This is a genomic window from Brevibacterium sp. CS2 (assembly GCF_005280295.1).
Classification (GTDB): domain Bacteria; phylum Actinomycetota; class Actinomycetes; order Actinomycetales; family Brevibacteriaceae; genus Brevibacterium; species Brevibacterium pityocampae.
Genome location: NZ_CP040020.1, coordinates 745,745 through 803,415, shown reverse-complemented (window position 1 = coordinate 803,415; position 57,671 = coordinate 745,745). Strand labels below are relative to the sequence as shown.

Here is a 57,671-nt window from a genome sequence, read left to right as displayed (position 1 = left end):
GGGGTGTGGGGATCGAGGGGGAGTGAGCGTCACGGTCGGCGGGCCCTATCCCCGCCCACGGTGACCCGGACGGTCCCGGGCCTCGTCGGGGCGGCCGGGCTGCTCCGAGGAGCTGTCGGTGCCGGTGTTGCCCTGGATGCCTCCCTGGTTGTCGCCCTCGTCGTCCGGGGGCGCCGGGATCGTCGGCCAGGGCGCCTCGGGCGCGGACGGCTCGGTGGGCTCGGGCGTCGGGCTGGGCGAGGGCGCCTCCTTGGCCACGGTGATGGTGATCGCCGAACCCTGGCTCACCTCGCCGCCGCCCTCGGTGCTCTGCTCGAACACCTCGCCGGCCGGGTGGTCGGCGGTCTCCGACTCCTCGACGGTGCAGTCGAGCTGGTAGTCCTCGCCCTCGAGGGTCTCGCACGCCTCGTCCTCGGTCATGCCGAGAACGTCGGGGACGTCGACCATGCCGGTGGAGATCACGAGGTCGACGGTGGAGTCCTTGGCGACCGTGGAGCCGGCGCCGGGCCGGGTCTCGATGACGGTGCCAGCGGCGACGTCGGGGGAGTTCTCGTCGATGTTGCTGCCGGCGGTCAGGCCGGTGTCGCCGATCCGCTGGCGTGCCAGTGATTCGGTGTCGCCGGCGACATCGGGCACCTCGACGGAGTCCGGGCCGGTCGACACGTAGAGCACGATGAGGTCGCCCTCGCTGACCTGGGAGCCGGCGGGCGGGTCGGTGCTCACGACGTTGCCCTCGGCGATCTCGTCGTCAGCGGTCTCCTCCCGGTCGACCCGCAGGCCCTCCTGGAGGAGGTACTGCTCGGCGTCGTCCGCGGGCCGGTCGCTGAGGTCGACGAGCTCGAAGGTGACGACCTCGGGCTCCTTGGACATGGTGTAGACGAACAGGCCGAGGCCGGCGAGGACGAGCACGAGCAGCGCGCTGCCCACCCACAGCCAGGTGCGGCTGCGCTGCTCCGGCTCCTCGTCCCGGTCCTCCTCCAGCACGGTGGTCACCGCATTGGTGGTCGGGGGCTGGTCGATCGCCTGTGTGGGCTCGCCGAGCTGGGAGTACGCCATCGTCGCCTCGGTCGGCGGGTTCGCGTACCCCGGTGCGGCGCCGGCGCCGAGCGCGGCACCGGCCGCTCCGCCGGCGAGCGCCCCGGGCACGGCGCCGAACGCCTGCGTGGCGGCGTCGTCGCCGTCGATGCTCAGCGGCCGCCCGTCGCGGGCGGCGAGCACGTCCTCGCGGAAGGTGTGCGCGTCCTGGTAGCGGTCGTTCCGGTCCTTCTGGAGGGCGTGGAGGAGCAGCCGGTCGACGGCCGGGGGCAGCTCGGGCTCGTGGTGCGAGGGCGCCTTGGGGTCCTCGCCGACGTGCTGGTAGGCGACCGCGAGCTGGGAGTCGCCGACGAACGGCGGCCGGCCGACGAGCAGCTCGTAGAGGAGACAGGCGGTCGAGTAGAGGTCGGAGCGGGCGTCGACGATCTCGCCGCGCGCCTGCTCGGGCGACAGGTACTGCGCGGTGCCGACGACCGACTGGGTCTGGGTCAGGCTGCCGGTGTCCTCGAGGGCACGGGCGATCCCGAAGTCCATGACCTTGATGTCGCCCTCGGGGGTGAGCATGACGTTGCCGGGCTTGATGTCGCGGTGGACGATCCCGTTGCGGTGGCTGTAGTCGAGCGGGGCGAGCACACCGGCGGTGACGTCGAGCGCCTCGCGCACCGTGAGCCGGCCGTGCTCGGTGAGCACCTGGCGCAGGGTCAGGCCCTCGACGTACTCCATGACGATGAAGGGGACGTGGACGACATCCCCGCCGGACTCGACGAACTCCTGCTCGCCGGAGTCGTAGACGGCGACGATCCCGGGGTGGTTGAGGCTCGCTGCGGACTGCGCCTCGCGCTTGAGGCGGGCGTGGAACGAGGGGTCGCGGGCGAGGTCGGAGCGCAGCAGTTTGATCGCCACGCGCCGGCCCAGGCGGGTGTCGATGCCCGCGTGGACCTCGGCCATCCCGCCGCGGCCCAGCAGCTCCCGGACCTCGTAGCGCCCGGACAGCATCCGCACCTCGCTCATCGGGTGCCTCCAGCGGGGCCGGGCAGGCCGGCCGGGGAGGTGCCGGCTCCGGCGGTCACGGTGTCGACGAGCGCACCGGCCGGGAACGAGGCGCCCTGCCCCTGATTGCCCTGGCCCTGGTTGCCCTGGCCGCCGCCGAGGCCGGGGTCGTCCTCGCCCTGGCCGCCGCCCTCGTTGCCGCCGCCTTCGTTGCCGCCGCCGTTGTTCCCGCCGCCGTTGCCGTTGTTCCCGTCCTCGGATCCGCCGCCGTCACCGGGGTCGGTGTCCTCCTCCGGTGCGGGCGCCTCCTGGGTGGGGCGCTCCGCCTCCTGGGTGGGGCGCTCCGGGGCCTGGGTGGGCTGCTCGGGGGGCGTCCTGGGTGGGCTGCTCCTCCGGCTCCGGCGCCTCGGCCGGGCCGCCGGAGATCTCGAGGGTGACGGTGTCGCCGGCGGAGAACTCGTAGCCGTCGTTGCCGCGGCGCACTCCGTCGACGGTGCCCTCGGAGCGCGAGGACTCGACGGTGACCGTCTCGACATTCAGCCCGAGGTCCTCGAGATTGCGGGTCGCGGTGCTCTCGCTCTGCCCGATGTAGTCGTCGGGGTCGATGGTGATCGTGTCCTCGGTGGGCTCCGCGGAGGCGGTCGAGGACTCGCCGGGTCCCGGCTCCTCGTCGCCGCCGCCGAGGAACAGCCACAGGATCCAGCCGAGACCGAGCAGCGCGAGGACGACGAGGATCGTGATGACGATCGCGGGGGTCTTCGACTTCTTGGGCTCCTCGTCCTCCGGGGCGAGCTCGTCGGTGCGCTGCTGGGCGCTCGCCGCGATCAACGGATCGTGGTAGCTGTGCGCTCCCGTCTGCGCGGGGTCGCCGGACCAGTCGCCCTGCGGGCTCCCCGCGGCGTGGGCGGCCCCGGCGCCGAGGCCGGCGCCGGCGGCGGCAGCCCCGGCGGCGGGCATGACGCGGGTGGCGGAGTCGCCCTGGTTGAAGACGCGGGTCACCGCCTCGCTCGCGGCAGTCCCGCTCACCATCTGCGGGACGGCGGCCTCGGCGGCGGCGACATCCCCGGCGAGCAGTGCGCGGGCGGCGGTCGCTACCGCCTGGCCGCTGTCGGGACGGTCGTCGGGGTTCTTGGCGAGCATCGCGTCGACGAGCCGGCGCACCGGCTCCGACACGGTGTCCGGCAGCGGCGGGTGGTGGCGGTTGACCTGTGCGATCGCGATCTCGACCTGCGACTCCCCGGTGAACGGGCGGACGCCGGCGAGCGCCTCGTACATGATGATGCCGAGAGAGTAGATGTCGGACTTCGGGATCGAGCCCTTGCCCGTGGCCTGCTCCGGGGCGAGGTACTGGGCGGTGCCCATGACCTGCCCGGTCTTGGTCAGCGGCGCTTGGTCGGCGACCCGCGCGATCCCGAAATCGGTGATCTTGACCCGGAAGTCCGGGGTGATGAGGATGTTGCCGGGCTTGACGTCGCGGTGCACCACGCCGGAGCGGTGGGCGGCGTGGAGCGCCTGCGCGGCCTGCGCGCCGACGTCGAGCACGTCGCGCTCGGGCATCCCGCCGTTGCGGTCGAGGATCGCGGACAGCGCCTCGCCGGGCACGTACTCCATGACGAGGTACGGCGAGCCGTTCTCCTCGCCGTAGTCGAACACGCCGGCGATCCCGGGGTCGGAGACCGCTCCCATGCTGCGCGCCTCGGCTCGGAACCGGTCGAGGAACGTCTGGTCGGAGAGGTACTCCTCCTTCATGATCTTCGCGGCGATCTCGCGCGCCAGCACGGTGTCGCGCCCGCGCCACACCTCGCCCATCCCGCCGATCGCGATCCGGCTGGTGAGCTCGTACCGGCCGCCGAGCATGGTTCCTGCGCCTGGTCTCATTCGTTGATCACCGCTTCCATCACAGCTTTCGCAATCGGTCCGGCCACGCGTCCGCCGGAGGCCTGGCTCCCGGCGTTGCCGCCGCTCTCCACCACGACGGCGACGGCGACCTGCGGGTCGTCGGCCGGGGCGAAGGAGGTGAACCACGCGTGGGGCGCGGCACCCTGCGCGTGCTGCGCGGTGCCGGTCTTGGCGGCCACGTCGACCCCGGGGATCTGCGCCGCGGTGCCGGTGCCGTCGTCGACCACGCTGACCATCATGTCGGTGAGCGCGCTCGCGGTGTCCCCGCTGATCGGCCGGGAGAACTCGCGCGGGCTCGGCTCGCTGATGAGGTCGAGCGTGCGCGCATTGCGCACCTGGTCGATGAGCTGGGGGTGCATGAGGGATCCTCCGTTGGCGATCGCCGAGGACACCATCGCCATCTGGAGCGGCGTGGCGCGGACCTCGAACTGGCCGAGCGATGACTGGGCGAGCTGCGGGGGATTCGTGTCCGAGGGGAAGCTCGAGGCGCTGACCTGCAGGGGGATGTCGAAACTCTCCCCGAACCCGAACTTCTGCGCCTGCTCGCTCATCGCGTCCGACCCCAGGGTCATCCCGAGGTCGGCGAACGAGGTGTTGCACGAGTTCTTCAGGGAGTCGGCCAGGGAGACGGTGCCACCGGAGCCGCACGCGCCGCCGCCGGAGTTCGAGATCGTCGCCGTGGTCTGGGGCAGGTCGAGCGTGGCCGGCCCGGACAGCTGGGAGTCCGGGGTGTACTCGCCGGATTCGAGCGCGGCGGCGGCGGTGACGAGCTTGAAGGTCGAGCCCGGCGGGTAGAGGTTGCCGCCGATCGCGCGGTTGTAGGCGGGGTTGTCGTCGTCGGCGATGAGGCGCTCGTAGGCGTTGAGGGCCTCATCGCGGTCGTGCGAGGCGATCGGGTTGGGGTTCCAGCCCGGCGAGGACACCATCGCGAGCACGTCGCCGGTCTTCGGGTCGAGCGCGACGACGGAGCCCTTCTGCCCGCCGAGCGCGTTCCAGGCCGCCATCTGCGCCTCGGGGTCGAGCGTGATCTCGATCGCCGCTCCGGCGGGCTGGCTGCCGGTGAAGATCGAGGAGATCTTGTCGTAGAACAGGGCGTCGTCGGTGCCGGCGAGCAGGCCGTTCTCCGTCTTCTCCAGGCCCGAGGCGCCGGACACGATGGAGAAGAAGCCGGTGACGGGGGCGTAGACCTCCGCCGGCATGCCGTCTGCGCCGTAGGTGCGCTGGTACTCGTAGGTGTCGTCGACGGGCACGGAGTAGGCGACCGGGGTGCCGTCGACGAGGATCGGCCCGCGCTCGCGCGACAGCTCCTCGACGAGGGTGCGGGTGTTGAGCTCGTGATCGCGCAGCGCCTGCGCCTGGAAGTACTGGACGAAGCTCGTCGAGCCGAACAGCAGCGCGAACATCACGAAGCCGACGACGGCGACGTGCTTGAGCGGGTTGTTCATCGCGGGTCACCCCCGTGCTCGGGCTCTCCGTGCTCGGGCGTGGGCTCGGCCCCGTGCTCGGGGGCGGTGCGGTGGGCCGTGGTGGCGACGTCCGCCTCGGGGCCGGGTGCCGCCGCGGGGTGGACGGTGGTGGCGACCTCGGCCTCGGGGTCCCGGGGGTGCCCGTCGGCCGCCTCGGCGCCGGCCGGGTCCGCGGCGTCGCGGTTCCGGAGCCCGCCGAGCAGTCCGCGGGACGGGCTGCGCTGCCCGGCGCGCTCCTCGGGGTCGGTGAGGACGGTGAGGACTCCGGTCTGGAACTCCTCGGCGGGGCGGCGGGCGTAGTCGGAGATCCGCAGCAGCAGCCCGATGATGATCCAGCTGCCGATGAGCGAGGAGCCGCCGGCGGCGAGGAACGGCGTGGTGAGGCCGGTGAGCGGGATGAGCCGGGTGACGCCGCCGATGACGATGAAGCACTGGAGGCAGATGGTGAACGTCAGGCCCACGGTGAGGAGCTTGCCGAAGCCGTCGCGCACGCTCGAGGCGATCTTCATGCCGCGCTGGAACAGGATGAGGTAGAGCATGAGGATCGCGAACAGGCCCACCATCCCCAGCTCCTCGCCGAGCGAGGCGTAGATGAAGTCGGACTCCGCGTACGGCACGACGCTCGGCCGGCCCTCCCCGAGGCCGGTGCCGGTGAGCCCTCCGGAGGCCATGCCGAACAGGCCCTGGACCAGCTGGTAGGAGCCGCCGGGGGTCTTCTCGAACTCCTCGCGGGTGAGCGCGCCGAGCCAGCCGTCGATGCGCTGCTGGACGTGGGTGAAGATCTGCGCGGCGACGAAGGCGCCGAGCGCGAACATGCCGAGACCCAGGAAGATCCACGTCTTCTTGCCGGTGGCGACGTAGAGCATCGCGACGAACAGTCCGAAGAACAGGAGCGAGGTGCCGAGATCGCGCTGGAGGACGAGGATGCCGACGCTCGCCACCCAGGCGATGATGATCGGTCCGAGGTCGCGCAGGCGCGGGAATCGGATGCCGAGGATCTTGGGCCCGGCGAGGACGAGCTGGTCGCGGAAGCTCACGAGGTAGCCGGCGAAGAACACGGCGAGGAGGATTTTGGCGATCTCGCCGGGCTGGAACGAGAACGGGCCGACGTTGATCCAGATCCGGGCGCCGTTGATCGTCGTGCCGAGGCCGGGGACGAGCGGCAGGAGCAGGAACGCGAGCGCTGCGAAGCCGCAGGTGTAGGTGAAGCGGCGGAGCAGCCGGTGGTCGCGGAGGAACACGATGACGAGGCCGGCGAGGATCGAGCCGAGCGTCATCCAGACGAGCTGGGAGGTCGCGGTCGAGGACTCCGTGGCGAGGTCGATCCGGTAGATCATCGCCAGCCCGATCCCGTTGAGGAGGATCGCGAGCGGGACGAGCACCGGGTCGGCGTACTTGGCGCGCCACCAGGTGAGGACGTGGAGGCCGAGGCCGAGTGCGGCGAGCCAGCCGGTGTACCAGTAGACGTTCGCCGGCACCGTGTCCTCGGCGCCGAGGCCCACGAGGGCGTAGGCGCCGGCGGAGATCACGACGGCGAGCGCGGTGAGCATGAGCTCCGCGAACCGGTAGGGGCGCGGGGCCTGGGAGCGCGCGGCGGCGTCCGGGGCGCGCTGCTCGGCCACGGCGGGGGCGTAGGTCATCACGGGCCTCCCGCGGCGTTCGGCTCCTCGGCCGGGGCGGGTGCGGGCGAGGCGGGGTCCGGTGATGCGGGATCCGGGGAGACCGGGGCGTCAGTGACGCCGCCCTGCATCTCGGTTGCGGCATTCGCCGCGGCCTCGTCGCGGAGGGTCTCGACGACCTGGTCGGCGGCGGCGCGGTCCCCGGCGGGGATCGTCGCCTCGAGGCGTGACTGCGAGAACGCGGAGAGCTCGTCGACCGGGATGTCGGTGGTCTCGTCGAGGGAGCTGAGCTCGAGCGGGCCCAGCGTCTGCGCGACGCCGCGGTAGATCGCGACCGTGCCGGATTCCGCACCGACGTAGTACTGTCCGCGCACCCAGTTCCAGCCCACGACGCCGGCGATCGCGACGGAGGCGAGCACGAGGATGGTGATGAGGAGGGGCAGCAGTCGCCGGCGCGGACGCTCCTCGGCACCCCAGCCGTCGAGGTCGTCGTCCGGGTGGTGGCCGTCGGTGCGGTCACGCTCGCCCGGCTGGGCGCGGTTCTCGGGATGGCCGCGGTGCGCGGCTCCGGGGCCTGCTGTCGCGGCGGCGGTGGCAGCGGTGCCGGTGGCAGCGGTGCCGACGGAAGCGGGTGCGGCGGAGTCGGTCGGGATCTCCTGGGTGTCGCCGGTGCGCGCACCCCGGGAGTCCGGGGCGCCTCGGCCGCGGCTGCCCTGCTCGTCCCGGGAGCCGTCCTCGTCCGGGGCGGCGCGCTCGGCGCCGACGACGTCGAGCTGCTGGGTGTCGGCGGATTCGTCGACCGTGTCGAGCGGGCCGGTGGGGATGAGCTCGGTGGGCGTGTCGGTGCGGCCGAGCAGGGCGTACTGCGGGTTGGTGCGCACGGAGCCCACGGACTCGCCCGCACCGCGCGCCGCCGCTCCCGCTCCCGCGGCGTCCTCGGGCGCGACGACATCGCCGATGACCACGGTGACGTTGTCGGCGCCGCCGCCGGCGAGGGCGAGGTCGACGAGCCGGTCGCAGCAGGCGCCCGGATCCGCGATGCCGGCGAGCGCCTCCTGGATGTCCTCGATCGAGGCGAAGCCGGTGAGCCCGTCGGAGCACAGCATCCAGCGGTCGCCGAGCCGGGTGTCGCGGAAGGACAGGTCGAGCTCCGGTGCCGAGCCGACGTCGCCGAGCACGCGCATGACGACGGAGCGCTGGGGGTGGGACTCGGCCTCCTCGGGCGTGATCCGACCCTCGTCGACGAGCATCTGGACGAAGGTGTGGTCGTGGGTCACGAGGGAGAGCTCGCCGTCGCGCAGCAGGTAGGCGCGGGAGTCGCCGATGTGGGCGAGCGCGAGCCGGTCGCCGGTGCGCAGGAGCGCGGTGACGGTGGTGCCCATGCCGGCGAGCTCGGGCTGCTCGGCGACGCAGGTGGTGATCCGCTCGTTCGCGTCGAGGATCGCCTGGCGGAGCACATCGAGGGCGTCGCTGCCGTGGCCGGGGGCGTCGAGGTCGGACAGGCGGGCGACGGTGATCGCGGAGGCGACATCGCCCCCGGCATGACCGCCCATGCCGTCGGCGACGAGGAGGAAATCGGGTCCGGCGTACCCGGAGTCCTGGTTGTTCTTGCGGACCAGGCCGGTGTTGGAGCGAGCTGCGTGCCGCAGCGTGAAATCCAGGCTGCTCACGGACGAAGCTCCAGGGTGGTGTGGCCGATGGTGACAGGGGTGCCGATGCGCATCTGCACCGGGGAGTGCAGACGCTGGCCGTTGATGAAGGTGCCGTTGGTCGAGCCGAGGTCCTCGACGTACCAGTGGCCGGAATCCGGGACGATCCGCGCGTGGTGGCCCGAGGCGAAGTCGTCCTCGAGGACGACGGTGTTGCCGCCCGCGCGGCCCAGGGTGATCGGCCCGGCGCCGAGCGGGATCACCATCCCGGCGAGGGCGCCGGAGGTCAGGTGGAGCGCGCGCGGGACCGGCGGTGCCTGCTGCTGCGGCGGTGCGGCCCGGGGCGGGGGTGCGTGCTGCGGCGCGGCGCGGCCGGGCGGGGGACCGCCTGCGGGGACCGCCCCGCGCGCTCCCCGGGAGCGGCCGCGGCGGCCGGCGCGGTTGCTGCGGCGGGGCCCGAACAGGTCCTGGCGCAGCACTCCGGCGACGAGGAAGACGAAGATCCACAGCAGTGCGAAGAACGCGAAGCGCAGGACCATGACGGTGAACTCGCTCATCGGCCTCCCGTCTCCGTCTCGCGGAACACCACGTCGGTGTCCCCGGCAGTGAGGGTGATGCCGTCGCTCAGGGGCAGCGAGGTGATCCGGCGGCCGTCGACCAGGGTGCCGTTCGTCGAGCCGAGGTCCGTGGCGGTCGCCTGGTCGCCGGAGACGGCGATCTCGAAGTGGCGGCGGGACACGCCGGGGTCGTCGAGGACGATGTCGGCGCTCGAGGAGGAGCGGCCGAACACCGTGGTGCCCTGGGGCAGGTGGGTGAGGCGGCCGCGGATCTCGACGGCTGGCTGGCGCGGGTCCTCGGAGCGGCGGGCCGGCTGGGGAGGAGTGGGGGCGGGTGCCTCGGCGGCGCGGGAGCTGCCCGCTGTGGGCGTGGACGTAGGCCTCGGGCACGATCGGGTTGGCGCGCGAGGGCGGGTCGTAACCGCCGCGGTTCTGGGGCTGCGCGGCCGGGGAGCCGTCGGGGCGCTTGGTCGAGGCGCGCACCCGGTACATGCCGGTGTCGAGGTCGTCGGCGGCTTCGAAGGTGACGATGACGGGGCCGATGAAGCTGTATCCCTGCTCCATCGCGTGGTCGCCGACGACCTGCCGGAGGTCGGCGCGGAGCTCGGACTCGATCGGTTCGAGGCGCTCGTGGTCGGACTGCGAGAGCTCGATGATGAAGCTGTTGGCGGTGAGCGTGCGGCCGCGGGACACCACGGCGGCGTGGGTGTCGGCCTCCTTGCGCAGCGCGCCGGCGAGCTCGACGGGCTCGACCTGAGCGCGGAACGCCTTGGCGAAGGCACCGTTGACGACGCGCTCGATGCCCTTCTCGAAACGGTCGAGTACGCCCATGGCTTGCCTCCTTCGGTCCGCTGCACCGGTCGCCGAGGCGGCGCCGTCTGCCAACACTGTCAACACTCCATGCTAACGGCAGACTCCCGCGTTGACATGTTCGCACGTGAGCGGGCGGGGATTCCGACAGGGATTGCCGGGCAGCTCGGGGGGAGCGCCGGGCGAATTCCCGGGTGCTTTCTGGGTGGGTGCCGGGGTACGAGTGGGGTGCCCCGCTGCCGGACTGCGCAGTATCCGACGATCGACGCGCAATTGCGCGTCTGGTTTTGGATACCGCGCAGTCGGGCGGCGCGCGGCCCGGGCGGACCGGGTGCGGAGGTCGTGCGCGCTCGGTTCCGGATACCGCGCAGTCGGGCGGCCCGGAGTCCGGTTCCGACGGCCCGGAATCCGGTTTTGGCGCGGAACGGCGGTGATGTTAGAGTTTCCTACTGTCGCTCGCGCGAGTGGCGGAATTGGTAGACGCGCTGGCTTCAGGTGCCAGTGATCGAAAGGTCGTGGGGGTTCAAGTCCCCCCTCGCGCACACTTCTCGAAGGCCTCGGACCCCACGGTCCGGGGCCTTCGTCATGACCTCATGGCTTCCCGCTGTCCCAGCGCGGAACCCGCGCAGCCCGTGCGGCATGCCCGGTCGACGGTGGGCGGGCTGGCATGATGGGGACATGGCAGTCTTCACGCACACGGCCGAGGCGCCCTACTCCCTCGACACCGTCTTCTCCTGGCACATGCGCCCGGGCGCGCTCACCCGGCTCAGCCCGGAATGGGCGCAGGAGGTCGTCGAGGAGTCGCATCCCCCGCTCGCCCCGGGCACCCGCGCCCGGATGAAGACCTCCGTCCCGGGCACCCGCGGGGTGGTCCGCGTGCCCTTCGTGTGCGAGCACGCGGCGGGCCCGGAGCCCTTCTCCTTCGTCGACCGGATGACGACCGGCCCGCTGCACTCCTGGACGCACACCCACCGGTTCACCGCAGCCGCGGATCCCGCCGCCTGCCGCATCGACGACCGGATCGACTACCACCTCGCCGCGCCCAGCGGCCGCCTGTCCGAGGGCTTCGACACACTCGCCATGGACGCGGTGCTGACGAACACCTTCGAGGCCCGCACCCGCCGGCTGCTCGGCGACCTCGATTTCCAGGCCGACCTCACCCGCCGCACCGGGGGCGCCCCGCGGCGGATTCTCATCGCCGGCGCCTCGGGCCTGCTCGGCCGGCAGGTCGCCGCCCTCCTGTCCACCGCCGGGCACGAGGTGCGCCGCCTCGTCCGCACCACCCCGTGGCGCGAGGACGAGGTGCGGTGGAACCCCGGCCTCGGCCTGCTCGACGCCCGGGCGCTCGCCTGGGCCGATGTCGTCATCTGTCTGAGCGGGGCGAGCATCGGCACCCGCTTCACCGAGCGTGCGCGCGAGCGCATCCTGTCCTCCCGCCTCGACAGCACGCGCCTCCTCGTCCTCACCATGGAGCAGCTCGACCCCGCCGACCGCCCGGACACCTTCGTGTGCGCCTCGGCCGTGGGGTACTACGGGGCGGAGCGCGGCGACGAGCGGCTCAGCGAGTCCGCCGGCTCCGGAGACGGCTTCCTCTCCGAGGTGTGCCGTCGGTGGGAGACCGAGGCGGCCCGGGCCGAGGAGCTCGGCGTGCGCCGGGTGTCGATCCGCACCGGGGTCGTCCTCACCTCGCTCGGCGGGCCGCTGCGCCTTCAGCTGCCCCTCTACCTCACTGGTCTCGGCGGCCGGCTGGGAACCGGCGACCAGTGGCTGTCGTGGGTGTCGCTGGACGACGTCGCCCAGATCTACGCCCGCGCCGCGCTCGACGACTCGCTGTCCGGGCCCGTCAACGCCGTGGCACCCGAGCCGGTCCGGCAGCGGGAGTTCGCGCAGACGCTCGGCGACCTGCTGTCGATGCCCTCGGCGCTGCCGGTGCCGCTGCTCGCGCCCATGCTGCTGCTCGGCCCGCAGGCGGCCCGCGAGCTCGCGCTCGCCGACCAGCGGGTCGTGCCCGTGGCGCTCACCGGGGCGGACTACACGTTCCGGCATCCGACGCTGCGCTCGGCGCTCGCCTCGACCCTGGGGTGCCCGCCCGCCGGCTGAGCGCGCTGAGGGTGGATCCGGTGGGGTGCACGGTGTCGATTCCGCGGTGCTCGGCCCCAGGTCAGGGTCACTACCGCAGGCTCATGTGCACCGCCTGTGTTAGGCCTGGGCAGAGCCTGCTTGCTAAGGTTCGTTGACGGTGCCGAAACCGGACCGACCATCCGGACGTAAAGCTACTGCCGCGCCACGTGACTATGAATCCTGAATCCGCACTCGTCCATGCCTTTTCACCGTCCTCAGATGTCACACTCTCCGCAGCACAGACGACGCTGACCGCCTCCGGCTTCGACCAGGCCGTCGAGAACGCGTTCGCTCCGATCGCCGATGTGCTGTCCGCCATCGTCTTCTTCGGAGTGCCGGTCGCCGGCACCGAGCTCCCCCTCATCGTCGTGTGGCTCATGGCGGCCGCGGTGTTCCTCACCGTCTACCTGCGCTTCCAGCCGATCACCGGGCTCGCGCACTCCGTCAAAGTGATCCGGGGAAAGCTCACTCGCAAGACCGATCCGGGTGAGGTCTCCTCGTTCCAGGCGCTCGCCACAGAGCTCTCCGGCACCGTGGGGCTGGGCAACATCGCCGGTGTCGCGGTCGCGATCACCGTCGGCGGACCGGGCGCGGCCCTGTGGATCATCATCTTCGGCTTCTTCGCGATGACCGTGAAGATGGCCGAGGCGACGCTCGGCGTGAAGTATCGGACGATCATGCCCGACGGCACCACCTCGGGCGGGCCGATGTACTACCTGCGCGACGGCTTCAAGGACATCGGCCGTCCCAAGATGGGCAAGTTCCTCGCCTACCTCTACGCGATCGCCACCGTGGTGGGCGTGTTCGGCGCAGGCAACCTGTTCCAGGCCAACCAGTCCGCGGCCATCCTCGTGAACTCCACCGGCGGCGAGGCCAGCTTCTTCGCCGACAAGCTCTGGCTCATCGGCCTCCTCATGGCCGTGCTCGCCGGCATCGTGATCCTCGGCGGCATCACCTCGATCGCCCGCTGGACCTCCGCGATCACCCCGCTCATGGCGATCCTGTACTTCGTGTCGGTGGTCATCATCCTCCTGCTGAACTTCACCGCGATCCCCAACGCCTTCGTCCTCATGTTCCAGGGCGCGTTCACCGGTGAGGGGATCGCCGGCGGCATCATCGGCGTGGCGATCGTCGGCATCCAGCGTGCGCTGTTCTCGAACGCCGCCGGTGTCGGCTCGGCCGGTATGGCGCACTCGGCCGTGAAGACCTCGCGTCCGGCGACCGAGGGCTTCACCGCGATGTGGGAGCCGCTCATTGACTCCGTCATCATCTGTACCCTGACCGCGCTCGCGATCATCACCACCGGCCTCTACGACGCGGACGCCGGCGACGGCTCCACCGAGGCCGGCGTCAACCTCACCGCGCAGGCGTTCGGCACCGTGGCGGACTGGTTCCCGATCCTGCTCACCATCTGCGTGGTGCTGTTCGGCTTCTCGACGATCCTGTCCTACGCCTACTACGGTCAGAAGGCGATCGGCTTCCTCACCAAGGAGTCCTTCTTCGCGCAGAAGGGCTTCCAGGTCGTGTGGGTCATCGCGGTCGTCGTGGGCGCCTCGATCTCGCTCGACAGCGTCATCGCGTTCTCCGATGCGATGTTCTTCCTCATGAGCGTGCCGAACCTGCTCGGCATCTACTTCCTCGCGAAGGTGCTGCGCCTGGAGATCCTGCGGCACAAGCACCAGGCGGCCTCCGGCACCCTCGAGGAGATCCCCGAGGACCTGCAGGTCGGTCTGCGCGACCACCATCCCACCGAGGAGCAGGTCGCCTCGGAGGAGAAGCGCCGCGCCGGCGTGCGGGAGAAGCGCAAGCGGATCCGCGCCGGATTCCGCAAGGCGCAGAAGGACCGCGGCGTCGACATCAAGAACGACCGGGCGTGAGGCGACCGGTGACGAGTCGGTGAGCTGATCACCGCACCGGCACCGGTGGTTGCATACTGCTGGCTCAGCACCGCTCCCGAGGCGGGTCATGGTTTCCGACCATGGCCCGCCTCGGGCGTTGTGGAGGCGGGGAACCTGCTGGAGCCGTGGTGGGTGTCGGTGTCCGTGCCACCCCATAGGCTGAGGGAATGGATGTGCTGACCCAGGCTCTGGCGCACCGGCGGCTGCTCGAAGACGACGCTGCCTGGGCATTCCTGCGCAGTGACAACGTGTGGTTCGCCGCAGCGGTGCTGCGAGCGCATCTCGCCGGTTCGGATCGGCGACTGCCCGCCTCCGCGCTCTTCGAGCGGATCGATGCGGACCTCGAACTCCTGAGATCGCACGGGCACGAGATTCCGGGCACGGCCCCGCACTACTGCGCCGAATGGCGGAAGAACGGCATCCTCATCCGCCGCAGCGCGGAGTCCACGAGGGACGAGACCTTCGAACTCTCGCCCTCAGGGCTGACAGCGCTCCAGTTCATCGAACGACTCGACTCCAACCGCACCACCGTGACGCAGTCGCGGCTGTCGAACATCCAGGAGCGGCTGCGTGTCCTCGTCCGCGACACCGACCCTGATGTCGAGACGCGGCTCACCGCGCTCCACGCCGAACGCGATCGGTTGGACGCCCGCGTCGCCGCCGTCCGCGCAGGTGAGGACACCGGACTCGATCCTGAGCGGGCGCGGGAAGCGGTTGAGGACCTGATCGCGCTCGCCGAAGAGCTGCCGAGCGACTTCGCCCGCGTGCGCTCCGCGCTCGAGGAGATCAACCACGGGCTGAGGGCCCAGCTCATCGAGAACACCGGCGCGCGATCGCGCGTCCTTGACGACGTGTTCCGCGGAGTCGATCACCTCGCGGATTCCGAGGCCGGACGGAGCTTCGATGGGTTCTACGCACTCATTCTCGAACACGAGTCCGGGTCCGAGTTCGAAGCGAACATCGCTGCGCTCCTCGACCGCGCTTTCGTCCGTGCGCTCGATCGGGCCGACACCAGGTTCCTTCGTCGTCTGACGCCGATGCTCCAGGACCGTTCCGCAGAGGTCGGCGATGTGATGACAGGTCTGACCCGGTCCCTGCGACGGTTCGTCCAGTCCGAGGAGTTCCGCGAGGACCGGGCAGTGAACACTGAGATCCACGCCGCCCGCGCGCTCGCTCTCCGTCTCGCGGTTGAGATACCTCCTTACAGGCAGCTCGACGTCGAATTGGGTCGTACCTCGGTCAGGATCGATTCGGTGACGAGCTTTCGGCTCCACAACCCCGCCGACGCCCGGGTGATCGAGCCCGTGGAGATGCGGGCGACAGGCACGGTCGACATCGAGGCGCTGCGGGAGATGGCCCGGCTGACCGAGATCGATATCGGCGAACTCGTCGAGAACATCAACGAGACCTTGGAGGCCGCGCGCTGCGGGGAGCTCGACGGCCGGAACCGTGAGGCAGGCGAAGGGGCGCCTCGGACGGATGGCGTCACCATCGCCGAGGTGCTCCGCCGCCACCCGGCCACCCAGGGTGTGGCGAGCGTCGTCGGGCTCCTCGATCTCGGAGTCGGGCACGGGATCCGGGAAGCCGGAGGTGAGTCGGTCACCTGGTCGTCGATGACAGGGCGTTCACGGCGAGCCCAGCTCGACCGATTCCGCTTCACCGAGGACGTTCCCGGCGGGCGTCGGCGCCGACGGGCGCAGCAGAGGAGGGGTGGCGCATGAACGATGGAACAGGTGCCCACGCGAAGGAATCGACGACGGCCGGGCTCGGTGCGGAGAAGGGCGAGTCCCGACGGCCGCTCTGGGCGACCGATACAGGAGTGCTCGCTCTCGATACGCGGCGGGCGCTCGTGGCCTTGATCAAAGGCCCGTACGTCTCCGGCCGCAGTCACCCGCAGCTGTGGCGATCCGTGCTCGGGGACGAGGCAGCGTTGCGAGCCCGGTTGTCCGACATGTTCCTCGAGCTCGTCGTGGATACCGATTCGCGCCTCGCGTTCGTGCGCAACGCGGAGGTACCCGACGAGCAGGTCCCGGCCGTGGTCCGTACGCACAGCTTGACCTTCCTCGATACCGCTCTGCTGCTCCATCTGCGGCACGAGCTGCTTAGAGCGGACCGGTCCGAGCGCGTGATCGTCGGTGTCGACGAGTCGCGCGATGCACTCCGGGTGTACGGCAGCGCATACGGACTCGACGAGGTGGGCTTCGCGAAGCGCTTCAACGCCTCGTGGACCAAGATGCACAAGTACGGTCTGCTCGCCGACACCGCGACGGAGGACCGGTTCGAGATCTCGCCGGTCCTGCGGTTGATCTTCGGACCGGACGAGATCCGTGCGGTGCGTGAGGAGTACGAGCGGCGGCTCGCCGAGGTCGGGACGGAACCCGCTCACGGACGGGAAGACCCGACGGAAGTCACGGATGCGATGGAGGACGACGAATGAACCGACCCGCTGAATCGCCGGCGAGCTTGTTCGACGTCGCGACGCCCGCCGATGAGGACCGGGTGTCCACCGAGCAGTCCGCGAGCTCAGGGGCGGTCGATGCACCGTTCCGCCGATCCGGCACGCTGCCTGCCGCAGCCGCCTCACCCGATGTCTCCGGGCAATGGCGCCTGTCGCGGATCGATGTGGTCAACTGGGGGACCTTCAACGGTCATCACGTCATCGACGTGCCGAGGACCGGTCTGGTGATCACCGGGGATTCCGGGACCGGCAAGTCCTCGCTGCTCGATGCGGTGACCACGGTACTCACTCCGCGCTCGAAGGTGCGGTACAACGCCGCAGCACAGGACCAATCGGTCCGTGCAAGTGATCGGAGCCTGGTGAGCTACATCCGCGGTGCATGGCGATCGACCGATGCCGAGGACGCCGACGAGGTGCGCAGTGACTTCCTTCGCGCGGGAGCCTGCTGGTCGGGAGTGCGCCTGCGCTTCGACACGGCTGACGGGCAGGATCCGGTGGTGCTCGTCAAGCTGTTCAAGCTCAACCGCGGACAGATGTCATCCGGCGACGTCAAAGAGATCTGTGTGCTCGCGCGGGAGGATCTCGATCTCGCGAACCTCGGGGCATTCGTCTCCGAGGCCGTCGACCTCCGCGGCCTGAAGAAGGAATATCCGCAGGCGACGATCACGGAGAAGCACTCCGTCTTCCAGCAGCGGTTCCAGCGCTTCCTCGGCATCGTGTCGGATTCGGCGATCCTGCTGCTCCACCGGACGATGGCGGCGAAGAACCTCGGCAGCCTCGATGCTCTGTTCCGTGAGTACATGCTCGACGAACCGAAGACCTTCGCCACTGCGGATATGGCGGTCGAACAGTTCTCGGAACTGTCGCTGGCGCACCGCAGTGTGGTCGAGGCCCGCCGCCAGTTGGACGTCCTCGACACGATCGCTGAACTCCTCGACCGATGGGAGACGGCGAGTGGTGACAGTGCTCGGATCCGAGCACTCGTCGAGGCGCTCGATCCGGTGACGAACGAATGGATCATCGAGCTCGCGGAGAAGGAGCTCGACCGGGCTCAGGCGTCGAACGCACGGGCCGAGGGCGAGCAGAGACAGGCGTCGACTGCGCTCGCCGAAGCGGAGCGGGATCGGGATGCCGCGCGCAGCCGACTGCTCGAATCCGGTGGTGCCGAGCTCGAGAACCAGCAGGCGCTGCTCACCCATGCGCGGCGGGAGCACGAGCGGATCACGCGCACCCGAGAGCGTCTGGAAGCCCGGATCCGCACGGTGGGCATCGAATCGCTGCCGGATTCGTGGGAGGAGTTCGCTGAACTGCAGCGGGTCGGGCAGAAGGAAGCCGCAGATGCGGACCTGCTCGATCGTCTCGACAACGCCAAGCTCGTCGCCCATGACCGGCTTCGGGATCTGCGGCAGACGCGGTCCGGCCTCGAAGCGGACCGGGACGCCGCCCGCAGGCAGCAGTCCAATCTCGACCGCCGACTGCTGGCCGCGCGGACACTGATCGCTCGCTCCACCGGCCTCAACGAGTCCGCACTGCCGTTCGCCGGGGAACTCATGGAGGTCCGCCCCGAGCACACCGAATGGACCGGGGCCATCGAACGGGTGCTGCGTCCCCTGTCACGCACGATCCTCGTCGAGGACCGGCATCTGTCCGAGGTCACGCGCGCCCTCGATCAACACCATTTCGGCACCCGGGTGGTGGTCGAATCCGTTCCCGCCGAGGTGCCCGCCCCGCGGTCGCTCGCCGATGACCGCTCGCTCGTCTATCGGGTCGACCTCAAGGACTGGTCGCCCAAGGCCGCCTGGCTGCGGACCGAGCTCGCCCGTCGATACGACTATTCGTGTGTGGGCAGCACTGCGGAGCTGACCGGCGTGGATCGCGGTCTCACCCGCGCCGGTCAGGTCAAACGCGGGCCCGGCCGATTCGAGAAGGACGACCGTTGGCGGGTCGATGATCCGAGCACCTGGGTGATGGGTTTCAGCGCCGAGGACAAGGTCGTTCGTCTCCTCGAACAGCTCGAGCACATCGACCGACAGATCGCGAACGCGGACGAGGAGCTCGAGCAGGCCGTGCGCCGACACGCGCAGGCTCAGGAGCGCCGACGACTCATGGTCGATCTCGCCGACACCGACTGGGCGGACCTCGATATCACCGCTGCGTCCGCAGCGATCTCCGCGGTGGAGCACCGGATCGAGACTCTCACTGCGGCGAGCGCCGGGCTGGCGGCTGCCCGGCGTGATCTCGACGCGGCCGAGAAGTCCCTGGCCGCAGCTCGGGTGCGGTGCCGGGACGCCGACCGCGAACATGCTCGGATCGGGCAGGAGCTCAAAGCCGTCACCCGGGCCTTGGACGACGCGCGTGCCGACCTGAGAAGGACCGTTGAGGGGCAGGTCGACGCCGAGCACACGTCTACTGGTGAAGTCCCGGTGCTGGCGGTGACATCCGGGCAGCGGGACGTCATTCGCAGGCGCATTCGAGCGGCCAAGCGGCACATCGAGTACTTCGATCTGGTGCGGCTCTCGAAGAACCTCTCCATCGAACTCCAGCGGGAGGAGAAGGCCGCTGACCAGGCGCGCACCGAGGCGGAGGCCGGGTTCACGGCCGCAGCCGGCGAGTTCAGGAGGACGTGGCCGGGCGTGAGCGCCGACCTCACCGGCTCGGTGGACGATCGCGGGGGCTACCGCGAGCTGCGATCACGGCTGAAGTCCGACGGTCTGCCGGAATTCGAGGATCGGTTCGCCCAGATGCTGCGCAAGCAGTCGACGCAGAACATGGGCAAGCTCAACACCATGCTCCGCAACGCCGCACAAGAGATTCGTGCACGGGTCGATCCGGTGAACACCTCGCTCCTGCGATCCCAGTTCGATGTGGGCCGATACCTCCAGATCCGGGTCAAGACCCGATTCAACGCCGATGTCCGGGAACTCATGCAGAAACTGCAGACCGTCACCTCCGGCGGACTGTCGGACATCGAGCCGGCTGAGGCGGAGAGGAAGTTCGCCGTGATGGAAGAGATCATCACCCGGCTGCAGTCGTCGGAGCCCGCCGACCTCCGCTGGAGGCGCGCGTGCCTGGACACCCGCAGGCACGTGAGCTTCGTCGGGGTCGATCAGGACGCGGAAGGCGAGGTGGTGAGCGTGTACGAGTCGGCCGCCGGACTGTCCGGAGGACAGCGGCAGAAGCTCGTCGTGTTCTGCCTCGCCGCCGCGCTGCGGTATCAGCTCACCGACGGAGCCGAGGATGTCCCTCGGTTCGGCACCGTGTTCCTCGACGAGGCCTTCGATCGGGCGGATCAGGACTTCGCGCGGATGGCGATGGACATCTTCGTCGCTTTCGGGTTCCACATGATCCTCGTGACTCCGAAGAAGCTCCTGCAGACTCTCGAGGACTATGTGGGCGGCATCACCCTGGTGCGGAACAGTGATCGCCGCGATTCCCAGTTGAGTCGGACGACCTGGGACGACGCATGAGCACGCGGGAGTCGTCGAGACCGACAGCGCCACTCACCGTTGCCGAGGCGCGGGCGCGCGTCCGGCGCGTAGTCACCGCACATCAGCGCGCGTGGGCAGTCGGCCTCGAGTTCTCCCCGATCACGGTCGGCCTGCGTCCTCCCACCGAGGCCGCCGCCCTCGCCGATCTGCCCGGGGTATCCGCGTGGATCGCGGATTGGAACCACATCGCTGGAAGGGATCGCCGCTCAGCACCGTCACCGCCCGACAGGCCGGAGGTGGAGTTCACCGTGCGCCGGTGGGCGGGCCTCGGAACTCAGCAGCTGCCTACCAGGTTGCGGCTCGGTTCCACCGGTGCGGCGGTGGAGTTCGTCGGCGGTCGCGCACAGTTCCGGCGGCTGCAGAGCCGTGCGGCGGGTGTGCTCGACTGGTTGAGCACGGTGCGGGCGACGGCGGATCCGAGCACGGAGGACCGGCAACTGGTGCGAGCACTCCTCGGCGACCTCGTCACACTCGAGGAGAGCGATTTCTCAAGGCTGCTCGGAGTCCTCGAATGGCTGACCGCTCACCCGGAGTCGGGGATGTACATCCGGCAGCTGCCGATCGCCGGGGTCGATACGAAGTGGTTGGGCCGTCATCGGCGCGTGGTGACCGGACTCGTCACAGCGGTTACGGGAGCCGACGATCTGGGGCTGGCGGCGATGGAGTCGCGGGTGCGCCTGCGCCTGCTGCACCCGGAGCTGCGGATCGTCGGACTCGACGATCTCGAGATCCCGTGGTCGCAGGCCGCTGCTCTCTCCTTGCCGGGGCTCGGCGCGGAGGATCGGCGTGTGCTCGTGGTGGAGAACCTCGAGAGCTTCATCGCATTGCCGACCGACGGGTCAATGGGATGGGTGATCGCGATCTACGGGGGTGGGTACGCTGCATCCCTGGTGGCCGATCTCCCATGGCTGAGCTCATGCCGGGTCTACTACTGGGGAGACATCGATTCCCACGGCTTCGGGATCCTCAACCGATTCCGCGCGCATGTCGGTCATGCGGAGTCGGTGCTCATGGATTTCGGGACGCTCGATACCTTTCGGCATCTGGTCGTGCACGAACCGCGTCCCCTCGATGTCGAACCCGAGCATCTGCAGACCCTCACCGAGGACGAGCGTGACGTCTACCGATCCCTCCGTGCGTGCTCTGCCGGCTCGGATGATGCTGAGGGCGTTGACAGCAGCGGACCTGGTGGCGTGAATCGGATGGGCGGGCTGCGCCTCGAGCAGGAACGCATCGCGTGGCCCTTTGTTCTCGAACGGCTGACGTGGGCCCTGAAGTGACTCCCGGGTGGGGGTCCGACCGTTGGTGACGGCGATCGATTGGTCAGTGCGACGGTGTCGGTGCCCGTATGTGACGTGTCAAAACCGATGACAGATCGGCGGAACGTGTAAAGAATCAGGTGATTTTTTTACACGTTCTGGCGATCTGCGACTATTGTTTGCATATGCACCGGGATCCTCAGAAGCCGTACAACGATCTGCCGCCGCTTCCTCCGACCGCAGATGTCGAGTCCAGGGAGATCCTCAAGGAGACGATCGAGGCACGGGCGTCGTTGGCATCGTTGGACCAAGCCGTGCAGAGGATCCCCAATCCGTCGATCCTCATCAACTCGCTGTCGATTCTCGAAGCCCAGGCGAGCTCCGAGATCGAGAACATCGTGACGACGAGCGACGATCTGTTCCGCAACGTCCAGCGCGAAGCGGAATCGGCCAGCCCGGAGACCAAGGAGACGCTGCGCTATCGGACCGCCTTGTTCGCCGGTCTGGAGAGCATCAGGAGCAGGCCGCTGTCCACGAACACTGCCGTGCAGATCTGCACGATCATCCATGACCGCGAGATGGCCATCCGGCGCACGGCTGGAACGATGATCGCGGATCAGCGTACGCGTACGGCCGTGTATACGCCGCCGACGGGCGAGCAGACGATCCGCGATCTGCTGTCGAACTGGGAGCGCTTCATCCATGCATCGGATGAACTGGATCCGCTCATCGCCATGGCCATCGGGCACTACCAATTCGAAGCTATCCACCCGTTCGGCGACGGCAATGGACGAACGGGAAGGATCCTCAACGTGCTCCACCTCGTGCATGCCGGGCTTCTCGAAGTCCCCGTGCTCTATCTCTCGCGGTACATCATCGAGCACAAAGATGATTACTACCGTCTCCTGTTGCAGGTCACGACGGAAGGCGCGTGGGAGGAATGGATCCTCTTCATGCTGAGAGGCCTCCGCGAAACGGCACGATCAACACTGCGGAAGATCGACGGGATCGAGGAGACGCAGCGATCGGTCATGCAGAGCATCCGCGATGTCACGACCGCCGGTCCCAACGCCGATCTGCTCGATGTCCTGTTCGAGAACGTCTACTGCCGGATCAGTGACGTCGTCGCACGGTGCGAGGTCTCCCGCCCGACAGCGACCGGCTGGCTCAATGCTCTTGTCGAGAACGGCACACTGGTGGACCACAAGATCGGGAGAGAGCGTCTCTTCCTCAACGTCGCGTTCGCCGAGGTGCTCGGGCGTCCTGAGCTGTAACCATGGGAGTCGCGATACGCAGTGCGGATCCGGTCAGCAGTGCGGGCTGTCGGACTCCCAGCCGATCCGGATGAGCTCGCGCAGCACGTCGAGGTCGATGTCCTCGGGCTTGTTGACGTAGACGCAGGAGGCACCGCGCCGGTGCTTGCCGAACCGGGCCCAGAGCTCGGGCGCGTCGTCTTCCTGCGGCAGCCCGTAGAGGGAGAGCGCGGCCTTGCGCGGGGCGAAGCCGGAGCGGAAGTACGTGCCCGACCAGCCGGACGCGTACGTGTAGTCGTACGTCCCGTAGCCGATCATCGTCGGCCCCCACATCACCGGCGGCTCCCCGGTGACCTCGGAGTAGATGTCGAGCAGCAGGTGCCCATGCACCCGCCGCCGCGGCGTCGCGAGGGAATCGATGTATGCGCGCGGGTCGACGTCGGTGGGGCCGGTCGCGGGGCCCGAGGCCGAGGCGCCCGCGTCGGGTGTTCGCGTGCTCGACTTCGCTGTGCCGGAGGATCTCGCACCGGACTTCGAGGTGCGCGCCGCCCCGGCCCATTGCTGGCGAAGCGGGGCCCGCACCGTGCGATTGCGGGTCTTTTCGGAATCGGCAACCGGATCTTCGGCGTACTGGCGAGTACAGCTGAGATCCAGTTGTCTTTCGCAGAAACACCTGTATCGGCGCTCGGTGTCGAAAGCCGGTGGTGTCGAGAGGCGGTGGAGTCGGGAGCCGGTGGTGTCGAGGTGCGTGCCGCCTCGGGCCCGGGAATAGCGCGTGGGGGTGCGCGGTTGTGGGTGGCGAGCACCATCACCCGCACGGCCCGGCCGACCGGAGGCCGGAGACCGTGCATGACTGCCGAGGAGGCACGATGAGCGTCAGCGTCGAGGAGTTCCTGCCCGAGACCGGGTCCGTCACCATGTTCACCACGAGCTGGTGCGGCTATTGCAAGCGCCTGCGCCCGCAGCTCGACCAGGCGGAAATCCCCGTCACCGAGGTCAACATCGAGACCATCGACAACGGCGCGGCCGTCGTCGAGCAGGCCAACGGCGGCAACCAGACCGTCCCGACCCTGCTGTTCTCCGACGGCACCACGCTCACCAACCCCTCGCGCGCCCAGGTGCAGGACAAGCTCGCCGCGATCGGCTGAGCCGGAGGCTGTCGCCGAACGCCGCTACCGCCGCCGAGCACCTGGCCGCCCGGCATGTCTGCGGACGAGCGCCGGGTCCGTCGCCGAGCACCTCTTCGGCAGCGCTCGGACGCAGGCCGGTGCTACGGTCGCTCCAACGGACCCGCAGGACCGAGGAGGACCCATGGCCGGCACCGACGTCACCATCCGCCCCGTCACCCGGGACGATGCCGCCCAGTGGCACCGCCTCTACACGGGCTACGCCGAGTTTTACCGGGTCGAGCAGACCGCGGAGATGCGCGACACTGTGCTGGCGTGGCTGCTCGACGACGCCCACACCTCGCAGGGCCTCGTCGCCGAGGCGTCCGACGGGACGCTCGTCGGGCTCGCCCATTTCCGGCCGTTCGCCCGCCCGCTGTCAGCGTCGACCGGCATGTACCTCGATGATCTGTTCGTCGACCCGGAGCACCGGGGTTCGGGAGCTTCGCGCCTGCTGCTCGCCGATCTCGCCCGGATCGCCGCGGACCGCGGCTGGACGCTGACCCGCTGGATCACCCGCGACGACAACTATCGAGCCCGCGGTCTCTACGACCAGGTCGCCGCGCGCACCGACTGGATCACCTACGACATGCCCCCGGCGGACGCACGCTGACCTCCGGCTCGTGAGTGCTGACCCCGACCCAGCAGGAGTTCCGGTCCCCGGCTCAGGCGGGCTGATCCGCTGACGCGTCCTCGCCTCGGATCGCCAGCGTCGACCAGTTGCGGCGCGTGAGCTCGGCGGCGCGCTCGGCGTCACCGTCAGCGCAGGCGTCGATGATCGCGGCGTGGTCGGCTGCGGAGTCGATCGCGCCTACGTCCCCGAACCGCAGGTACTCCGCCCGGCGCAGCATCGCAGTCACCGGCTCGAGGTGCTCGGCGACGAGCGGGTTCCCGCACAGCTCGACGGCGACGGCGTGGAACGCATCGTCGGCCCGCACAGCCGCCTCGGCATCCCCCGAGGTGAGGGCGGTGTCGAGAGCGGCGTTCGCCTCGGCCATGGCGGCGGTGTGGTGCTCGGTCATGAGGGGGACGGCCAGGCGGACGGCGAGCGCGTGGAGCTCGGCGGCGATCTGCTGGGCGTGGGCGACCGCCGCGTCGGTAACGGGGGAGACCATGGTCAGCCGGCCGGGCTCGGCGATGACGAGTCCCGAGCGCTCGAGCCGGAGCAGCGCCTCGCGGATCGGGGTGCGGGAGACGCCCAGCCACTCGCTGAGCTCGGCGTCGCGGAGCTTCTCCCCGGGGGCGAGCCTGCCGCTGACGATCGCATCGCGCAGGGAGAAGTACACGTCGTCGCGCAGGAGGGTGCGGCGGTGGACGCCCCGATCGGCGGGGACCGGCATGGAAGACCTCCTGGTGGGCGGGGTGACTGTTGACATCCTACCTCGCGAAGTGCAATATATTGCATACCACGTGATGACCATCACGCCACCGACCCTTAGGAGCTCCCGTGGCCATCTCCGACTTCGAACGCTATCCCCTGACCTTCGGGCCGAGCCCCGTCCACCCGCTCGACAATCTCAGCAAGCACCTCGGCGGTGCGCGCATCTGGGCCAAGCGCGAGGACGTGAACTCCGGTCTGGCGTTCGGCGGCAACAAGACCCGGAAGATGGAGTACATCGTCCCGACGTGCTCGCCTCCGGCGCGGACACCATCGTGTCGATCGGCGGCTACCAGTCGAACCACACCCGGCAGGTGGCCGCGGTCGCCGCCCACCTGGGCCTCAAGGCCCGGCTCGTGCAGGAGAAGTGGGTCGATTGGGATGACCCGGTCAACGACAAGGTCGGCAACATCGAGCTCTCCCGGATCATGGGCGCCGACGTGCGCCTCGACCCGGCCGGCTTCGACATCGGCATCCGGTCGAGCTGGGAGGACGCGATGGAGGACGTGCGCGCGAACGGCGGCACCCCCTACCCGATCCCGGCCGGCGCCTCGGAGCACAAGTTCGGCGGCCTCGGCTTCGCGAACTGGGCCTACGAGGTCGCCGAGCAGGAGAAGGAGCTCGGCGTCTTCTTCGACACCATCGTCGTGTGCACCGTCACCGGCTCGACGCACGCCGGCATGATCGCCGGGTTCGCCGCGCTCGAGGACGCCGGCGGCCGGAAGCGGAAGGTGCTCGGCATCGACGCCTCGGCGACGCTCGACAAGACCCGCGACCAGGTGGGCCGGATCGCTGCGAACACCGCGGAGCTCATCGGGCTCGGCCGCGATCTGCGCGACGAGGAGATCACCGTCCTCGAAGGCTGGGCGGGCGACTACTACGGCATCCCCGTCGAGTCGACGGTCGAGGCGATCCGCACGGCGGCGAGCCTCGAGGGCTTCATCACCGACCCGGTGTACGAGGGCAAGTCGATGGCCGGCCTCATCGATCTTGTCAAGTCCGGCGAGATCGGGAAGGATTCGAACGTCCTCTACGCGCACCTGGGCGGACAGCTCGCGCTCAACGCCTACTCGTCGATCTTCGACTGATCTCCCCGGGCACCGGGGCCGCGGGCACCGAGACCGTGTGCACGTGCCTACCGCCCCGGGGCCGTGGTGGTCCAGCGGGCTCCGGTTCCGTGGTCGATCCAGTGCGGTTCGCCTGCCGATTCCGCACTGGATCGACCACGGAGCATCCCGGACCGCACTGGAGTGGCCATGGAACCCGCCGCCCGCACCAGAAAGACTGTGGAATCGGACGGCTGCACCGCCGCCCGCCCCGCCCGCACTGCTGCCCCATCCTGCACCGCCCGCGCACCTGTACCGCCCGCGCACGCCGACCTGCTCGACAGGAGAATCATGAGCTCGAACCCCACCGCCCCTCAGGATGCCGCCGCCCCGGACGCCCGGTCCCAGGACACCCGCACCCCGGACGCCCAGCCGGAGGACCGCCACCAGTTCGAGACGAGCACCCAGCTCGACCCGCCGAGCGTGAACTCCAGGCCGCTGTCGGCGACCGCCTCGGCGGACGAGGCGGTGCTCGACGAGATCGCCCAGCGGGTGCTGTGGATCGCGACCGCGATGATCGACGCGGCCAACCGCGGGCGGGAGAATCCGGACGGGGTCAAGGTCGGTGGGCACCAGTCCTCGAGCGCCTCGATGGTGGGCATCATGACCGCGCTGTGGTTCTCCGAGCTCACCGCCGCGGACCGGGTGTCGGTGAAGCCGCACGCCTCGCCGGTGCTCCACGCGATCAACTACCTGCTGGGCGATCTCGACGAGCAGTACCTCACCACGCTGCGGTCCAAGGGCGGGCTGCAGCCGTACCCCTCGCGCGCCAAGGATCCCGACACCGTCGACTTCTCCACCGGCTCGGTGGGCATCGGGGCGACCGCGCCGCTGTGGGCTGCGCTGAGCCACCGCTACGTCAAGAAGCACTTCCCGCAGGCGCCGGAGGCCGGCCGCTTCTACTCGCTGCTCGGCGACGCGGAGATGGACGAGGGCGCGGTGTGGGAGGCGATCATCGATCCCGAGGTGCGTCAGCTCGGGGAGGCGGTGTGGATCGTCGACCTCAACCGGCAGTCGCTCGACCGGATCATCCCCGACGTGCAGATCGCGCGCCTGCAGGGGATGTTCGCCGCCGCGGACTGGCAGGTGCTCACCTGCAAGTGGGGCGCGCGGATCCAGGGTCTGTTCGCAGGCTCCGGCGGGCAGGCGTTCGAGCAGCGCATGACCGACATGCCCAACGAGGAGTACCAGCGGATCCTGCGTTCGCACCCGGACGAGGTCGCCGAGCGCGTGCTCGCCGGGGTCGAGGACGCCGAAGAGTCCGGCCTGCGGGCACTCGTCGAGTCGCTCACGCCTCGGGAGCTCGCCGAGGTGGTCCGCGACCTGGGCGGGCACGACATCTCCCAGCTGCTCGGCACCTTCGCGCAGATCGACGACACCCGGCCGACGGTGATCTTCGCCTACACGATCAAGGGCCGCGGCCTGGCGACCGAGGGGCACCCGAACAACCACGCCGCCCAGCTCACCGAGTCGCAGATGCGCGAGCTCGCGGAGATCTCCGGGACCGCGCTCGAATCCCCCTGGCAGCGGTTCGACGCGGACACCCCGGCCGGAGAGCTGTGCGCGGCGACCGCCGAGCGCCTGCACCGCGAGCCCATCGCCGAGGAGACCGTGGGCGCGATCCCGGACGAGCTCGAGTGGGGCCACAAGCAGGTAACCAGCACGCAGGCGACGCTCGGCCGGTTCCTGTCCGACCTCAAGCGGGCCGTGCCGGAGGTTGCCGAGCGCGTGGTGACGCTGAGCCCGGACGTCGCGACGTCGACGAACCTGGGCGGCTGGATCAACAAGACCGGCGTGTGGTCGCTCACCGGCCGGCATGACTGGTTCAGCGACGACCGCGAGCGGGTGCTCAAGTGGCAGGAGGTGTCCGGCGGCCAGCACATCGAGCTCGGCATCGCGGAGGTCAACCTCGTCAGTCTCGCCGGTGAGCTCGGCGCGACCTACAGCCGGTGGGGGCAGCCGCTCATCCCGATCGCGACGATCTACGACCCGTTCATCAACCGGGCGCTCGAGCCGTGGACGTTCGGGATGTACGCCGGCGGGCAGTCGATCATGGTCGGCACGCCGTCCGGGGTGACGCTCGCGCCGGAGGGCGGGGCGCACCAGTCGTTCAACACGCCGTCGGTGACGATGGAGATCCCGGAGCTCGTGGCGTGGGAGCCGGCGTTCGCGCAGGACCTCGAATGGACCATGCTCGAGGCGATGAAGTCGATCGGCATGCCCGGCGGGCACTCGGCGTACTTCCGGCTCTCGACCCGGCCGGTGGACCAGTCGATCGCGGCGCTGCCGGAGGATCCGGTGCTGCTGGCACGTCGGCGTGAGCACGCGGTGGCCGGCGGCTACCGGATCAGTGAGCACCCGGCCTACGAGGACGAGGTCGTGCTCGTGGGCGTGGGGGCGATGATGACCGAGGTCGTCGCCGCAGCACAAAAGCTCGCCGCCCGCGGCATCACCGCCGGTGTGGTGTGCCTGACGAGCCCGGACCTCGTGTTCCGCTCGTTGCAGGACCGGCACCGGGTGGCGGCAGGGGAGCGGTCGGCCATCGCCGAGGCGCTCTTCCCCGCCGACTGCCCGGCACCTCTGGTGACCGCAATCGACGGGCACCCGCACACGCTGGCTTTCCTCGCCGGGGTGCGCGGGGACCGGACGGTGAACCTGGGCGTGAGCAGCTTCGGCCAGGCGTCATCCGTGTCCGAGGCGTACGCGCTGCACGGGATCGACGCCGGCTCGATCCAGCGGGCGGCGTTGGATGTGGTGGGGCGGTAAAGAACTAATCCGACATATGGGCCTATGTGTAATGTCGGTGATCGTGCATACACGCGATCCAAATACACCGGAAACCCAGAAAAAAATGATTTGTTTCTATTTCTTATAGCGCGGTGCTCGAAATGGATAGTCCGAACAGAAGCCCTGCATATCGAATCAGCGCCGATCTGTCGCTGTAGGCCTACGCAGAGAACTGCTCGAAGCAGACCTAGGGCGGCGGTGGCCGCAGCCCTTCTCAAATATGTGCAAAAAGGTATGCACTGTCCAACTCAGATGCGCGATATAGTCGAGAACGACTATCACGCACCCTTAGTCGAGCTATCTAGTTCAGCTGCCTCGCGCCCACGGCACTTCAAATGGAATTTACGATCCACGAATTCTCTTCATGTTACCAAAACCGGAGGGCTAGCCACCCGGCACGCTTTAGCCGAACGCTTGTATCAGCGTCACGAAGTCTATCGTCTCAATCTTCGCAGGCCTGTAGTTGGGATTGTTCTTGAACTGGGTGCGGCCGTGACCGGGGCAACCATGCCAAAAGCATCCATCGAGGAATACGGCAATGCGTTTTAGCAAAAACAATGTCAGCTTGTCGGCGAAGGTTTGGTTCCGGAGCTATATCTACCCGGTAAAAATAACCTAGTCGGTGCAAATTCCGACGAACTCTCAACTCGAACGCCGTATCGTAGGATCGAATCGCTCGAACATTTCGGCGTCTTCCTGGGCTAGAAGTCCTAGAGGCGCCCTCAAATTTTGAACCTTAAGATGCCCAATACATCACTGTGATTATGATTGCGCCTGATGCCCGGACCCGTGCGGTGTCGGGTCGCAAGTTGCCAATCCTTATAAAGTGAGTTGGACGCCCTTCGAGCTGCGGGAGCTGCGGAGAGGGGTAGAATTAGGGTATGAATGACTCGATCAATTTCCAACATGATACTTCTGATAGCGCAATGGAGGAGGTTGCTGCTGAGCTTCTGCGACAGGACCCCGACGGCATGCGATGGGCCGGAGTTGTGAGGCGAACCTACGACATGATCTATAACGGCCAAGAGACCGGTCGATATCAGTGGAGTCAACTGATGAAAACCGAAAAGACCCATTTTGGGACGATGTTTGAGATTAACGCTCAGCGTGAATTTCAATTCAGCGGAGGAGACAAAACAGACTTTCGAATCGCCGGGCATGAAGTCGACGCGAAATGGAGTCAAATTGACGGCGGATGGATGTTGCCGCCAGAGGTGTTCGATGAGCTCGCTCTTGTTGCAACGGGGAACGACCGAGAATCGTGTTGGTCGCTGGGATTGATACGAGTGACAGAGGATGTTCGCCGGATCAAGGTAAATCGAGATCAAAAGACTCAGTTGAATCGGCTGGGTCGCCAGTCGATTAGATGGCTCTGGCGTAACACTGAACTTCGCCCTAATGTCCTACTGACCCTTAGCGAATCTGCTGTTGAGCATATATTCGATAGTATATATGGGACCCAAAGAACTCATCGACTATTTCGTGAAGCAGAAGGATATATTGTTCATAGAAACGCTGTCGCAACGGTGAGTAAGCAGTTGGACGCGCAGAAGCGGGTTCGGTCTAATGGCGGTTCGCGCGGAGCGCTCCGAAGTGAAGGATATCTCATTCTCTCCGGAAAGTACCATCGAGATATCGCGTCTGGTTTTGGACTCCCACTACTGCTCGCAGACGAGTACATTTCTGTTCGCGTCGTACCTACTGATGACTCGACTGGAGTTTTGATCGGCGGTCGTCGTTGGCGGCGGGCTAAACCTGGAGAGTCGGTTACGGAGCCAGCTCCACATTTAAAGGAGAAGGTAAATTCGAGTGAAGGCTCAAGCGATGGATCTTAAATTCGATCGATTCCGTTTGTGGGCTACGCCGAGGGTGGATTTGATGGACTCGCCGATTTTTTGTGCGACTGGTGGCGGGAACGCGTTTCCGATTTGCCGATAAACTGAAGTCTTTCTTCCGCTAAATTGCCAAGCCTGGTCGAAGCCCTGTATCGAAGCGACCATGGAGTTCGTGAGTCTTGGGACGTGGTCCACCGGGTGTTCGCTGGAAGGGGGCTCGTTAGCTATTCCGCGGCCGTCGACACCCAACTGTAGCCAGGCGGCCTTGGCGCGCGTCGGTCCTAGATCGGCGCCACCGTGTTTTTTGGAGCCACCCACAATCGTTGGAGCGATATTGTTGGCGGCCCGCGCCCAGGCTTTAGCGCCCGGCCACCCGTTTTCCGCCATCGCAGGCAAGAGTGTTTCACCGACGGTCGGCGGTGTACCGACTGGCCCTGGCCAGGCAAAATGCTTGAATAGCGCTTTGCGGGTGGCTACAAGAATAAATCTTGGCCGAAGCTGCGGAACGCCGTATTCTGAGCTAAACAGCAGCTGCCATTCCGCGTTGTACCCCAGCCGGTCAAGTTCGGAGAGTATTGAATCGCGATACGTGCGAAATCGTGCTGAGGCTAGGCCTTTCACATTCTCCAGCATTACCGCGCTGGGCCTCGCCTGCTTGACCAGCCGCAACGCCTCGGGAAACAGGTCTCTTTCGTCGTCGGCCCCAAGCTGCTTTCCTGCAGCGCTAAATGGTGGGCACGGAACCCCGCCTGCTAGGAGGTCAATTCCTTTATAGTCGCGTCCATCGATATCTCGGACATCGCCTTCATGAACGTTCCAGGCGGGCCTATTCAATCGAAGCGTCTCAGCTGCGTCGTGATCGATCTCTATCGCTAGCTCATGGTGGAATCCAGCCAGCTCTAACCCGTATGCCTGTCCTCCGGCTCCGGCGCAGATCTCAAGTACCGCGGGTTGCGTAGTCATGGAGTTCCTTTCTCGTCCTGCGGTTGAAGTCTATGTTGTATTTGGCGTCAGCCTGACATCAGCCACGGACATGGGGTGTTGTGTCTCGAACCCACTCCACCCCGTCGAAGTGCGCCAGGCCCATGTCCTCGAAGGTGCGCAGCCAGCCGTCCATGGGCCAGAAGCCCCACCGGCGATAGAAGGTATGGGCGTTGGTGAGGATCGCGTCGAGGTGCTCCACCGGCGGCGTCGAGACCGGGTGCCACTGGTGGTAGGCGTGCGCCCCGCCGACCCACACGAGTGGCACCCCGCAGGCCCGCAGATTCATGCCGAAGTCGGTGTCCTCGCCGCCGTAGCCCACGTAGTCCTCGCAGAACCCGCCGAACCGCTGCCGCAGCGCCCGCCACGTCCCTGCGGTGACGGCGAAGGACAGCGACCAGAACAGCTCGTACTCCTCCTCCGTTGCCCGCTGCAGCTCGTCCTCCGGCGGGTTGGGCCGCGCCCCGTGCGGGCGTGTCCACTCCGCCAGCCGGTCGAGATCATAGGGCCGGTCATCGGCCGCGAGGTACGTCACCGGGCCGGCAAGCACCGCCTCCGGCAGCTGCTCCGCCGCGCGTGCGTACCCCGAACAGAGGTCCTCCCCGGGCATGCAGTCCGCATCGAGGAACACGACGAGCTCCGCCCCGGCGGCCACGGCCGCATCTCCGGCGACGTTCCGGGCGCGCGCCAGGTTCACCGGACCCGGCCCGGTCCGATCGATGACCTGGGAGCCCGGCACGGCGAACGGCTCCGCGCCGATGAGCACCGTGTGGTGCGCCGCGTCCGGCATCCACCGGTGCACCGCCTCGAGCTGGTGCAGCACGTGCTCCCGCCGCCCGGCCGAGGCCAGGGTCACCACATGGATCGCGTTCACCGTCCGACCTCCTCGATGATCCGGGCCGCGCGCTGCGCCGCACCCGTACTGCCCCACTGCTCCCAGCGCGGCTCCAGCTCCCGCGCGCGCTCGATGAGTCCGGCCCACTCCTCGACGGCGGGCACCGACTCCGGCACCACCGCCAGGCCGGCTTCGCACACCACCCGGGCGGTGGCCTCCTGCTCCCCGAACGGCCGGTCCTGGGGAACGACCACGGCGCGCGCGCCCAGCACGGCGAGGTCCGCGATCGAGTTCTGACCGGCGGCGGTGACGACCACCTCGGCGGCGGACAGCAGAGCGAAGGGGTCGTCGACCCACGCACCCGGCCCGATCACCGTGACCGGCACCGGGAGCGATTCCGCCACGGCATCCCAGTACGCGGCCGGCTGGTCCGTCCCGCCGCCGCCGTGGACGATGACGACGCCGGTGCGCTCTCTATCCCCGGCGGGAGCGGGCACCCGGCCGGCGAACCGACTGATGCCGCCCACGGCGTGCACGCGCTCGGTCACCGGCTCCAGGTGCTCGGGCAGCTCCACCCGGTCGGGCCAGGCGGCGATGATCGCATCGGCTGCCCGGTACCCCACAGCGTGCGGGGCGTCGTCACGCACACCGGGCATCGCCTGCACGGTCACCGGCACACCCATGGCGCGCACGAGCACCGCGACCTCGACGGACACATCGACGTGGAAGGCACGAGGCCGGTGCTCGGCCACCCAGGCGGCGATCTGCGCCATCCGCTCGGCGAGCCCGGCATGGTGCGCGGGCGTCCAGTGGAAGGCCCCGTGCGCGTCGAGCGCGGCACCGGTGACCCCGGGGGCCGGGGCATCCATCGGCAGCACGAGATCCGCACCCGGCGCCGAGGACAGGATCGTGGTGTCGTCGTCGACCGCCGCGGCGATCTCCCGGCACCGTGTCAGGTGCCCGGTGCCGTGGTGGTGGGCGTAGAAGCCGATCACCGGACGGACTTCCGCGCGGAGCGCTGCTGAGCGGTGATGCGATCGATGCGGGAGCGGTGCGCGAGCCGCGGGTACTCGACGGCCGGGCGCGGTCCGGGAAGTGCCGGCCCGCCGTCGGCCAGCCGGCCGAACACCTCGAGGTAGCGGTCGATCATGATCCGCAGGTCGAAGCGCTCGACGGCGATCTGCCGGGCCTCCGCGCGGGGCTGTCGCAGGGCTGCGCGCACCGCGCGGGCGAGGTCGTCCGGGTCGGACGGGCGCGAGATGTGGTCGGGGGTGTCGGCGAGCACTTCGGGCACCCCGCCGCGGCCGAACGCCGCCACCGGCGTCCCGCACGCCAGCGCCTCGATCGTCACCAGGCCGAACGGCTCGTCCCATTCCGGGGTGACGAGCGCGACGTCCGCCTGCCCGACCTCGTGTGCGAGCTCGTCGGGCGACAGGGTGCCGAGCCAGCGGATGTCGTCGCCGAGGCGCGGCCGGATCTCCTCCTCGACATAGGACGGCTGGGCGGCGCGGCCGATGAGGGTGAGCGGCAGGCCCAGGCGCCGGCACGTGTCGATCGCATGGTGCGGGCCCTTCTCCCGGGTCAGCCGCCCGAACCAGACCGCGCCGCGCCCACCGGGGCCGAGCGGCCACCGGCCGGTGTCGACGCCGTTGTGGATCACCGGGGCCGGGGCGGGAAGCCGCCACTGGCCGGCGGTGAACGCGCTCACCGCGCTGAACGCCCCGGCATCCGGGCCCACCCGGTCGATCGCGGACTGGATGGACCGCTGCGGGGGCACGTGGAGGGTGGTGAGCATCGGCGCGCGCCGGCCGGGGTCGGCGAAGAGCAGCGCCGGGTGCGTGCTGTTGTTGTGGATGACGTCGTAGTCCGCGGTCTCCAGGTGGTCTCTCAGCTGGGCGAACGCATGCGCCTCGGACTCCCGGGCGCCCGGCGGGTACTCGTCGTCGCGCGCGTGCTGCTCGTACCCGGTCCAATCGACGCCGGGGAACTCGAGGGCGGTGCTGTGCCCGTTCGAGCCGCGTGCGGCGAACAGATCGACCTCCACCCCGGCGGCCGCCAGGCCTACGACGAGCCGGTCGACGAACACCTCGAGACCGCCCCCGAACGGCGGGGCGATCGGCAGGCGCGACGGCCCCACGACCGCGACCCTCACGGCGTCGCCGCCCGGGGAGCGGGCACGCGCGATGCCGCGGCCGCTGCAGTGCCGGGCGCCGGGGACCCCGGTCCGGCGGCCGGCCCGGGCACTGGGGTCGCTGCGCTGTCGGCAGGTTCGGAGGGTGCTGCGCCGGCGGGCACCTCGGCGGCGGGCCTACCGGTGTAGATCCGGTGGTGCGCGCGGACGATCTCCGCGTACTCGCGCTCGCGGTCCCCGCCGTAGGGCAGCGGGCCGCCGGCGAGCGCGGTGAGGGCCGCCGCCGCCGCCGAGGCGCCCGCCCCGGTGGCATAGGACACGACCCCGCCCGGCCGGTCGGCCTGGTCGGCGTAGTAGCCGCAGTCGGGGGCGACGACGGTGACGGCGAGGTCGCGGCACATCTCGAGCCAGCCGGAGTGGGAGCCGCGGATGTAGGGCAGGACGACGGCGTCGTACTCCGCGACCGCGGCGAAGAGCGCGGCGTCGTCCATGCGCGGGTGGACGTGCAGGCCTTCGCCCCACGTCGTCGCGAGCGCGGTGACGAGCGGGTGCTGCGCGGCGTCCTCGTGGACGTGGACGTGGAGCTCGGCCCTGCCCGCCTGGAGGCCGTCGGCCAGCGCGCGGTGGAACCCCGGATCCGTGGCGGTGTTGTGGCGCATGCTCTTGAGGAACAGGCCCACTCGGTTCCCGGTCCGGCGCGCTGCGGCGGCCGCGACGACCCGGCGGGCGGTGCCCGGGTCGACGATGAACGGGTGGGGGATCACCTCGGCGGCGACACCCAGCCGGGCGGCGATGCGGGCGGCGGCAGCAGGAGTGAGCGTGATGACCGATTCCGCGGCGCGGATGAGGTCGGTAAGCCGCGCGTGGTGGTCGGCCTGCTCGGTGAGGTGCGGATTGTCGAGGTCGTGGACGGTGACGACGAGCCGGGTCGCGGTGGCCGCGCACTCGTCGACGAACTCGCGGATCCGCTCCGGCGAGCAGTGCTCGAAGCCGAAGTGGATGTGGACGAGGTCGACCGCCTCCGTATGCGCCCGCAACCACCCGGGTTCGAGCGCGGGGTGCGGGAACCAGGCCCCGGCGCGGGTGCCGGGAGGAGGTTCGGGGGCGAAGGCCGCGATGTCGGACCAGCGGGAGGCGGGGAGGACCGCGGCGACGTACGGGTGATCGGCGGGGATCGCCGCGACGGTGACGCGAGCCGCGCCGGCCTGCAGGGCGGGTGCAGCGGGTGACGTGCGCATGGTCCTCTCCTTCCGGTGAATCGGTGGTTCAAGGTCGCTCGATGATGCGCCCACTCCCTCGTTTCAAGGTCGATTGTCGCACCTCGGCCGCCCGGCGAACTCGGGACGACGAAGCGGCGCGGATAGGATGCAGGCGTGAGCATTTCCGGACGCACCCGCCACTACGCCGACTTCTACAGCCTCAACGCCGCTCTGACCAGGAGCGATGATCGACCGTTCGGCATCGTGGTGGGCAACTGCCAGGCGGAGTCGATCCGCGTGCTCCTGACAAGCACCCTTGCTATTGACACCATACGCGTTCCCCCGGCCTTCGAGTGGACCGCGGACGATATCCGACACGTCACGGAACTCCTGCCGCGCCTCGACGTGCTCGTCGTCCAGCCCATCCGCGACGACTACCGCGGTCTGCCCGCCGGCACCCGACAGCTCGAGGCGCAGCTCGCTCGCTCCGCGGTGAGCGTGCGGGTGCCCGCCCTGCGCTATGCCGGCCTGCACCCGTACCAGGTCATCGCCCGCGACCCGGTCGACCCCTCGCTCGACCCGCCCCTCGTGCCCTACCACGACCTCCGCACCATCGTCGCCGCCGCACAGGGGCTCGAGGCGCCCGTCGACCACGCTCTCACCGAGCAGGCGCTGCGCGACTCCGAGGAGGAGTCGCTCGACCAGCTGCGCCGCCGCGAGGACCACCACGACACCATCCGGATGTCGGACGTGCTCGCCGCCCACCCGCACTGGCACACGATCAACCACCCCGACAACGCCACCCTCACCGCGCTCGCCGCCCGGGTGTGCGAGCGGCTGGGGATCGATTCCCCGGTGGGGGATCCGGGCCGTGAGCTGCTCGGCGCGGTCGAGGCGCCGGTCGACCCGGAGCACGCGCGGGTGCTCGACGCGGTCCTGCGCCCGGATGCCTCCGCCGGTGAGTGGCGGCTGTCCGGCACCCCGCCGACGACGCTCACCGAGGCCGAGGTGGCCCGCGCCCACCTCGAGTTCTACGCCTCCCGGCCCGGCCTCGTGGACAACGCGTTGATCCGCCACCGCGACCGGCTCGAGCTCCTGGGGCTCCGGCTGTGAACGCGACCGAAGGCTCGGGCCGGGGTCCGGACCGGGGCACGGGCCAGGGTCCCGACCGGGGCTCGGTCGGAGCATCGAGCGACTCCCCGGGTGTCGTGGCAGCCGCCGCGCGGCCGGTGGTGTGTCACGTGGTCGTCGGCCCGCCCCACCACGGGGTCACGCGGTACGGGCTCGCGCTCGTCGACGCCTGCACATCCTCGCCCGGCGGTTTCACCCACCGGCTCGTGCACCTCGGCGACCGGGAGGACCTGACGCCGCCCCCGCCGGTCGAGGCGAACATCATCCACGTGACCTTCACCGACCACCTGTTCGGGTCCGACCCCGAGGCCGCGGCGCGTGCCGTCGCCCGACTCGTCGCCGAGGCGCGGCGGCCGGGCCCTGTCGCAGGGCTGCTCTACGATCCGGCCGACGGCGGCGCCCCGGCAGGTGAGGCCGCGCAGGCTGTGAGCGGGACGGGTGAGGAGAGCCGCCGGGCCGGCGAGACCGAGGGGCGGATCGGTGAGGCGGAGGACCGGCCGCGGCTCACGGTCTCGGTCCACGACGTGCCCCAGCCCGCCGAGGGCGAGGAGCGGTACGCCCGCCGGGCACGCGGGTACGCCGCGCTCGCCGAGCAGGCCGATGCGGTCGTGGTGAACTCCGCGCACGAGGCCGCCTTCTTCGACAGCGACGCCTCCGTCATCCCCCTGCCGATCGAGGATCCGCGCCCGCAGCCGCCGGCCGCGGCAGGCCGGCGGGAGGGGGGCGAGGCGGACCGCGGGGCGGTTCCGACCGTCGGGCTCCTCGGCTTCGTTTACCCGGGCAAGGGCTACGAGCGGGTTATCGAGGCGGTTCCCGCCGGCGTCCGCGTGCGCGCGCTCGGTGCCGTCGCCGCCGGTCACGACGACTACGCCGCGCAGCTGAGCGCGCTCGCCGAGGAGCGCGGCGTCGACTTCGAGGTCACCGGGTACGTCCCGGACAGCGAGCTCGCCGCCGCACTCGATGCGATCACCGTGCCCGTGTGCCCGCACCGGCACGTGTCCGCCTCGGGCTCGCTCAACACGTGGATCGCCCACAACCGGCGGGTCGTCGTCGCCGACGGCCCCTACATGCGCGAGATCGCCGAGCGCTGGCGTGAGCGTGTGGTGCTCGCCGGTGAGGGAGCTGCCGAGCAGGTTGTTGAGGTCGGGCATGACGACCCGGGAAGCGCCGCGGGTCAGGGTGCTGCGGATCTCGGTTCCGTGATCGCCTCGCTGCTCGCCGAACCAGCGCGCACCTGGTGCGCCGAGCCGCCACCGGCCTGGGGCTGGCCCGAGCTCGCTGCCGCCTACTCGCAGCTGTGGAGCGAGCTCGAACGAGCGGGGCACTCCTGTGAGTGAGGACCGACCTCGGGTCTCGGTGATCATCCCGTACTACGAGAACCCGAACGGGCTCGCCCAGGTGCTCGACGGCATCACCGCCCAGACCTACGCCGGTGAGATCGAAGTCGTCGTCGCCGACGACGGCTCCGCCACCCCGCCCGAGGTGCCCGCGCACGTCCGCGTGGTCCGGCAGGAGGATCGCGGCTTCCGGGCGGCGGCGGCGCGGAACCTCGGTGCGGCGGTGGCCTCGGGCGCGGTGCTCGCCTTCCTCGACGGCGACACGATCCCCGAACCCGGCTACCTCGACGCCGTCGTCGCGCGGCTCCGGGTCGAACCCCGGGTGCTCGTCGTCGGCAGCCGCCGGCACCTCGTGACCGGGGAGGCCGGTGCGGTGCGCGACCTCGGGGAGCCCGCGTGGCTGCGCGCGGCGTGGGGGTACACCGATGATCTGCGGGCGGTCGACGACACCGGGTTCCGGTTCGTCATCTCCGCCGTGCTGTCCTGCACTCGGGCGGTGTTCGAGCAGGTGGGCGGCTTCGACGGCTCGCTCGTGGGTTACGGCGGCGAGGACTGGGAGCTCGGTTGGCAGGCCTGGCTCGCCGGGATCGACCTGAGGCACGAACCGGCGGCGCAGGCGGTGCACCTGGGCGCGGACTGGGGTGGACGCGCGGAGGACCGAGCGGCGGCGATCGCGGAGAAGAACCGGGAGAGCGTGGCGCTCGCCTCCCGGATCACCCATCCGATCATGCGCCCGGCCGGGGTCGTCAACGCGGTGCCCGACATCCGGGTGCGCTGGGCGGGGGAGACCGACCCCGGGATCGCCGTGCCGGTGGTGGCAGAGCTGCTGGCCGCGGGCGATGTGCACGTCGAGCTCGACGCGGTGCCCGCAGTGTTCGCCGCGGACCCGCGGGTGCGTACGGCGGATGATCCGGGCCCGGCCGGGAGCGGCCGGGTCCGGCCCCGGTTCGATGTCGAGCTGCTGCGCGCGTGCCGGATCCCTGCCGGCGGACTCCAAGCGGTGTGCGAAGAGGTGTCGCGCCTCGGCGGGTATGCCGAGGTGCTCGGTCCCGAGGGAGAAGCGCTGCTCCGCATCACTCCTCGGCGAGCACTCGCCCGAGGCGAGCATCAGGTGACGAGGCTCGACCGGGAATGGCCGGTGCTCACTACTCCGCTCCGCCTCGAGGACGAGTTCCGGGAGGCGGGTACTCGGTTCGCGGAGTGACGTGACTGTTGTCGGTGAACTCGATCAGACGTACAATTATCTGTACAGGGGGTTGCGATGAAGACGATGAGCTACACAGATTCACGGGCCAATTATGCGAAAGTGCTCGACGATGTCACCAATGATCGGGAGGCGGTCGTCATCACGCGCGCCGGCCATGAGCCGGTCGTCATTGTTTCCTTGGCGGATTACGAATCGCTTCGCGAAACCGCCTATCTCATGCGATCGCCGGCCAACGCCCGTCGACTGCTGGATGCAATGGAACGACTTGAAGCCGATCGCGGGCAGGCGCACGAACTCATCGAGACCGACTGAAGCATGCTTCTGGTGTGGGATGAAGGTGCATGGGAGGACTACCTGTGGTGGCAGGCACAGGACCGAAAGGTACTCAAACGCATCAATCGCCTGATCAAGGAGATCGAGCGCAACGGCAACGAGGGGATCGGTAAACCGGAACCCCTCAAACACGATTTCGCAGGATACTGGTCCCGGCGCATCACCGATGAGCATCGACTCGTCTACAAACTCGCTCGCGATGAGATCCGCATCGCAGCCTGTCGATATCACTACGGATAAGCGCGACGAACGCAATCGACCTGGCTGCCGCCGCGATCAACCGCAACGCGCCCGGCCGAACCCTACCGATTGATCGGCGGGCGCGGTGCCCAGCTGAAGTCGCGGTCGAACAGGTAGCGCGCCTCGGTGTCGGATTCGATGACGATGTCCACCCGGTCGCCGGTGAGCGCGATCCGGCCGTCGGGCCGCTCTTCCCACGTGAGGTCGAAACCCGCGACGTAGTCGTTGCGGCCCAGCGGCTGGCTGCCCTCGCGGATCCGGTCGAGCGAGAACGTCACCGTTTCGCCGTCGAGGCGATAGGTCCCGCTCTGGAAGTCGCCGTTCGCATAGCGGATGCCCACCCGCCCGCGGCCGTCGTGGTAGTCCCACTGGCCGAACGCCACCTGCTGCCAGCGGTCGTCCTCGGCGAGCTGCGCGGCCGGCTCCCGGGCGTCCTCGACCACACGGTACACCCCGGGCAGCGGGCCGTCGACCCGGGAGATCCCCTGTGCGGACCACACGAGCACCGCGCCGGAACCGGCGACCGCGACGACGGCGACGATCGCACCGAGCCAGCGGGTGAAGCGGGCGAGGCGCGGCCAGGGGATGGGCGTGGGGAGCAGCGCGGGACCGGTCGCCCGTCCCGCGGCGAAGCGCAGCAACCGGGGCAGGAACGGCAGGAGGATGATGATCCCGACCACGCCCAAGACCCCGGCGAGCTGCTTGACCGGGACGTCGTAGGCCATGTTGAGGAGGAACACGACGGCCATGTCCGCGACCGCGAGCAGCGCCCCCAGCCACACGGTCCGCCGGAACAGGAGGAGGGCGGCGGCGAGCACCTCGGCGACCCCGGCCAGGCACTGGACCACCGGCGAGTACGCCATGAACCGCCACAGCAGGCCCATCGGGCTCATCTCGCCGAACTGGGTCAGCGCGTCCCCGTGGTCGGGGAGCCCCATCTGCATGAGCACGACCTTCGACCAGCCGTAGACCAGGAGCATCGCGGCGAGCCCCATGCGCAGCACCCAGTGGAGCATCCACGCGAGGGTGACGAGGATGTTCTGCCGGCGGGTCCGGCGCTGCGCGTCGAGCTTCTCGATCGGGTCGCGCAGCTCGGCGGTCGGTGGTTCGGACGCGGGGCCGTCCGTGCTCATCTCAGCTCCAGATGTCGTCGCCGCGGCTCACCGCGTCGAAGCCGCTGTCGACGAACACGACCTGGCCGGTCATGCGGGCGTTGCCGGGGGAGACGAGGAACGCGTGCACCTCGGCGATGTCCACGGCCTCGGCCGGACCGCCGTAGGGGCTGGGCATCGCGGCCTCGACCATCTTCCGACCCTCCTCGGTGGAGAGCAGCTCCGCGGTCATCGCGGTGCGGACCTGGCCGGGGCCCACGGCGTTGATCCCGATCCCGGCGCCGGCGTAGTCCGCCGTCGGGGCGACGCGGCGCACCCAGCGGGAGATCGCGCGCTTCGAGCTCGAGTAGTTCGCATAGCCCGCCTGGCTCTGCGCGGCGAGCGCCTTCCCGCGCTCCACCGCCGCATCACGGTCGCCGGCGAGCAGGAGGTCGACGAGCTCGGGGTCGTTGCCCTGCAGGGTCGCCGCCGAGCTCGTCACGGAGATCCGCGGGGCCTCGGAGCGGGCGAGCAGCGGGCGCAGGCCCTCGATGAGCGCAACGGTGCCGAAGTAGTTGACGAGCAGCGAGAGCTCGTTGTTCGCCGACACCCCGGCGTTGGCGACGAGCCCGTCGAGGGTGCCGCCGGTGCGCTCGGTGATCTGCTCGACGACCTGCGCGATCGCGGCGTCGTCGGTGAGATCGGCGGTGATGTCCGCATCCCGGAGGTCGACGGTGATGACGGTGTCACCGCGGGAGGCGAGGAGTTCGGCGGTGGCCTTGCCGATGCCCGAGGCGGCTCCGGTGACGACGATGTTGCGGGACATGGGTCCTCCTGGTGAGCGTGGGAAGCGGCGGATCCGGGCGGGCCGACCGAGGGCCGGCCCGGGGTCGCCGGGCTGCCGGATCCACCGTAACCCTCCGGCCCGCTACGACCCGATAGGTGAATATCGTGATGTCCCTAGATGCGCGGATACTCCGGTGAGAAGGTGCCCGGGCCGCGCCCACCTCGCGGCCGGCCCCGGGTCAACCCGCCATCGGCCCGCGCCCACCTCGCCATCGGCCCGGGGTCAACCCGCCGCGGAGCCGGGCCGAGCCGCCCCGTCCCCTATAATGAGAACCGCACGTGCCGGTCCTCGCCGCTCACCGGCGAGGACGGCGACCGCGACGGAAGGCGAGACGATGAAGAGCCCGATCTCCGACTACCTCACCGAGATCATCACCGATGCCCGCTCCGCGACCGGCGGGGAGGTCGCCGACTACATCCCCGTGCTCTCCGAGGTCGACCGGGAGCTGCTCGGCGCAGCACTCTGCACGGCGTCCGGCGACCTCTACAGCGTGGGCGATGACGAGCACGCGTTCTCGATCCAGTCGATCTCCAAGCCCTTCGCCTACGCCGTCGCCCTCGAGGAGCGCGGGCCCGAGGTCGTCGACGCCCGGGTGGGGATGGAGCCCTCGGGCGAGGCGTTCAACGACATCTCGCTCGACGAGGAGACCGGCCGGCCGGACAACCCGATGATCAACGTCGGCGCGATCGCCGTCACCCAGCTCATCGGTGGACGGTCCGCGAGCGTCGACTCGCGGGTGGGCCTGCTCCTCGACCGGTTCTCCGCGCTCGCCGGGCGGCAGCTGAGCATCGACGAGCGGGTCGCGGAGTCCGAGCTCGCCCACTCCGATTACAGCATGGCGATGGCCTACATGCTCCGCGACACCGGCGTGGTGACCGACACCGCCGAGCACGCGGTGACGAGCTACATCCGCCAGTGCGCGGTGCTCGTCACCGTCCGTGATCTGGCCGTCATGGCCGCGACCCTGGCCAACGGCGGCATCCAGCCGATCACCGGACAGCGGGTGTTCTCACAGGCGGTGTGCCGGCAGGTGCAGGCGGTGATGGCCTCGGCGGGGATGTACAACGCCGCGGGCCGCTGGATGACGACCGTCGGGATCCCTGCCAAATCCGGTGTCGCCGGCGGCCTGCTCGGCACCCTGCCCGGCCGGCTGGGCCTGGCGACCTTCTCCCCGCCGCTCGACCCGCAGGGCAACAGCGTGCGCGGGGTGAAGATCTTCCAGCGCCTGTCCGAGGACATGGGGATGCACCTCATGGGCGCGGAGCCGACGGGCGACACCGCCGTGCGCGAGGTCGAGGTCACCGATGCCGCGACGACCATCGCCCTCCAGGGACCCCTCGATTTCAACGGCGGGGAGGCCTTCCTCCGCGCGGCGGTCGACTGCGCCGTGCCCTCCGGCACCGTCGTCGTCGACCTGGCACGGGTGGGGCGGGTGCACGATGTGGGCCGACGCATGATCCTCGAGGGGATGCGCCGGCTGCGCGGCGACGGGCACCGGGTGATGCTCCGCGATCCGGAGGGCCGGTTGCCGGGCCCCGACCTCGGCGACGGGACCCGGCCGGAGACCCCCGACCCGGTGGCCTGACCCGGCCGCGTGACCCGGCTGGGTGACCCGGTGGGCGCCTCGGGATCGGCCGGCTCGCGCGGTGCCCGGCCGGCTCGGTCACCGGCCCCTTCCGGGCAAGCCCCGTCGACCCGGCGGGCACCTCGGGAGCGCCCGCGTCCCACGATGTGCCCGGCTTTCCGCGTGACCCGCATCACTGCATACGATGGGGACGAATGCACTCGACGAGGAGGAACCCCGTGAAACAGATCAATGAAGTCGTCACGCTGAGCATCGAGGACGGGATCGCCGTCCTCACCCTGGATTCGCCCCCGGTCAACGCCCTGTCCGCCGCCGTGCGCGCCGGACTGCAGCAGGGATTCACCGCGGCCATCGACGACGACGCCGTGCAGGCGATCGTCCTCATCTGCGCCGGCCGGACATTCATCGCCGGCGCCGACATCTCCGAGTTCGGCGGCGACAAGACCGAGCAGACCGGTCCCGACGAGCGCGAGATCATGGACAACTCGCCCAAGCCGATCGTCGCCGCGATCCACGGCACCGCACTCGGCGGCGGCCTCGAGACCGCGCTCTGCGCCCACTACCGGGTCGCCGCGCAGTCCGCGAAGGTCGGCCTGCCCGAGGTGCACCTCGGCCTGCTGCCCGGAGCCGGCGGCACCCAGCGCCTGCCGCGCCTCACCGGCGCCGAGGTGGCGCTCGACTGGATGATCACCGGGCGTCACGTGCCCGTGGCCGAGGCCGCGGAGTACGGGGTCGTCGACGAGGTCGTCCCGGACGAGTCCCTGCGCGAGGACGCGATCGCGTTCGCCCGCCGGGTGGTGGCCGAGGGCGGCGAGCTGCGCCGCGTGCGCGACCGCGACGACAAGGTCGCCGCCGACCGCGACAAGCCGGAGCTCTTCGCCGACTTCCGGAAGAAGCACGCCCGGAAGTTCCGCGGCTTCAAGGCCCCCGAGGCGATCGTGCAGTGCGTGGAAGCGGCAGTGAACCGCCCCTTCGACGAGGGCCGCGAGGTCGAGAAGACGCTGTTCGCCGAACTCGTCAGCAGCCCCGAGTCCGCCGCCCAGCGCTACTACTTCTTCGCCGAGCGCGCCGCGGCCAAGGTGCCCGACGTCCCGCGCGACACCCCGCGCATCCCCGTCGAGTCCGTCGGCATCATCGGTGCGGGCACGATGGGCGGCGGCATCGCGATGAACTTCGCCAACGCCGGCATCCCGGTGACCATCGTCGAGCAGCAGCCCGAGGCGCTCGAGCGCGGGCTCGGTGTGATCCGCAAGAACTACGAGCGCACCGCGTCGAAGGGCCGCATCACCTCAGCCCAGGTCGAGGAGCGGATGGGACTCATCACCGGGTCGCTCACCAAGGACGACCTCGCCTCCGTCGACCTCGTCATCGAGGCGGTGTTCGAGCTCATGGACGTGAAGAAGAGCATCTTCACCGAGCTCGACGCGATCTGCAAGCCCGGCGCGATCCTGGCGACGAACACCTCCGGCCTCGACATCGACGAGATCGCCGCGGTGACCGAGCGCCCCGAGGCCGTCATCGGCATGCACTTCTTCTCCCCGGCCAACGTCATGAAGCTCCTCGAGGTCGTCCGCGCCGACCACACCTCGAAGGAGGTCATCGCCACGGTGATGGCGCTGGCGAAGAAGATCGGCAAGATCCCGGCACTCGTCGGCGTGTGCCCCGGGTTCGTCGGCAACCGGATCCTCTACGCGCGCCGCCGCGAGTCCGAGCGCCTGCTCATGGAGGGCGCGATGCCCTGGGACATCGACACCGCGGTCACGAACTTCGGACTGCCGATGGGGCCCTACCAGATGAGCGACCTCGCCGGCCTGGACATCGGCTGGCGCAAGGAAGAATCCGCCGGGCGCACCGTCCGCGAGGTGCTCTGCGAGATGGACCGGCGCGGGCAGAAGACCGGTGCCGGGTACTACGACTACGACGAGAACCGGAAGGCCACACCGTCCCCGGTGGCGGCGAAGATCATCGAGGACTTCCGGGCCAAGGAGGGTGTGGAGCCGCGCGAGATCTCCGAGGAGGAGATCTTCGAGCGCTGCACCCTGCCGATGATCAACGAGGGCCTGCACATCCTCGAGGAGGGCAAGGCGGTGCGCGCCTCCGACATCGACGTCATCTACGTCAACGGCTACGGCTGGCCGGTCTACCGGGGCGGCCCGATGTTCTACGCCGACCAGCTCGGTGCCGAGCACGTGCTCGAGCGGCTGCGCTTCTACGAGGAGAAGTACGGTTCCGACTTCACCCCCTCGCCGCTGCTCGAGAAGGTCGTCGCCGAGGGCGGACGCATCTCCGAGCTGTGAGGACCTCCGCGCGGTGAGCCGCATGCCGAGGAGCCGGCCGGCTCCGTCGTGAGCACCGGCCGGTTCCGCGGTGAGGTGCCGGTGATGTGTGAGGGCCCGGGGAAGGATCTCCTTCCCCGGGCCCTCGGCTATCCCTCGCTACCGGACTATCGGGTGGAGGCTAGATTCGTCGATATTGTCCTGAGCTCGGTTCCGGGCAGTGCAGTCGAGCCGGAGCCGGGACGTCGCGCGCTCTGTCATGGACCGAAGCGGTCGTCAGTGGTCGTGCCCCTCGTGGTCACCGTGGTCATGGTCGTCCTCGCTGTGCTCGTGGCCGTGGTCATGACCTTCGTGTCCGTGCCCCTCCTCGCCATGATCGTGCCCCTCGTGATCGCCGTGGTCATGAGCGTGGTCGGCAGCGGGGGCCTTCCCGGAGGCGCTGCCCACCTCATTGGGCACCTCGGGCAGCTCACTGCTCCGCGTCACCTCGCCGGCGCCGATGTCGACGACATGGAGCGTCTGCGTGCCGGGTTCGGTGACGAGCACCTCGTCACCGGCGACGTGGACGGTGGGGCGCGGCTCCTGCCACTCGACCGGCTCCTCCCACGGCTCGGTCACCTCGATCTCCCGGGTCACCTCGGCGGATGCGGGGTCGATGACCCGGAGCGTGCCGTCGGTGCCGAGGACGAGCGCCTCGCCCTCCGGTCCGCGGGCCAGCGAGCGGAAGGAGTACGAGGCGGGGAGATCGACGAGGCGCAGCTCGCCGGATCCGGTGTCGGTGAGGGTGACGCGGGTGGGTCGCTCGAGCTCGGCGTCCTCGTCGACCTTGTAGTCGCCGAGCACCACGGGGGAGCGCTCGCTGCCGAACTGGTTGCCGATCCGGCCGTAGTCGTCGGGGGAATCGACTTTGCGGATCTTCTCGCCGTCGATGATGAGGAGGCCGTCCTCGCACCCGACGGTGATGACCCCGCCCTCTGCGACCGCCTCCCCGTGGACGCCCGGGCAGCCGGTGCTCTCCGCGACCGTCTCGCCCGCCTCGTCGACGATCTTCACACCCGAACGGGACTCCTCGTTCCCGATCGTGACGACGGTGGAGTCGTCGGCGCGGGGCACGGCGACACCGTGGTGCGCCTCGTCCGTGGTGGTGACCGTGGTGTCGATCGGGGAGTCGGCGGGGAGGTTCGCGGGGTCGAACAGGTGCATCTCCCCCGTGCCGTCGAAGAACGCGAGGCTCCGCCCGTCGTGGTTCACGAGGTGGCCCGGGTGGCTGCCGGTGATGCGCTGCTCGGTGAGGAGCGGGTCGGTGGTGTAGGCGTGGGCGTGGTCGCCGTGCGGCTCGGACCATGTGCCGAGGTCGAGGAGCCGGAAGGAGTCGCCTCGGTGAGGAACAGGTGCCGGTTGTCGCCGGCCGGGTTGAGGCGGGTGAAGCCCTCGGCGGGGAAGGTGTCGAGGACCTCGAGGGACTCGCCGTCGAGCACCATGACCCCGCCGTCATAGGTCACGGCGAGGCGCGGCGCGGCGCCTGCGGCCTCGGTCGTCTCCCGGGAGGAGGGCTCCGCCGAGGCGCCCGCGGAGCTCTCATCACCGGCCGGACCGCCGGCCTGGCCGGGGTCGCCGCAGCCGGCGACGACGGTGAGTGCGAGGAGCGAGGCGGGCGCGGCGGCCCACCGGGACATGTGGTTGAGCTTGATCTTCGTGCCCGGAAGATTCGCACCGATACGAACCTATTGTCATAGCGCTATAGACGTATAGAAGAGGCGATCGGGGCTCGCCGTATGAGAAGCTGGCAGCAGCGACCATCCAGAGTCGGATGGGTCGACGTGGCGCCGGGTCGAGTCCTCGCCGCCCTTCAGCCCGCCGCCTGGAACCCATGACGCCAAGGAGGGCGAGAGATGAAGTTCGCAGAAGAAGGCACCAAGGACCACGTCGAGGTCGGCAGCACCGATCCCCAGGACGCACTGAATGACCTGCGCATGTCCGAAGATGCACTGCCGCTGCTCAACCACGTGAAGCGGTTCATCAAGGACACCGTCGACCCGATGTACGCGGAGTTCGTCAAGCTCGGTGAGGGCCACGCAGACCGCTGGAGCTTCGCGCCGGGACAGCTCGAGGTCCTGCAGAAGGCCAAGGACAAGGCGAAGGAGGAGGGGCTGTGGAACTTCTTCCTGCCCGACGCGGAGACCGGTGACGGTCTGTCGAACCTCGACTACGCCTACATCGCGATCGAGCTCGGCAAGAGCCCCTTGGCCTCGGAGACGATGAACTGCTCCGCACCGGACACCGGCAACATGGAGGTCCTCGAGCGGGTCGGTACGCCCGAGCAGAAGGAGCAGTGGCTGAAGCCGCTGCTCAACGGCGAGATCCGTTCGGCCTACGCCATGACGGAGCCGGACGTCGCCACCTCGGATGCCAAGAACGTCGCGACCCGGGCAGTGCTGGAGAACGGCGAGTGGGTGATCAACGGCGAGAAGCACTACATCTCCGGTGCCGGAGACCCGCGCTGCAAGATCATGATCACGATGGTCAGGACCAACGACGACGGTCCGCGCGGTCAGAACCACTCGCAGATCCTCGTGCCCATCGACACCCCGGGGGTCGAGATCGTCGGCCCGATGCACGTCTTCGGAGAGGACCACGCCCCCCGCGGACACATGCACATCCGGTTCACCGACGTGCGCGTCCCGGAGTCCAACATGCTCCTCGGCGAGGGCCGCGGCTTCGAGATCTCCCAGCTCCGCCTGGGCCCCGGCCGCATCCACCACTGCATGCGCACCATCGGCAAAGCCGAGGTCGCGCTGGACTACATGGTCAAGCGCGGCAACTCGCGGACCGCGTTCGGCCAGCCGCTGTCCAAGCTCGGCGGGAACATCGAGAAGATCTCCCGTGCGCGCATCGACATCGAATCGATGCGCCTGCTGGTGCTCAAGGCGGCGAAGGCCATGGACGTGCTGGGCAACAAGGAAGCCCGCGTCTGGGTCTCGATGGCCAAGGCGCACGTCCCGGAGAAGGCCTGCCAGATCATCGACCAGGCGATCCAGATCCACGGCGCCTACGGCATGTCGCAGTTCACGCCGCTGCCCGAGCTGTACGCGGACGTGCGGCACCTGCGCTTCGCCGACGGCCCGGACGAGGTGCACCACATGGTGGTCGGCCGCCACGAGCTGACGCAGCACTGATCTCCAGCACCTCTGCAGTCGACTTCGAGAGCGTGCGGGCAGCCACGGCGAACGCCCGTTGCCCGCGCGCTCGTCGTGTGCGCGGCCGGATGCACAGTCGATGGGGCGGGGGGTTCGGCTCTCTGGGCATCTATTGTGATGACGCTATAGATGTGTAGATCGACCGATCGATGGCGGGCCGAGCGAGTCTGCGCGCAGGTCACCCGGCCGTCGGTTCGGGCATAATCGAGGGAGCAGACCGAGAATCGGACCACCGGAAGGCCCGCCATGACCGTGCAGATCCCCCGTGTCGGACCGAGGCTCGCCGCCGCCGCCGGGGCGTTTCTCGTGCTCGTGCTGGTCGCCGGATGCTCCGGAGGAGCGGAGAGCGGGACGGCCCCGGCCCCCGAGGAATCGGCCTCCCCATCGCCGGAGCCGCCCGCGCTGTCCGAGCCGATCGATCTCGACTACAGCGGTCACGTCCTCACCGACGATGGGCGCGATCGTGCGCTGCTCGTCGACTGGTCGAACGGGCAGCTCCGCGCGATCGACAATCAGGGCACCGAGCTGTGGGCCGAGCGGGTGCAGCTCGACGACGAGATGATGTCCGCGCCCGTCGCCTACTCCTCCGGCGACATCGTCATCATCGACGACCTGTCCGGTGAGCTCGTCGCCCGCCAGTGGACCGACGGTGCGGAGGCGTGGCGATTCGCGCCCGCCGAGGCCGGAGCAGGGTGCCATGAGGACTGGGGCTTCGGCCCGTCGACCACCGCGACCGGCACGGTGCTGGAGGAAGGCGACGTCATCCTCCTCGAGTACTTCATGGCGATGAAGAAGGACAGCTGCACGACCGGCGCCGACGGCGATCCGCTCGTCATCGCACTCGACCCCGCGACCGGCGAGGAGGCGTGGCCGGCCCTCACCGTCGGTGCGGGCGGCCTGCCGTTCGGCGGGTCCACCTTGAGCATCTCCCCGGACCGCTCGTACGGGCTGCTTCCATGGGCTGACGACGGCAGCTCGATGCTCACCCGCGTCGACCTCGCGACCGGGGAGCACACGACGCTCGACCTCACCGAGCTCCGCACGGCCGACGACACCGGCGTCGAATGGTTCTCGGTGGTGCCCACGGGAGACCCGAGCACCGCGGTCTACGTGTACGGCGCGCAGGATCCGGATGATCCGTACAGCGGGCTCGTGCAGAGACAGGCGTTCCTGACAGTGCCGGAGGGTCTCCCGATGAGCGACGCCGGTGCGCTCACTCCACTCGATCCGGAGGAGCACGCCGAGGCGTACGCGGCCCTCGATCTCGAGGACACCTTCGATCCGGTGTGCACGGCACAGCCGGTCTTCACCCCGACCGGTGAGGGGGCATGCATCATGGTGCAGCTGTTCGCCTCGACCGTGGCGTACTGGGGCTCCGACCTCGCGGCGATCGCCTGGCAATCGGAGGAGCAGGCACCGGAGAGCGTCCTCGAGTACGCGACGCCCGAATCCGACATCGGGGAGCCCAGTACGCCGCCGTCGACGGGCCCGAGGGTCCGGTCGTCGTCGTCCCGACCGTCGACAGCTCCGTCACCGCGTTCGATGCCGCGAGCGGCGAGGTCGTGTGGGCCTCCGAGGCGCAGGGCGGATCCGACCCGTGGGGCGGGCAGGGCTACCTGCCGGACCTCGACCTCGTGCCGGTCGTCGACGACGGAGAGCTGACCTTCTACGATGCGGCCACGGGCGAGGCGCACGACTCCCTCGACGTCGCCGACTTCGCCTCCCTGAGCTCGACCACCCGCTTCCTTCTCGTCACCGAGGACCGGACCTCGCGGCTCTGGACCGTCACCGGAGGCTGACATGACCTTCCGCAGCGAGACCACCACGACCCGCCCGACTCTCGAAGGCACCTTCGGGATGACAGCCTCGACGCACTGGCTGGCGACCGGCTCCGCCCAGGCGGTGCTCGAGCTCGGCGGCAATGCCTTCGACGCGGCCGTCGTCGGGGCCTTCGTCCTCCACGTCGTCGAGCCGCACCTCAACGGGCCCGGCGGCGACATGACCGGGGTGTTCGTCACTGCTCAGGAGCCGGACCGTCCAGTCGTCCTCATGGGCCAGGGGCCCGCTCCGGCCGGGGCGACGATCGAGCACTTCCGGGCCGAAGGGCTCGACGCGGTGCCCGGTGCCGGGGCGCTGGCCGCCGCCGTGCCCGGTGCGGTCGACGCCTGGCTCCTGCTCCTCCAGGAGCACGGCACCTGGGAGCTCACCGATGTCCTCGCCTTCGCGATCGACTACGCCGAGCGGGGACATCCCGTGCTCGCCCGCGTCGCTGAGACGATCGACAGCGCGAGCGCGCTGTTCCGGACCGACTGGCCGAGCTCCGCGGACCTGTGGCTGGAGAACGGGCGGGCGCCCGAGCCCGGGTCGCTCATCCGCAACCCGGAGTACGCGCAGGTGCTCCGAGAGCTCGTCGCGACCGGGGACGGAGAACCCACCCGAGAGGAGCGGATCGCCGCCGCCCGGCGGGAATGGCGCACCGGTCGGGTCGCGCGCAGCATCGCCGATTTCATCCGCACCCCGCATCGCCATTCCGACGGCGGCCTGCACGCCGGGGTCCTCACCGCGGCCGATATGGCCGACTGGACCGCCGGCTTCGAGGACGCGCTCACCCTGGATTTCCGCGGATACACGATCGCCAAGACCGGGCCGTGGGGCCAGGGTCCGGTGCTCCTCCAGGCGCTCGCGATCCTCGACGGCTTCAACGAAGCGCACCTCGATCCTGGCACCGAGCTCGGTGCGCACACCGTGCTCGAGGCGCTCAAGCTCGCCCTCGCCGACCGCGACACCTACTACGGGGACAGCGGGTCCGCGACCGCACTGACCCCGGAGGCGCTCGCCGTGCTGCTGCGCCCGGAGTACGCCGCCGAGCGCCGCGCGCTCATCGGCGAGAACGCCTCCCACGAGTTCCGGCCCGGCACCATCCCCGGTGTCGACCCCGTGTCGCCGCCCCTGCGAACCGAGGCGGAGTTCGGTGCCGCAGGAGGCCTCGGGATCGGGGAGCCGACGGTGCCGAAGCCCGCGGACCCCACGCCCGAGGAGCGCGCAGCTGTCCGCGGCGACACGTGCCACATCGACGTCGTCGACCGGTGGGGGAACATGGTGAGCGCGACGCCCTCGGGCGGGTGGCTCCAGTCCTCGCCCGCCGTGCCCGGCCTGGGGTTCTGCCTCGGCACGCGGCTGCAGATGATGTGGCTCGACCAGAACTCGCCGTCCCGCCTGGAACCGGGAACGCGGCCGCGCACCACGCTCTCGCCGACCCTCGTGCTCCGCGACGGGGAACCGGTGATGGCGCTCGGCACCCCGGGTGGTGACCAGCAGGACCAGTGGCAGCTGCTCCTGCTCCTCCGGCTGCTCGTCGGCGAGCTCGACCCGCAGGCCGCGATCGACGCCCTGGCGCTCCACACCACCGCGATGCCCGGCTCGTTCTACCCGCGCACCTGGGAGCCGGCGGGCGCGGTGGTCGAGGACCGGCTGGGCGAGGACGTCATCGCCGGGCTCGAGCGGCGCGGCCACCGTGTGATCCGGGCCGGCGACTGGGCGCTCGGCCGCCTGTCGTGCGTGATCCGCGATCCGGCCACCGGTGTGCTCCGGGCGGCTGCGAACCCGCGCGGCATGCAGGGGTACGCCGCCGGCCGTTGAGTCGGCGCGGCCGGACCGGCGAGATCAGACGATTGCCGACGTGACCGGTGTCGTGTTCCTGCAGTCAGTGGTTCGCTGTCTGACGTCTGCTGCCGGCCGGAGCCGGACGCTCAGACCGTCGAGCCGCCCGACCGCGCAGCCGCGGCGCGGGTGAGGATCTCGTGGACGAGTCGGGCCGCGGTGCGGGCGGTGCGGCCGTCGACGTCGTAGCGCGGGTTGAGCTCGACGATGTCGAAGTGCCGCAGCTTCCCGCTCGCCGCCGCGGCACCGCACGCCGCGAGGATCACCGCGGTGGGCACCCCGAGTCCGGCCGGTGCGCTCACGCCCGGCGCCACCGCCGCCGGCAGGACGTCGAGATCGATCGTCAGATAGAGGTCGTCGACCCCGGCCGCGAACTCCTCGACCCAGCGGACCGCCCGCGCGACGTCCTGGGAGTCGACGTCGCTCAGCCAGGTCACACCGAGCTCGCGGGCGGTGTCGAACAGCGCGGTGGTGTTGTTCGCCTCGCTGATCCCGATCACCGTGTAGTCGAAGTCCGTCCCGCGCGCGGCCCGGTCCGCCGCGATCTGCCGGAACGGCGTGCCCGAGGTGGGCCTCTCCGCCTGCCGCAGGTCGAAGTGGGCATCGAGGTTGAGGATGCCCAGGCGCCGGTCCGCACACTCCTCGGCGAGCCCCAGGTAGCTGCCCCACGCGGTCTCGTGCCCACCGCCGAGCACCGCGGTCAGCGCTCCGGACAGCCCGGGGGAGCGCCGCAGTTCGGCGATCTGCCGGGCGAGGTCCGCCTGCCCGGACTCGAGGTCCTCGCCGGCGACGACGACGTCCCCGGCATCGACCACTCGCAGCGGGGAGTGCACCGCGAGGGAGCCTAGTGCTGCGCGGATCGCCTCGGGCCCTGCGGCCGCACCCTGGCGGCCGTGGTTGCGGCGCACCCCCTCGTCACTCGCGAACCCGAGGATCACGGCATCGGCGGCGGGCGCCTCGGCGGCGGGCCCACCGGGCCGGGAGGGATCGGCGGTGGCCCGGTCTCCCGGGGCGGCGGGCGCCTCGGCGGGTTCGACGATCTGCCAGAAGCGGCGATGCTCGTCTCCCGGACCGTCCGCGCGGCCGGTCCACGTGTGCGTGCGATTCATGCTCTGCTCCTCGGGGTTCTGCGGGGTCCCAACCAGGCTAGGAGAGCGAGCGCGTGCGCGGCACACCTCGGCGACGGCGTGCGTCCGAGATCTCGGACGGATTGGGAGGTTCGGGCCTGGTCGCGGGCCTCGCGCGCGCCAAGAATGGGGAGCATCAGCCGGTCCCGAGGACGCGCCCGCCCGGCCCCGCCCGTGGTGCCACTCCGGCGTCCACCTGACCACCCGCCCGATCCGGCCCGCCCCGAGGGAGACGCCATGACGATCACCCCCAGCAGCCCCGACCAGAAGCCGGGCTTCACCCGCCACGACCCCAGCCGCACCATCCGCGCCCCCCGCGGCACCGACTTCACCGCGAAGTCGTGGCAGACCGAGGCCGCCAAGCGGATGCTCATGAACAACCTCGACCCCGAGGTCGCCGAGCGCCCCGAGGACCTCGTGGTCTACGGCGGCACCGGCCGCGCCGCCCGCTCCTGGGAGGCCTACGACGCGATCGTCCGCACCCTCGACGACCTCGAGGCCGACGAGACCCTCCTCGTCCAGTCCGGCAAGCCCGTCGGCGTGCTCCGCACTCACGAATGGGCCCCGCGCGTGCTCATCGCCAACTCCAACCTCGTGGGCGACTGGGCGAACTGGGAGCACTTCCGCGAGCTCGAGGCCGAGGGCCTCATGATGTACGGCCAGATGACCGCCGGCTCGTGGATCTACATCGCCACCCAGGGCATCCTCCAGGGCACCTACGAGACATTCGCCGCGATCGCCCGGAAGAGCTTCGACGGCACCCTGGCCGGCACCCTCACCGTGACCGCCGGCTGCGGCGGCATGGGCGGCGCGCAGCCGCTGTCCGTCACCCTCAACGGCGGTGCCTGCCTCATCATCGACGTCGACCGCACCCGGCTCGAGCGCCGGAAGTCCAAGCGCTACCTCGACGAGGTCGTCACCGACCTCGACACCGCCCTCGCGCAGGTCATCGAGGCGAAGAGGAACCGGCAGTCGCTGTCCGTCGGGCTCGTCGGCAACGCCGCGGAGATCCTCCCGGCGCTCCTCGACCGTCCCGAGGCCGCCGAGGTCGACATCGTCACCGACCAGACCTCGGCCCACGACCCGCTGTCCTACCTGCCTCTGGGCGTGGCCCTCGAGGACTGGCAGACGGAGGCGGACGAGGACGCGGAGAAGTTCACCCTGCGCGCCGAGGAGTCGATGGCCAAGCACGTCGCTGCGATGGTCGGCTTCCAGGACCGCGGGGTCGAGGTGTTCGACTACGGCAACTCGATCCGCGACGAGGCCCGCAAGGCCGGCTACGAGCGCGCCTTCGAGTTCCCCGGCTTCGTCCCGGCCTACATCCGACCGCTGTTCTGCGAGGGCATGGGTCCGTTCCGCTGGGTCGCGCTGTCCGGCGACCCCAAGGACATCGAGGTCACCGACGCCGCGCTCAAGGAGTTGTTCCCGGAGAACGAGTCGCTCCGCACCTGGCTCGACGCGGCTGCCGAATTCGTCGAGTTCGAGGGCCTGCCGGCACGCATCTGCTGGCTCGGCTACAAGGAGCGCCACCAGGCCGGCCTCCTCTTCAACCGGCTCGTCGCCGAGGGCAAGGTGTCGGCACCCATCGTCATCGGCCGCGACCACCTGGACTCCGGCTCCGTCGCCAGCCCCTACCGGGAGACCGAGGGGATGCGCGACGGCACCGACGCGGTCGCCGACTGGCCGCTGCTCAACGCCCTCGTCAACACCTCCTCGGGTGCGACCTGGGTGTCGATCCACCACGGCGGAGGCGTGGGCATGGGCCGTTCGATCCACGCCGGCCAGGTGTCCGTGGCCGACGGCACCGAGCTCGCCGCGCAGAAGCTCGCGCGCCTGCTCACCAACGACCCCAGCATGGGCGTGCTGCGCCACGTCGACGCCGGCTACGAGCGCGCCGCCGAGGTCGCCGGCGAGCGCGGCATCCGCGTCCCCATGGTCGAGGAGCTCGACCGCCGCGACGAGGAGTCCGCCCAGGGCTGAGAATAAGAGGGGCTGAGGTCGTGAAGGGCTGAGACCATGACGTCATGAGGCTCCTGTGACTCTGGTCCCGAGGTTCGGTACCCGCGAACTGCGCGGTATCCCGAACCAGACGCGCAATGATGCGTTCGGCTTGGGATACCGCGCAGTTCGGTTCTCGGTGCCACTGCGTGTGACGGCACTCTGTGACGCCCCGCGACCGAATGTGACGCCGGATGACCGGTTCATGACGCTGAACGTCCCGTAGCCACGGCATCGCCATCAGCCCCTGTGAAGGTCTGCCCATGACAGCAGATTCCCGAGTCACCGCCACCGGTGCGTCGAGCGGCCCCGGCCGCGCCCCTGCCACCCCTGCCATCGACATCAAGAAGCAGCGGCGCTCGATGCTCGCGTCCGTCACCGGCCAGCTCCTCGAGTGGTACGAGTGGAGTGCGTACGCGGTGTTCGCCCCGTTCATCGCCGGCGCCCTGTTCAATCCGCAGAATCAGGTCTCCGCGCTGCTCTCGACCTTCGGGGTGTTCGCGATCGGCTTCCTGTTCCGGCCGCTCGGCGGCGTCGTGTTCGGGAGGATCGCCGACAAGCGCGGCCGCCGCTTCGTCCTCGTCACCACCATGCTCATGATGGCCGGCGGCTCGGTGATGATCGGCCTGCTCCCGACCTTCGAATCGATCGGCATCCTCGCCTCCGCGCTCCTGCTGCTCGCCCGCGTGGTCCAGGGCTTCGCCCACGGAGGCGAGTCCGCGACCGCGAACTCCTACATCGCGGAGATCGCCCCGGCCCACCGCCGCGGGCTCTGGGGCTCGACGGTGTTCATGACGATCTTCGGCGGCGCGATCATCGCGTTCGTCATCGGCGGCATCATCACCGGCACCCTCTCCGAGCCCGACGTCCAGTCCTGGGGCTGGCGCATCCCGTTCCTGCTCGGCGCAGTGCTCGCGGTCGTCGCCCTGTGGCTGCGCGTCGGCATGGTCGAGTCGCAGGTGTTCCAGGCCGACGAGGCCACCCCCGCCGTCGAGGACCCGGCCGCCACCCGCACCGGGAGCGCCGCGCTCCACGCCGGCCTCGGCGTCGAGTCATTCACGGAGAAGACCCTCGCCCCGCTCAGCCGTCCGCTGTCGATCGTGCTGATCTTCTTCCTCGTCTCCGGCGTCGCGGCGAGCAACTACACGTGGACCTCCTACGTCTCGACCTACGCGATCAGCCAGGAGGGCATGGACCCGTCCGGCGCCTACTGGTCGCTCGTCGCCGCGCTCGTCGTCGGCCTGGCCGCCCTCCCGTTCTGGGGTGCGGTGTCCGACCGGGTGGGCCGCCGGCCGGTGCTGCTGTTCTTCGCGATCGGCGTCATCGTCACCCAGTTCCCGCTCATGGCCTTCATCGACGACCGCCCGTGGACCCTGTTCGTCGCGACCTCGATCGGCCTGTTCGTGCTGTCCGCCGGTGCGAGTCTCCTCGCCTGCGTCATGGCCGAGACCTTCCCCACCCATGCGCGCACCGCGAGCATCGGCCTGGCCTACTCGCTCGCCACCGCGGTGTTCGGCGGCACCACGCCCTACGTCAACCAGCTCGCCGTGTCCCAGGGCGTGCCGTGGGCGGCCAATGCGTTCATCCTGTTCGCCGCCGCACTCGCCCTGTGGGCGGTCACCCGCCTGCCCGAGCGCCGCGCCATCGACCTGACGATCGTCCGCTGAGCCGAGGGTCCACGGGATGGGAAAGACGATGGGAGAGACCGCGCCGAAGACTGGG

At 69.8% G+C, this 57,671-nt stretch carries 42 protein-coding genes, 1 tRNA gene and 4 pseudogenes; 27 read left to right on the top strand and 20 right to left on the bottom strand.

What is annotated here, in order from left to right; all coding sequences use genetic code 11:
* Positions 1–45 precede the first annotated feature (45 nt).
* The 8 genes and pseudogenes from pknB to FDF13_RS15115 all read right to left on the bottom strand — a co-directional run.
* Positions 46–2,046: a Stk1 family PASTA domain-containing Ser/Thr kinase gene (pknB, locus tag FDF13_RS03475; RefSeq protein ID WP_137318463.1), complete on the bottom strand. Its 2,001-nt coding sequence runs from the start codon at positions 2,044–2,046 to the stop codon at positions 46–48.
* A 249-nt stretch (positions 2,047–2,295) separates the two neighbouring features.
* A complete protein-coding gene (locus FDF13_RS03465) occupies positions 2,296–3,882 on the bottom strand; it encodes a serine/threonine protein kinase (protein ID WP_368074051.1) in 1,587 nt (528 codons plus the stop codon).
* Between the two features lie 17 nt (positions 3,883–3,899).
* Entirely contained in the window at positions 3,900–5,369 is a 1,470-nt protein-coding gene (locus FDF13_RS03460) for a penicillin-binding protein 2 (RefSeq protein ID WP_137318461.1), read from the bottom strand.
* Positions 5,366–7,030, bottom strand: coding sequence for an FtsW/RodA/SpoVE family cell cycle protein (locus FDF13_RS03455; RefSeq protein WP_137318460.1), 1,665 nt, complete (start codon positions 7,028–7,030; stop codon positions 5,366–5,368). The genes FDF13_RS03460 and FDF13_RS03455 overlap by 4 nt, the downstream gene beginning before the upstream one ends.
* On the bottom strand, positions 7,030–8,679 hold the full coding sequence (locus FDF13_RS14950; protein WP_254668887.1) for a PP2C family serine/threonine-protein phosphatase: 1,650 nt from the start codon (positions 8,677–8,679) through the stop codon (positions 7,030–7,032). The genes FDF13_RS03455 and FDF13_RS14950 overlap by 1 nt, the downstream gene beginning before the upstream one ends.
* Positions 8,676–9,215 (bottom strand): FHA domain-containing protein, encoded by a 540-nt coding sequence (locus FDF13_RS03445; RefSeq protein WP_137318459.1) that lies wholly within the window; start codon positions 9,213–9,215, stop codon positions 8,676–8,678. The genes FDF13_RS14950 and FDF13_RS03445 overlap by 4 nt, the downstream gene beginning before the upstream one ends.
* Positions 9,212–9,448, bottom strand: a complete 237-nt coding sequence (locus tag FDF13_RS15120) for an FHA domain-containing protein (protein ID WP_254668954.1) — start codon at positions 9,446–9,448, stop codon at positions 9,212–9,214. The genes FDF13_RS03445 and FDF13_RS15120 overlap by 4 nt, the downstream gene beginning before the upstream one ends.
* 304 nt (positions 9,449–9,752) lie before the next feature.
* A pseudogene (locus FDF13_RS15115) lies at positions 9,753–10,046 on the bottom strand (DUF3662 domain-containing protein); the annotation flags it as partial.
* Between the two features lie 437 nt (positions 10,047–10,483).
* Here FDF13_RS15115 and FDF13_RS03435 point away from each other — a divergent pair.
* The 8 genes from FDF13_RS03435 (at position 10,484) to FDF13_RS03400 (ending at position 22,523) form a co-directional block, all read left to right on the top strand.
* Positions 10,484–10,567: transfer RNA gene (locus FDF13_RS03435), tRNA-Leu, on the top strand.
* A 136-nt stretch (positions 10,568–10,703) separates the two neighbouring features.
* Positions 10,704–12,125, top strand: a complete 1,422-nt coding sequence (locus FDF13_RS03430) for a TIGR01777 family oxidoreductase (protein ID WP_175406845.1) — start codon at positions 10,704–10,706, stop codon at positions 12,123–12,125.
* 194 nt (positions 12,126–12,319) lie between these two features.
* Positions 12,320–14,023 carry a sodium:alanine symporter family protein gene (locus tag FDF13_RS03425; RefSeq protein WP_137318457.1) on the top strand — a complete coding sequence of 568 codons (1,704 nt, stop codon included), beginning with the start codon at positions 12,320–12,322 and terminating at the stop codon, positions 14,021–14,023.
* A 188-nt stretch (positions 14,024–14,211) separates the two neighbouring features.
* The gene (locus tag FDF13_RS03420; RefSeq protein ID WP_137318456.1) at positions 14,212–15,765 is read left to right on the top strand and encodes a DUF3375 domain-containing protein; all 1,554 of its coding nucleotides are present in this window, start codon (positions 14,212–14,214) and stop codon (positions 15,763–15,765) included.
* Positions 15,762–16,481 carry a DUF4194 domain-containing protein gene (locus FDF13_RS03415; protein WP_137318455.1) on the top strand — a complete coding sequence of 240 codons (720 nt, stop codon included), beginning with the start codon at positions 15,762–15,764 and terminating at the stop codon, positions 16,479–16,481. The genes FDF13_RS03420 and FDF13_RS03415 overlap by 4 nt, the downstream gene beginning before the upstream one ends.
* Complete coding sequence (locus FDF13_RS03410) at positions 16,478–19,969, top strand: ATP-binding protein (protein ID WP_137318454.1); 3,492 nt, start codon at positions 16,478–16,480, stop codon at positions 19,967–19,969. The genes FDF13_RS03415 and FDF13_RS03410 overlap by 4 nt, the downstream gene beginning before the upstream one ends.
* Positions 19,966–21,270, top strand: a complete 1,305-nt coding sequence (locus tag FDF13_RS03405; RefSeq protein ID WP_137318453.1) for a Wadjet anti-phage system protein JetD domain-containing protein — start codon at positions 19,966–19,968, stop codon at positions 21,268–21,270. Before FDF13_RS03410 ends, FDF13_RS03405 begins: the two co-directional genes overlap by 4 nt.
* Before the next feature lie 164 nt (positions 21,271–21,434).
* A complete protein-coding gene (locus tag FDF13_RS03400; RefSeq protein WP_137318452.1) occupies positions 21,435–22,523 on the top strand; it encodes a Fic family protein in 1,089 nt (362 codons plus the stop codon).
* A gap of 33 nt (positions 22,524–22,556) precedes the next feature.
* Here the strand turns inward: FDF13_RS03400 and FDF13_RS03395 are convergent, their stop codons facing one another.
* On the bottom strand, positions 22,557–23,084 hold the full coding sequence (locus FDF13_RS03395) for a DUF1801 domain-containing protein (protein ID WP_137318451.1): 528 nt from the start codon (positions 23,082–23,084) through the stop codon (positions 22,557–22,559).
* Positions 23,085–23,371: 287 nt separating this feature from the next.
* Between FDF13_RS03395 and FDF13_RS03390 the strand changes: the two genes are divergently transcribed.
* Together FDF13_RS03390 and FDF13_RS03385 are read left to right on the top strand one after the other, a co-directional pair.
* On the top strand, positions 23,372–23,650 hold the full coding sequence (locus FDF13_RS03390) for a glutaredoxin domain-containing protein (RefSeq protein ID WP_137318450.1): 279 nt from the start codon (positions 23,372–23,374) through the stop codon (positions 23,648–23,650).
* Positions 23,651–23,813: 163 nt separating this feature from the next.
* Entirely contained in the window at positions 23,814–24,281 is a 468-nt protein-coding gene (locus FDF13_RS03385) for a GNAT family N-acetyltransferase (protein WP_137318449.1), read from the top strand.
* 52 nt (positions 24,282–24,333) lie between these two features.
* Here the strand turns inward: FDF13_RS03385 and FDF13_RS03380 are convergent, their stop codons facing one another.
* Positions 24,334–25,008 carry a GntR family transcriptional regulator gene (locus FDF13_RS03380; RefSeq protein ID WP_137318448.1) on the bottom strand — a complete coding sequence of 225 codons (675 nt, stop codon included), beginning with the start codon at positions 25,006–25,008 and terminating at the stop codon, positions 24,334–24,336.
* Between the two features lie 107 nt (positions 25,009–25,115).
* Here FDF13_RS03380 and FDF13_RS03375 point away from each other — a divergent pair.
* The 3 genes and pseudogenes from FDF13_RS03375 to FDF13_RS03360 all read left to right on the top strand — a co-directional run bounded on the left by FDF13_RS03375 (position 25,116) and on the right by FDF13_RS03360 (position 30,774).
* A pseudogene (locus tag FDF13_RS03375) lies at positions 25,116–26,134 on the top strand (1-aminocyclopropane-1-carboxylate deaminase).
* A gap of 309 nt (positions 26,135–26,443) precedes the next feature.
* Complete coding sequence (locus FDF13_RS03370) at positions 26,444–28,918, top strand: transketolase C-terminal domain-containing protein (protein ID WP_137318447.1); 2,475 nt, start codon at positions 26,444–26,446, stop codon at positions 28,916–28,918.
* Positions 28,919–29,820: 902 nt separating this feature from the next.
* Positions 29,821–30,774 carry a NaeI family type II restriction endonuclease gene (locus tag FDF13_RS03360; RefSeq protein ID WP_137318446.1) on the top strand — a complete coding sequence of 318 codons (954 nt, stop codon included), beginning with the start codon at positions 29,821–29,823 and terminating at the stop codon, positions 30,772–30,774.
* Here FDF13_RS03360 and FDF13_RS03355 read toward each other — a convergent pair.
* The 5 genes from FDF13_RS03355 to FDF13_RS03335 are packed head-to-tail and all read right to left on the bottom strand — an operon-like array spanning position 30,757 to position 35,959.
* Positions 30,757–31,737: a DNA cytosine methyltransferase gene (locus FDF13_RS03355; protein ID WP_137318445.1), complete on the bottom strand. Its 981-nt coding sequence runs from the start codon at positions 31,735–31,737 to the stop codon at positions 30,757–30,759. The two genes, FDF13_RS03360 and FDF13_RS03355, sit on opposite strands and share 18 nt — an antisense overlap.
* 58 nt (positions 31,738–31,795) lie before the next feature.
* The gene (locus FDF13_RS03350) at positions 31,796–32,629 is read right to left on the bottom strand and encodes a galactosyltransferase-related protein (RefSeq protein ID WP_137318444.1); all 834 of its coding nucleotides are present in this window, start codon (positions 32,627–32,629) and stop codon (positions 31,796–31,798) included.
* Positions 32,626–33,585, bottom strand: a complete 960-nt coding sequence (locus FDF13_RS03345) for a glycosyltransferase (protein WP_137318443.1) — start codon at positions 33,583–33,585, stop codon at positions 32,626–32,628. The genes FDF13_RS03350 and FDF13_RS03345 overlap by 4 nt, the downstream gene beginning before the upstream one ends.
* A complete protein-coding gene (locus FDF13_RS03340; protein WP_217494896.1) occupies positions 33,582–34,727 on the bottom strand; it encodes a glycosyltransferase in 1,146 nt (381 codons plus the stop codon). The genes FDF13_RS03345 and FDF13_RS03340 overlap by 4 nt, the downstream gene beginning before the upstream one ends.
* 11 nt (positions 34,728–34,738) lie before the next feature.
* On the bottom strand, positions 34,739–35,959 hold the full coding sequence (locus tag FDF13_RS03335; protein ID WP_175406844.1) for a glycosyltransferase family 1 protein: 1,221 nt from the start codon (positions 35,957–35,959) through the stop codon (positions 34,739–34,741).
* Positions 35,960–36,094: 135 nt separating this feature from the next.
* Between FDF13_RS03335 and FDF13_RS03330 the strand changes: the two genes are divergently transcribed.
* The 5 genes from FDF13_RS03330 to FDF13_RS03310 all read left to right on the top strand — a co-directional run bounded on the left by FDF13_RS03330 (position 36,095) and on the right by FDF13_RS03310 (position 40,168).
* The gene (locus tag FDF13_RS03330) at positions 36,095–37,033 is read left to right on the top strand and encodes a WcbI family polysaccharide biosynthesis putative acetyltransferase (protein WP_217494895.1); all 939 of its coding nucleotides are present in this window, start codon (positions 36,095–36,097) and stop codon (positions 37,031–37,033) included.
* A gap of 128 nt (positions 37,034–37,161) precedes the next feature.
* The gene (locus FDF13_RS03325) at positions 37,162–38,388 is read left to right on the top strand and encodes a hypothetical protein (RefSeq protein WP_137318441.1); all 1,227 of its coding nucleotides are present in this window, start codon (positions 37,162–37,164) and stop codon (positions 38,386–38,388) included.
* Positions 38,381–39,592, top strand: coding sequence for a glycosyltransferase (locus tag FDF13_RS03320; protein WP_217494894.1), 1,212 nt, complete (start codon positions 38,381–38,383; stop codon positions 39,590–39,592). Before FDF13_RS03325 ends, FDF13_RS03320 begins: the two co-directional genes overlap by 8 nt.
* A 57-nt stretch (positions 39,593–39,649) precedes the next feature.
* Positions 39,650–39,907 carry a type II toxin-antitoxin system Phd/YefM family antitoxin gene (locus FDF13_RS03315; RefSeq protein ID WP_137318439.1) on the top strand — a complete coding sequence of 86 codons (258 nt, stop codon included), beginning with the start codon at positions 39,650–39,652 and terminating at the stop codon, positions 39,905–39,907.
* Positions 39,908–39,910: 3 nt separating this feature from the next.
* The gene (locus tag FDF13_RS03310) at positions 39,911–40,168 is read left to right on the top strand and encodes a Txe/YoeB family addiction module toxin (RefSeq protein ID WP_101652830.1); all 258 of its coding nucleotides are present in this window, start codon (positions 39,911–39,913) and stop codon (positions 40,166–40,168) included.
* 62 nt (positions 40,169–40,230) lie between these two features.
* Here the strand turns inward: FDF13_RS03310 and FDF13_RS03305 are convergent, their stop codons facing one another.
* Positions 40,231–41,301: a hypothetical protein gene (locus FDF13_RS03305; protein ID WP_137318438.1), complete on the bottom strand. Its 1,071-nt coding sequence runs from the start codon at positions 41,299–41,301 to the stop codon at positions 40,231–40,233.
* 1 nt (position 41,302) lies between these two features.
* Positions 41,303–42,085: an SDR family oxidoreductase gene (locus FDF13_RS03300; RefSeq protein ID WP_137318437.1), complete on the bottom strand. Its 783-nt coding sequence runs from the start codon at positions 42,083–42,085 to the stop codon at positions 41,303–41,305.
* A 355-nt stretch (positions 42,086–42,440) separates the two neighbouring features.
* On the opposite strand from FDF13_RS03300, the gene FDF13_RS03295 reads away from it, so the two are divergent.
* Both FDF13_RS03295 and FDF13_RS03290 read left to right on the top strand, forming a co-directional pair.
* The gene (locus FDF13_RS03295) at positions 42,441–43,691 is read left to right on the top strand and encodes a glutaminase (protein ID WP_137318436.1); all 1,251 of its coding nucleotides are present in this window, start codon (positions 42,441–42,443) and stop codon (positions 43,689–43,691) included.
* Positions 43,692–43,909: 218 nt separating this feature from the next.
* Positions 43,910–45,988 carry a 3-hydroxyacyl-CoA dehydrogenase NAD-binding domain-containing protein gene (locus tag FDF13_RS03290; protein WP_137318435.1) on the top strand — a complete coding sequence of 693 codons (2,079 nt, stop codon included), beginning with the start codon at positions 43,910–43,912 and terminating at the stop codon, positions 45,986–45,988.
* A 255-nt stretch (positions 45,989–46,243) separates the two neighbouring features.
* On the opposite strand, the gene FDF13_RS14650 is transcribed toward FDF13_RS03290, so the two are convergent.
* Together FDF13_RS14650 and FDF13_RS14645 are read right to left on the bottom strand one after the other, a co-directional pair.
* Complete coding sequence (locus FDF13_RS14650; protein ID WP_175406842.1) at positions 46,244–47,218, bottom strand: hypothetical protein; 975 nt, start codon at positions 47,216–47,218, stop codon at positions 46,244–46,246.
* On the bottom strand, positions 47,215–47,643 hold the full coding sequence (locus FDF13_RS14645) for a hypothetical protein (RefSeq protein WP_175406841.1): 429 nt from the start codon (positions 47,641–47,643) through the stop codon (positions 47,215–47,217). The genes FDF13_RS14650 and FDF13_RS14645 overlap by 4 nt, the downstream gene beginning before the upstream one ends.
* A gap of 216 nt (positions 47,644–47,859) precedes the next feature.
* Here FDF13_RS14645 and FDF13_RS03280 point away from each other — a divergent pair, with 216 nt between their 5' ends.
* The 5 genes and pseudogenes from FDF13_RS03280 to FDF13_RS03265 all read left to right on the top strand — a co-directional run bounded on the left by FDF13_RS03280 (position 47,860) and on the right by FDF13_RS03265 (position 52,803).
* Positions 47,860–49,143 (top strand): acyl-CoA dehydrogenase family protein, encoded by a 1,284-nt coding sequence (locus FDF13_RS03280; RefSeq protein ID WP_175406840.1) that lies wholly within the window; start codon positions 47,860–47,862, stop codon positions 49,141–49,143.
* A 267-nt stretch (positions 49,144–49,410) separates the two neighbouring features.
* Positions 49,411–50,115: pseudogene (locus tag FDF13_RS15545) on the top strand (PQQ-binding-like beta-propeller repeat protein); the annotation flags it as partial.
* 377 nt (positions 50,116–50,492) lie between these two features.
* Positions 50,493–50,717: pseudogene (locus FDF13_RS15540) on the top strand (hypothetical protein); the annotation flags it as partial.
* Positions 50,718–50,798: 81 nt separating this feature from the next.
* Positions 50,799–50,963 carry a hypothetical protein gene (locus FDF13_RS14640; protein WP_175406782.1) on the top strand — a complete coding sequence of 55 codons (165 nt, stop codon included), beginning with the start codon at positions 50,799–50,801 and terminating at the stop codon, positions 50,961–50,963.
* A 1-nt stretch (position 50,964) separates the two neighbouring features.
* A complete protein-coding gene (locus tag FDF13_RS03265; RefSeq protein WP_217494893.1) occupies positions 50,965–52,803 on the top strand; it encodes a gamma-glutamyltransferase family protein in 1,839 nt (612 codons plus the stop codon).
* 110 nt (positions 52,804–52,913) lie between these two features.
* On the opposite strand, the gene hutG is transcribed toward FDF13_RS03265, so the two are convergent.
* A complete protein-coding gene (hutG, locus tag FDF13_RS03260; protein ID WP_137318432.1) occupies positions 52,914–53,933 on the bottom strand; it encodes a formimidoylglutamase in 1,020 nt (339 codons plus the stop codon).
* A 255-nt stretch (positions 53,934–54,188) separates the two neighbouring features.
* On the opposite strand from hutG, the gene hutU reads away from it, so the two are divergent.
* Both hutU and FDF13_RS03250 read left to right on the top strand, forming a co-directional pair.
* The gene (hutU, locus tag FDF13_RS03255; RefSeq protein ID WP_137318431.1) at positions 54,189–55,931 is read left to right on the top strand and encodes a urocanate hydratase; all 1,743 of its coding nucleotides are present in this window, start codon (positions 54,189–54,191) and stop codon (positions 55,929–55,931) included.
* 281 nt (positions 55,932–56,212) lie between these two features.
* Complete coding sequence (locus FDF13_RS03250; protein WP_175406839.1) at positions 56,213–57,616, top strand: MFS transporter; 1,404 nt, start codon at positions 56,213–56,215, stop codon at positions 57,614–57,616.
* Positions 57,617–57,671 lie beyond the last annotated feature (55 nt).

Bases quoted from the DNA above. Each gene is read 5' to 3' on its own strand.
- pknB (WP_137318463.1), bottom strand. From the start codon at position 2,046: ATGAGCGAGGTGCGGATGCTGTCCGGGCGCTACGAGGTCCGGGAGCTG.
- FDF13_RS03465 (WP_368074051.1), bottom strand. From the start codon at position 3,882: ATGCTCGGCGGCCGGTACGAGCTCACCAGCCGGATCGCGATCGGCGGG.
- FDF13_RS03460 (WP_137318461.1), bottom strand. From the start codon at position 5,369: ATGAACAACCCGCTCAAGCACGTCGCCGTCGTCGGCTTCGTGATGTTC.
- FDF13_RS03455 (WP_137318460.1), bottom strand. From the start codon at position 7,030: ATGACCTACGCCCCCGCCGTGGCCGAGCAGCGCGCCCCGGACGCCGCC.
- FDF13_RS03445 (WP_137318459.1), bottom strand. From the start codon at position 9,215: ATGAGCGAGTTCACCGTCATGGTCCTGCGCTTCGCGTTCTTCGCACTG.
- FDF13_RS03430 (WP_175406845.1), top strand. From the start codon at position 10,704: ATGGCAGTCTTCACGCACACGGCCGAGGCGCCCTACTCCCTCGACACC.
- FDF13_RS03425 (WP_137318457.1), top strand. From the start codon at position 12,320: ATGAATCCTGAATCCGCACTCGTCCATGCCTTTTCACCGTCCTCAGAT.
- FDF13_RS03420 (WP_137318456.1), top strand. From the start codon at position 14,212: ATGGATGTGCTGACCCAGGCTCTGGCGCACCGGCGGCTGCTCGAAGAC.
- FDF13_RS03415 (WP_137318455.1), top strand. From the start codon at position 15,762: ATGAACGATGGAACAGGTGCCCACGCGAAGGAATCGACGACGGCCGGG.
- FDF13_RS03410 (WP_137318454.1), top strand. From the start codon at position 16,478: ATGAACCGACCCGCTGAATCGCCGGCGAGCTTGTTCGACGTCGCGACG.
- FDF13_RS03405 (WP_137318453.1), top strand. From the start codon at position 19,966: ATGAGCACGCGGGAGTCGTCGAGACCGACAGCGCCACTCACCGTTGCC.
- FDF13_RS03400 (WP_137318452.1), top strand. From the start codon at position 21,435: ATGCACCGGGATCCTCAGAAGCCGTACAACGATCTGCCGCCGCTTCCT.
- FDF13_RS03390 (WP_137318450.1), top strand. From the start codon at position 23,372: ATGAGCGTCAGCGTCGAGGAGTTCCTGCCCGAGACCGGGTCCGTCACC.
- FDF13_RS03385 (WP_137318449.1), top strand. From the start codon at position 23,814: ATGGCCGGCACCGACGTCACCATCCGCCCCGTCACCCGGGACGATGCC.
- FDF13_RS03380 (WP_137318448.1), bottom strand. From the start codon at position 25,008: ATGCCGGTCCCCGCCGATCGGGGCGTCCACCGCCGCACCCTCCTGCGC.
- FDF13_RS03370 (WP_137318447.1), top strand. From the start codon at position 26,444: ATGAGCTCGAACCCCACCGCCCCTCAGGATGCCGCCGCCCCGGACGCC.
- FDF13_RS03360 (WP_137318446.1), top strand. From the start codon at position 29,821: ATGAATGACTCGATCAATTTCCAACATGATACTTCTGATAGCGCAATG.
- FDF13_RS03355 (WP_137318445.1), bottom strand. From the start codon at position 31,737: ATGACTACGCAACCCGCGGTACTTGAGATCTGCGCCGGAGCCGGAGGA.
- FDF13_RS03335 (WP_175406844.1), bottom strand. From the start codon at position 35,959: ATGCGCACGTCACCCGCTGCACCCGCCCTGCAGGCCGGCGCGGCTCGC.
- FDF13_RS03315 (WP_137318439.1), top strand. From the start codon at position 39,650: ATGAAGACGATGAGCTACACAGATTCACGGGCCAATTATGCGAAAGTG.
- FDF13_RS03310 (WP_101652830.1), top strand. From the start codon at position 39,911: ATGCTTCTGGTGTGGGATGAAGGTGCATGGGAGGACTACCTGTGGTGG.
- FDF13_RS03305 (WP_137318438.1), bottom strand. From the start codon at position 41,301: ATGAGCACGGACGGCCCCGCGTCCGAACCACCGACCGCCGAGCTGCGC.
- FDF13_RS03300 (WP_137318437.1), bottom strand. From the start codon at position 42,085: ATGTCCCGCAACATCGTCGTCACCGGAGCCGCCTCGGGCATCGGCAAG.
- FDF13_RS03295 (WP_137318436.1), top strand. From the start codon at position 42,441: ATGAAGAGCCCGATCTCCGACTACCTCACCGAGATCATCACCGATGCC.
- FDF13_RS14645 (WP_175406841.1), bottom strand. From the start codon at position 47,643: ATGTCCCGGTGGGCCGCCGCGCCCGCCTCGCTCCTCGCACTCACCGTC.
- FDF13_RS03280 (WP_175406840.1), top strand. From the start codon at position 47,860: ATGAAGTTCGCAGAAGAAGGCACCAAGGACCACGTCGAGGTCGGCAGC.
- FDF13_RS03265 (WP_217494893.1), top strand. From the start codon at position 50,965: ATGACCTTCCGCAGCGAGACCACCACGACCCGCCCGACTCTCGAAGGC.
- hutG (WP_137318432.1), bottom strand. From the start codon at position 53,933: ATGAATCGCACGCACACGTGGACCGGCCGCGCGGACGGTCCGGGAGAC.
- hutU (WP_137318431.1), top strand. From the start codon at position 54,189: ATGACGATCACCCCCAGCAGCCCCGACCAGAAGCCGGGCTTCACCCGC.
- FDF13_RS03250 (WP_175406839.1), top strand. From the start codon at position 56,213: ATGACAGCAGATTCCCGAGTCACCGCCACCGGTGCGTCGAGCGGCCCC.